Source organism: Vagococcus bubulae (genome assembly GCF_003950315.1).
Taxonomy (GTDB): Bacteria; Bacillota; Bacilli; order Lactobacillales; family Vagococcaceae; genus Vagococcus; species Vagococcus bubulae.
This window is the reverse complement of sequence record NZ_NGJT01000014.1, coordinates 1-57,671: the sequence shown is the minus strand read 5'-3', so window position 1 is coordinate 57,671 and position 57,671 is coordinate 1. Positions and strand designations below refer to the sequence as shown.

General features: G+C 33.6%; 47 protein-coding genes, 2 pseudogenes, 1 riboswitch and 1 other annotated feature. Of the genes and pseudogenes, 38 read left to right on the top strand and 11 right to left on the bottom strand.

Features of this window, described 5'->3' with window-relative positions; all coding sequences use genetic code 11:
* The first annotated feature begins 184 nt into the window (after window positions 1-184).
* The 11 genes from pheS (at window position 185) to CBF36_RS08225 (ending at window position 16,325) form a co-directional block, all read left to right on the top strand.
* Window positions 185-1,231: a phenylalanine--tRNA ligase subunit alpha gene (gene pheS, locus CBF36_RS08275; protein ID WP_125957980.1), complete on the top strand. Its 1,047-nt coding sequence runs from the start codon at window positions 185-187 to the stop codon at window positions 1,229-1,231.
* 6 nt (window positions 1,232-1,237) lie between these two features.
* Window positions 1,238-3,664 carry a phenylalanine--tRNA ligase subunit beta gene (gene pheT / locus CBF36_RS08270; RefSeq protein ID WP_125957979.1) on the top strand — a complete coding sequence of 809 codons (2,427 nt, stop codon included), beginning with the start codon at window positions 1,238-1,240 and terminating at the stop codon, window positions 3,662-3,664.
* A gap of 123 nt (window positions 3,665-3,787) precedes the next feature.
* Window positions 3,788-5,206, top strand: a complete 1,419-nt coding sequence (locus tag CBF36_RS08265) for a DUF1958 domain-containing protein (protein WP_125957978.1) — start codon at window positions 3,788-3,790, stop codon at window positions 5,204-5,206.
* A 31-nt stretch (window positions 5,207-5,237) separates the two neighbouring features.
* Window positions 5,238-6,086, top strand: coding sequence for an aldo/keto reductase (locus CBF36_RS08260; protein ID WP_125957977.1), 849 nt, complete (start codon window positions 5,238-5,240; stop codon window positions 6,084-6,086).
* A 63-nt stretch (window positions 6,087-6,149) separates the two neighbouring features.
* Window positions 6,150-7,682 (top strand): cardiolipin synthase, encoded by a 1,533-nt coding sequence (gene cls / locus CBF36_RS08255; RefSeq protein ID WP_125957976.1) that lies wholly within the window; start codon window positions 6,150-6,152, stop codon window positions 7,680-7,682.
* Between the two features lie 34 nt (window positions 7,683-7,716).
* Window positions 7,717-8,865 (top strand): cysteine desulfurase family protein, encoded by a 1,149-nt coding sequence (locus CBF36_RS08250; protein ID WP_125957975.1) that lies wholly within the window; start codon window positions 7,717-7,719, stop codon window positions 8,863-8,865.
* A gap of 59 nt (window positions 8,866-8,924) precedes the next feature.
* A complete protein-coding gene (locus CBF36_RS08245) occupies window positions 8,925-9,266 on the top strand; it encodes a cysteine desulfurase (RefSeq protein ID WP_125957974.1) in 342 nt (113 codons plus the stop codon).
* A gap of 141 nt (window positions 9,267-9,407) precedes the next feature.
* A complete protein-coding gene (gene mnmA / locus CBF36_RS08240) occupies window positions 9,408-10,547 on the top strand; it encodes a tRNA 2-thiouridine(34) synthase MnmA (protein WP_125957991.1) in 1,140 nt (379 codons plus the stop codon).
* Window positions 10,548-10,602: 55 nt separating this feature from the next.
* A riboswitch (M-box (ykoK) riboswitch) is annotated at window positions 10,603-10,775 on the top strand.
* Window positions 10,776-11,162: 387 nt separating this feature from the next.
* Entirely contained in the window at window positions 11,163-13,805 is a 2,643-nt protein-coding gene (gene mgtA / locus CBF36_RS08235) for a magnesium-translocating P-type ATPase (protein ID WP_125957990.1), read from the top strand.
* Window positions 13,806-13,942: 137 nt separating this feature from the next.
* The gene (locus CBF36_RS08230; protein WP_125957973.1) at window positions 13,943-14,329 is read left to right on the top strand and encodes a DUF1033 family protein; all 387 of its coding nucleotides are present in this window, start codon (window positions 13,943-13,945) and stop codon (window positions 14,327-14,329) included.
* Entirely contained in the window at window positions 14,250-16,325 is a 2,076-nt protein-coding gene (locus CBF36_RS08225) for a DNA topoisomerase 3 (RefSeq protein ID WP_125957972.1), read from the top strand. Before CBF36_RS08230 ends, CBF36_RS08225 begins: the two co-directional genes overlap by 80 nt.
* A gap of 52 nt (window positions 16,326-16,377) precedes the next feature.
* On the opposite strand, the gene CBF36_RS08220 is transcribed toward CBF36_RS08225, so the two are convergent.
* The 4 genes from CBF36_RS08220 to CBF36_RS08205 form a co-directional block, all read right to left on the bottom strand.
* Window positions 16,378-17,115: an amino acid ABC transporter ATP-binding protein gene (locus CBF36_RS08220; protein WP_125957971.1), complete on the bottom strand. Its 738-nt coding sequence runs from the start codon at window positions 17,113-17,115 to the stop codon at window positions 16,378-16,380.
* The gene (locus CBF36_RS08215) at window positions 17,116-18,561 is read right to left on the bottom strand and encodes an amino acid ABC transporter substrate-binding protein/permease (protein ID WP_125957970.1); all 1,446 of its coding nucleotides are present in this window, start codon (window positions 18,559-18,561) and stop codon (window positions 17,116-17,118) included. It lies immediately after the preceding gene.
* 107 nt (window positions 18,562-18,668) lie between these two features.
* A complete protein-coding gene (locus CBF36_RS08210; protein WP_125957969.1) occupies window positions 18,669-19,433 on the bottom strand; it encodes a response regulator transcription factor in 765 nt (254 codons plus the stop codon).
* Window positions 19,414-21,042, bottom strand: a complete 1,629-nt coding sequence (locus CBF36_RS08205; protein WP_125957968.1) for a sensor histidine kinase — start codon at window positions 21,040-21,042, stop codon at window positions 19,414-19,416. The genes CBF36_RS08210 and CBF36_RS08205 overlap by 20 nt, the downstream gene beginning before the upstream one ends.
* A 193-nt stretch (window positions 21,043-21,235) precedes the next feature.
* Here CBF36_RS08205 and CBF36_RS08200 point away from each other — a divergent pair, with 193 nt between their 5' ends.
* Window positions 21,236-22,951, top strand: coding sequence for a flavocytochrome c (locus CBF36_RS08200; protein ID WP_125957989.1), 1,716 nt, complete (start codon window positions 21,236-21,238; stop codon window positions 22,949-22,951).
* A 41-nt stretch (window positions 22,952-22,992) separates the two neighbouring features.
* Here CBF36_RS08200 and CBF36_RS08195 read toward each other — a convergent pair whose 3' ends face one another.
* Window positions 22,993-23,361 (bottom strand): YccF domain-containing protein, encoded by a 369-nt coding sequence (locus CBF36_RS08195; RefSeq protein ID WP_125957967.1) that lies wholly within the window; start codon window positions 23,359-23,361, stop codon window positions 22,993-22,995.
* Window positions 23,362-23,496: 135 nt separating this feature from the next.
* Between CBF36_RS08195 and CBF36_RS08190 the strand changes: the two genes are divergently transcribed.
* The 5 genes from CBF36_RS08190 (at window position 23,497) to CBF36_RS08170 (ending at window position 27,443) form a co-directional block, all read left to right on the top strand.
* Complete coding sequence (locus CBF36_RS08190) at window positions 23,497-24,189, top strand: putative ABC transporter permease (protein ID WP_125957988.1); 693 nt, start codon at window positions 23,497-23,499, stop codon at window positions 24,187-24,189.
* Between the two features lie 80 nt (window positions 24,190-24,269).
* Window positions 24,270-24,734: a YehS family protein gene (locus CBF36_RS08185; RefSeq protein ID WP_125957966.1), complete on the top strand. Its 465-nt coding sequence runs from the start codon at window positions 24,270-24,272 to the stop codon at window positions 24,732-24,734.
* Window positions 24,735-24,755: 21 nt separating this feature from the next.
* The gene (locus CBF36_RS08180; RefSeq protein ID WP_125957965.1) at window positions 24,756-25,208 is read left to right on the top strand and encodes a YaiI/YqxD family protein; all 453 of its coding nucleotides are present in this window, start codon (window positions 24,756-24,758) and stop codon (window positions 25,206-25,208) included.
* 91 nt (window positions 25,209-25,299) lie between these two features.
* Window positions 25,300-25,542 (top strand) — a binding site (T-box leader).
* Window positions 25,543-25,597: 55 nt separating this feature from the next.
* On the top strand, window positions 25,598-26,695 hold the full coding sequence (locus tag CBF36_RS08175; RefSeq protein WP_125957964.1) for a 5-methyltetrahydropteroyltriglutamate--homocysteine S-methyltransferase: 1,098 nt from the start codon (window positions 25,598-25,600) through the stop codon (window positions 26,693-26,695).
* Window positions 26,696-26,711: 16 nt separating this feature from the next.
* On the top strand, window positions 26,712-27,443 hold the full coding sequence (locus CBF36_RS08170; protein ID WP_125957963.1) for a cyclase family protein: 732 nt from the start codon (window positions 26,712-26,714) through the stop codon (window positions 27,441-27,443).
* Window positions 27,444-27,546: 103 nt separating this feature from the next.
* On the opposite strand, the gene CBF36_RS08165 is transcribed toward CBF36_RS08170, so the two are convergent.
* From CBF36_RS08165 to CBF36_RS08155, 3 genes are read right to left on the bottom strand one after another with little or no spacing between them, the layout of a single operon-like run.
* Entirely contained in the window at window positions 27,547-28,815 is a 1,269-nt protein-coding gene (locus CBF36_RS08165) for a dicarboxylate/amino acid:cation symporter (RefSeq protein WP_125957962.1), read from the bottom strand.
* 14 nt (window positions 28,816-28,829) lie between these two features.
* Window positions 28,830-30,011 carry a MalY/PatB family protein gene (locus tag CBF36_RS08160; RefSeq protein WP_125957961.1) on the bottom strand — a complete coding sequence of 394 codons (1,182 nt, stop codon included), beginning with the start codon at window positions 30,009-30,011 and terminating at the stop codon, window positions 28,830-28,832.
* A gap of 2 nt (window positions 30,012-30,013) precedes the next feature.
* On the bottom strand, window positions 30,014-30,403 hold the full coding sequence (locus tag CBF36_RS08155; protein WP_125957960.1) for a Rid family detoxifying hydrolase: 390 nt from the start codon (window positions 30,401-30,403) through the stop codon (window positions 30,014-30,016).
* A 162-nt stretch (window positions 30,404-30,565) separates the two neighbouring features.
* On the opposite strand from CBF36_RS08155, the gene CBF36_RS08150 reads away from it, so the two are divergent.
* From CBF36_RS08150 to CBF36_RS08100, 12 genes and pseudogenes are all read left to right on the top strand, one after another.
* A complete protein-coding gene (locus CBF36_RS08150) occupies window positions 30,566-31,054 on the top strand; it encodes a MarR family winged helix-turn-helix transcriptional regulator (protein WP_165865434.1) in 489 nt (162 codons plus the stop codon).
* Window positions 31,055-31,162: 108 nt separating this feature from the next.
* Window positions 31,163-31,453: a SemiSWEET family transporter gene (locus tag CBF36_RS08145; protein WP_125957958.1), complete on the top strand. Its 291-nt coding sequence runs from the start codon at window positions 31,163-31,165 to the stop codon at window positions 31,451-31,453.
* A gap of 120 nt (window positions 31,454-31,573) precedes the next feature.
* A complete protein-coding gene (locus tag CBF36_RS08140; protein WP_125957957.1) occupies window positions 31,574-32,218 on the top strand; it encodes a trimeric intracellular cation channel family protein in 645 nt (214 codons plus the stop codon).
* A 140-nt stretch (window positions 32,219-32,358) separates the two neighbouring features.
* The gene (locus CBF36_RS08135) at window positions 32,359-33,900 is read left to right on the top strand and encodes an ABC-F family ATP-binding cassette domain-containing protein (RefSeq protein ID WP_125957956.1); all 1,542 of its coding nucleotides are present in this window, start codon (window positions 32,359-32,361) and stop codon (window positions 33,898-33,900) included.
* A gap of 285 nt (window positions 33,901-34,185) precedes the next feature.
* On the top strand, window positions 34,186-35,010 hold the full coding sequence (locus CBF36_RS08130; protein ID WP_125957987.1) for a phosphate acyltransferase: 825 nt from the start codon (window positions 34,186-34,188) through the stop codon (window positions 35,008-35,010).
* Window positions 35,011-35,024: 14 nt separating this feature from the next.
* Complete coding sequence (gene buk / locus CBF36_RS08125; RefSeq protein ID WP_125957955.1) at window positions 35,025-36,095, top strand: butyrate kinase; 1,071 nt, start codon at window positions 35,025-35,027, stop codon at window positions 36,093-36,095.
* Window positions 36,096-36,116: 21 nt separating this feature from the next.
* Window positions 36,117-37,529: a dihydrolipoyl dehydrogenase gene (lpdA, locus tag CBF36_RS08120; protein WP_125957954.1), complete on the top strand. Its 1,413-nt coding sequence runs from the start codon at window positions 36,117-36,119 to the stop codon at window positions 37,527-37,529.
* Window positions 37,530-37,546: 17 nt separating this feature from the next.
* On the top strand, window positions 37,547-38,533 hold the full coding sequence (locus CBF36_RS08115; protein ID WP_125957953.1) for a thiamine pyrophosphate-dependent dehydrogenase E1 component subunit alpha: 987 nt from the start codon (window positions 37,547-37,549) through the stop codon (window positions 38,531-38,533).
* Between the two features lie 29 nt (window positions 38,534-38,562).
* Complete coding sequence (locus tag CBF36_RS08110) at window positions 38,563-39,549, top strand: alpha-ketoacid dehydrogenase subunit beta (protein WP_125957952.1); 987 nt, start codon at window positions 38,563-38,565, stop codon at window positions 39,547-39,549.
* Between the two features lie 21 nt (window positions 39,550-39,570).
* Window positions 39,571-39,741: pseudogene (locus CBF36_RS12585) on the top strand (biotin/lipoyl-containing protein); the annotation flags it as partial.
* A 171-nt stretch (window positions 39,742-39,912) separates the two neighbouring features.
* A pseudogene (locus CBF36_RS08105) lies at window positions 39,913-40,851 on the top strand (dihydrolipoamide acetyltransferase family protein); the annotation flags it as partial.
* A 132-nt stretch (window positions 40,852-40,983) separates the two neighbouring features.
* Entirely contained in the window at window positions 40,984-42,033 is a 1,050-nt protein-coding gene (locus tag CBF36_RS08100; protein WP_125957950.1) for a PTS sugar transporter subunit IIC, read from the top strand.
* Here CBF36_RS08100 and CBF36_RS08095 read toward each other — a convergent pair.
* On the bottom strand, window positions 42,030-42,920 hold the full coding sequence (locus CBF36_RS08095) for a LysR family transcriptional regulator (protein ID WP_125957949.1): 891 nt from the start codon (window positions 42,918-42,920) through the stop codon (window positions 42,030-42,032). The genes CBF36_RS08100 and CBF36_RS08095 overlap by 4 nt on opposite strands.
* Window positions 42,921-43,072: 152 nt before the next feature.
* Here CBF36_RS08095 and CBF36_RS08090 point away from each other — a divergent pair, with 152 nt between their 5' ends.
* Both CBF36_RS08090 and CBF36_RS08085 read left to right on the top strand, forming a co-directional pair.
* On the top strand, window positions 43,073-44,014 hold the full coding sequence (locus tag CBF36_RS08090; protein ID WP_125957948.1) for a 2-dehydropantoate 2-reductase: 942 nt from the start codon (window positions 43,073-43,075) through the stop codon (window positions 44,012-44,014).
* 169 nt (window positions 44,015-44,183) lie between these two features.
* Entirely contained in the window at window positions 44,184-47,018 is a 2,835-nt protein-coding gene (locus tag CBF36_RS08085; RefSeq protein WP_207854483.1) for an endo-beta-N-acetylglucosaminidase, read from the top strand.
* Window positions 47,019-47,055: 37 nt separating this feature from the next.
* Here the strand turns inward: CBF36_RS08085 and CBF36_RS08080 are convergent, their stop codons facing one another.
* Complete coding sequence (locus CBF36_RS08080) at window positions 47,056-47,616, bottom strand: GNAT family N-acetyltransferase (RefSeq protein ID WP_165865432.1); 561 nt, start codon at window positions 47,614-47,616, stop codon at window positions 47,056-47,058.
* Window positions 47,617-47,937: 321 nt separating this feature from the next.
* On the opposite strand from CBF36_RS08080, the gene CBF36_RS08075 reads away from it, so the two are divergent.
* From CBF36_RS08075 to CBF36_RS08060, 4 genes are all read left to right on the top strand, one after another.
* On the top strand, window positions 47,938-50,265 hold the full coding sequence (locus CBF36_RS08075; RefSeq protein WP_125957946.1) for a WxL domain-containing protein: 2,328 nt from the start codon (window positions 47,938-47,940) through the stop codon (window positions 50,263-50,265).
* Between the two features lie 75 nt (window positions 50,266-50,340).
* A complete protein-coding gene (locus tag CBF36_RS08070; protein ID WP_165865431.1) occupies window positions 50,341-51,396 on the top strand; it encodes a WxLIP family cell surface protein in 1,056 nt (351 codons plus the stop codon).
* A gap of 77 nt (window positions 51,397-51,473) precedes the next feature.
* A complete protein-coding gene (locus tag CBF36_RS08065; protein ID WP_125957944.1) occupies window positions 51,474-51,836 on the top strand; it encodes a TIGR02328 family protein in 363 nt (120 codons plus the stop codon).
* Window positions 51,837-51,945: 109 nt separating this feature from the next.
* Window positions 51,946-53,090, top strand: a protein-coding gene (locus CBF36_RS08060; RefSeq protein ID WP_455357610.1) for an IS3 family transposase whose coding sequence is annotated in 2 segments (ribosomal slippage) — window positions 51,946-52,216 and window positions 52,216-53,090 — 1,146 coding nt in all. Because the reading frame shifts where the segments join, the coding sequence is not laid out codon by codon here.
* A gap of 55 nt (window positions 53,091-53,145) precedes the next feature.
* On the opposite strand, the gene CBF36_RS08055 is transcribed toward CBF36_RS08060, so the two are convergent.
* Window positions 53,146-54,297: an FtsW/RodA/SpoVE family cell cycle protein gene (locus CBF36_RS08055; protein ID WP_125957942.1), complete on the bottom strand. Its 1,152-nt coding sequence runs from the start codon at window positions 54,295-54,297 to the stop codon at window positions 53,146-53,148.
* A 248-nt stretch (window positions 54,298-54,545) separates the two neighbouring features.
* On the opposite strand from CBF36_RS08055, the gene trxB reads away from it, so the two are divergent.
* From trxB to CBF36_RS08040, 3 genes are all read left to right on the top strand, one after another.
* A complete protein-coding gene (gene trxB / locus CBF36_RS08050; protein WP_125957941.1) occupies window positions 54,546-55,463 on the top strand; it encodes a thioredoxin-disulfide reductase in 918 nt (305 codons plus the stop codon).
* A gap of 255 nt (window positions 55,464-55,718) precedes the next feature.
* Window positions 55,719-56,720 carry a catabolite control protein A gene (gene ccpA / locus CBF36_RS08045; protein ID WP_125957940.1) on the top strand — a complete coding sequence of 334 codons (1,002 nt, stop codon included), beginning with the start codon at window positions 55,719-55,721 and terminating at the stop codon, window positions 56,718-56,720.
* Between the two features lie 161 nt (window positions 56,721-56,881).
* On the top strand, window positions 56,882-57,671 hold a 790-nt coding region (locus CBF36_RS08040; protein WP_207854480.1), incomplete at its 3' end, for a transposase.

Here is a 57,671-nt window from a genome sequence, read left to right as displayed (position 1 = left end):
GCAATCTGTGAAAAGGCTAGATGAAGTTCACTTCCTTAGTTGTTTGATTGTCAAACCGGTGATTAGCATCATCGTTAACAAATAAAGATGCTTTTAGCATAAAAATTGGATGGTACCACGAGACATCGTTCCTTTTCATTAAGGAATGGTGTCTTTTTTGTTGGATTAAGAAAGGATGAAACAAATGGAAATCAAAGAAAGATTGGAATCACTACGTAAAGATTTTATTGAAAAAATTGCGCAAGTGGAATCATTAGACCATTTAAATAGCATACGTGTTGAGGTAATGGGGAAAAAAGGAAGTATGACAGAAATTCTTCGTGGAATGAAAGATTTATCAAACGAAGAGCGACCAGTTGTCGGAAGCTTGGCTAATGAAATTAGAGATGTATTATCCACTCAAATAGATGAGAAAAAACAAGAACTTGAAGAAGAAGCCCTTAATCAAGCATTATTAAATGAAACAATCGATGTGACACTGCCAGGTAAAGTATCAAGTACTGGAACACCTCACATTTTAACGCAAGTGATGCAAGAAATTGAAGATGTCTTTTTGGGATTGGGTTACGAAATTATTGAAGGATATGAAGTAGAAAAAGATTACTATAATTTCGAACGGATGAACTTGCCGAAAGACCATCCTGCTCGTGATATGCAAGATTCATTTTATATTACAGATGACATGTTACTTCGTACGCATACGTCGCCAATTCAAGCACGTACAATGGAAAAACATGATTTTTCAAAAGCTCCACTTCGTATGATTAGTCCAGGGAAAGTTTATCGACGTGATAGTGATGATGCCACTCATAGTCATCAATTCCATCAAATTGAAGGATTAGTCGTTGATAAAAATATCACCATGGCAGATTTAAAAGGAACACTTGAAGTGTTGCTTAAAAAATTATTTGGTGAAGATCGAAATATCCGCTTGAGACCAAGTTATTTTCCATTTACAGAACCATCAGTTGAAGTAGACATTAGCTGTTTCAAATGTGGCGGATCCGGCTGTAATGTCTGTAAACATACTGGCTGGATTGAAATCCTTGGAGCAGGGATTGTGCATCCAAGTGTACTAGAAATGTCTGGAATTGATTCAAATGAATACAGTGGGTTTGCTTTTGGATTAGGACCTGATAGAGTCGCAATGTTGAAATACGGTGTCAATGATATCCGTTACTTCTATCAAAATGATGTGCGATTCTTAGAGCAATTTAAGGTAAAGGGGTAGAGAATAATGTTAGTATCATATAAATGGTTACAAGAATTAGTTGATGTGAAAGATATCGATGTTAATGACTTAGCAGATAAAATGTCTCGATCAGGTATCGAAGTAGAAGATGTAACGATTCCTGAAGAGGGACTTAAAAAAATTGTGGTGGGTGACGTCAAAGAGTGCGTCCCTCATCCAGATAGTGATCATTTATCTATTTGTCAAGTTGATGTGGGAGAAGACGATTTATATCAAATCGTTTGTGGTGCTCCAAATATAACAGCAGGTAAAAAAGTGATTGTTGCGTTACCTAACTCACGCATTGCTGGAAATGTAAAAATTAAAAAAGGTAAAATGCGTGGAGAAGTTTCTCTAGGAATGATTTGTTCATTACAAGAGTTAGGATACTCTGATAGTGTTGTGCCAAAAGAATACGCTGAAGGGATTTATTTCTTACCTGATGATGCTGTGCCAGGTCAGCCAGTCTTTTCTTATTTAGATATGGATGATGCGATTATTGAGTTATCTGTTACACCGAATAGAGCGGATGCTTTGAGCATGATTGGTGTTGGATATGAAGTGGCAGCTATTTATGATAAAGACATCATATTGCCAACTGTGACAATTAATGAAAATCCAGATGAACAAGTGGAAAACTATGTTTCAATTACATTAGATAATGAAGAAGATGTGCCATCATATGGTATGAAAATCATTAAAGATGTAACAATCAAAGAAAGCCCAATGTGGTTACAAAATCGTTTGATGAATGAGGGCATTCGACCAATTAATAATATAGTCGATGTGACAAACTATACTTTACTATTATTTGGTCAACCACAACATGCATTTGATTATGATAAATTAGCAACAAAAACAATTTCTGTTCGTCGTGCGAAAGATAAAGAATCTTTAACGACTTTAGACGGGGTAGAACGTGAATTAACAGTGGAAGATTTAGTCATTACAAATGGTGAGAAAGCCATCGCTTTAGCAGGTGTAATGGGCGGAGAAGATACTGAAATAACAAATGAAACCACAACAATCGCATTAGAAACAGCTGTTTTTAACCCAACACGAGTTCGTCGTACGGCAAGAAGATTAGCCTTATCAAGTGAATCAAGCCGTCGTTTTGAACGTGGAATTAACTGGTCAGTCATTCGCCAAGCAAGTGAATTTTCTGCTAACTTAATGGCAGAGCTAGGTGGTGGAACGATTGTTACGGGAGAAGCACTAGTAGAAACTAAGACACCGAAAGAACCAACTGTATCTATTACATTAGAAAAAATAAATCGTTCTTTAGGGACTAATCTAACAGCAATGGATGTTGAAAAGATATTCTTGCAATTAGGATTTGAAGTAGCTTTAAGTGGTGAAACATTTGATGTGACGATTCCATTAAGACGTTGGGATATTAGTATTCCTGCTGATTTACTTGAAGAAGTTGCGCGTATTTATGGTTATGATAATTTACCATCGACACTACCAAGTGGCTTTTCTTTACCAGGTAAATTAACCTTTAAACAACAAATGATTCGACATATTAGATCATTACTTGAAGGAAAAGGATTAACCGAGGCGATTAGTTATGCTTTAACCTCTCCTGAGTCAGCTGTTCAATTTAAACTAGAGTCCGATAATACGGAAGATATTGTTGAGCTTGATTTCCCAATGAGTGAAGAGCATTCAGTTTTACGTCAAAGTTTAGTCAATGGTTTGTTGAAAGATGTATCATACAACGTTGCTAGAAAAGCAAGTGGTGTGGCATTTTATGAAATTGGTCACGTATTTAATTGGTATGATAAATCAGATTTACCGAAAGAAACCACTCATTTGGCTATGGCGATGACAGGACTTTCTCGTAAAAAAGATTGGAAAGAGTCTCAAGAAGTGGTTGATTTTTATACGATGAAAGGTGTCGTAGAATCTTTAATGAGTTTCTTAGGTCTTGATAAAAAAGTCGTGTATCAACCAAACCATTCATTAAAAGAGATGCATCCAGGACGTACAGCGGATGTATTTGTTGGTGACACTCGTGTTGGTTTTGTGGGACAAGTGCATCCAAAATTATTAAAAGAAATGGACTTGAAGGAAACTTACGTTGTTGAACTTGACTTGGATCAATTATTTGAATTTGTTCCAGAAGACAATGAATACAAAGAAGTTGGAAAATACCCTTCAATTAAACGTGATATTGCTTTATTAGTTGATGAGACAGTATCACATCAGCAAATTGTCGATGTGATTGAAGCAAATGGTGGTAAAAATCTGAAATCCATTCATTTATTTGATTTATTTACCGGAGAGAAATTAGGTAAAGGTAAAAAATCACTTGCTTATTCATTAGTATTCCAAAATGATGATCAAACATTAGTGGAAGACGAAGTGGTTTCTGTTATGAATAAAATAGAAAAATCTTTAATCAATGAGTTAGGGATTGAAGTAAGATAATAGAGAAAAACAACCCGTTATGACAGTAGTTTATGGCATAATTGGTTGTTTTTTATTAAAAGAACGGAAAAATCAATAAAAATTTGTTATGATAGTGATTGATTATTATTAAAGGAGAATAGGATGGAATTAAAAAAGTTAGTGAAAGGATTATTTGTGGGAATAATCTTTTTTAGTTGTTTAGTAAGTGGTGGGAATGTTTTGGCTCAAGAGATGCCAAGTATGATGGATTTAATTAGTGAATCGGGTTTTACTGTCAATGAAGCAGATAAACCAAAAGGTGCAGTGTTAATTGATGCAAATACAGGGCAGTATTTGTGGGGAGAAAACCCTGATACGCCACATAATCCAGCAAGTATTATGAAATTAATGGTTGTTTATTTAGTTTATCAAGCGATTGAAGAAGGAAGAATCACGCTAGATACAACAGTTGAAGCCAATGAACGCTATGTGGCGATTTCTCAAATTTATCAATTAAGTAATAATAAGATTCAATTAGGTGTTTCTTATCCAGTAAGAGAATTACTAAAAATGGCTGTTGTACCTTCTTCAAATGTGGCAACGGTAATGTTAGCAGATTTGGTTGAACCAAATGCCGTAGAATTTTTAAATAAAGTGAACCAAACAGCACAAGAATTAGGCATGACAAATACGAAAATCGTCAACATTACGGGTGCAGAAATCGGTGCGTTTCATGGATTATATGCGTCAGAAGGCGTTGACACATCAACCTTAGAAGTCGATGCATCCAATACAACAACAGCAAGAGATTTAGCAACATTTACTTATTTTTTACTATCAAAATATCCTGATGTTTTAACTATCACTAATTCACCAAAAGTGACATCAATGCCTGGAACACCATTTGAAGAAACATTTGATACGTATAATTATTCGCTGCCAGGATTAGAATATTCTTATGAAGGGGTGGATGGATTAAAAACAGGTTCGAGTCCATCTGGTGGATTTAACATTGATATGACAGCAAAAAAAGGAGAGTTACGTTTAATTGCCATCGTGTTAGGTGTAGGTGATTGGTCAGATCAAACTGGCGAATATAAACGACATCCTTTTGCCAATGCTATGTTAAATTATGGTTTTAATCATTATGAATACAAAAATATTTTAGAGACTGGTGAACATGAAATAGACGATAAAATTATTATGACAGATAAACCGCTATACGATATAGTGAAAAAGGATGAACCTTATACGTTGAGTTTAGCTGATGGCAATGTACTTGTTGATAATGGACTAGAAAAAATTTCAGCGACTATTCCAGTAGTGAAAGTGTCATATAAAGAAAAAGAAGAAGAACATCCTGTTAAAAAAGCATTAAAAAATACACCAGTTGAATCAATCGCATCAAACATTCCAACAACGCAATCTGAGTGGTTACAGACAGTAAAACGATTTTGGAAAGAACTAGCCATTGGTTTTTGTAGCCTAATTTTTTTACTATTTTTAATAATATGGTATATTAGAAAAAGAAACCAACGAAAAAGAATGAAGGCGAGAGTAAAACGACAATCTCGTAGATGATTTTCGTTCAAAAATAAGGGAGGATGTAATGATGACAGAACAGACTTACTATACTCTAAAAAATGGCAACAAAATTCCAGTAGTGGGATTTGGTACGTGGCAAGCAGAAAATGGAGAAGTAGCCAAGCAAGCTGTAAAATCTGCGTTAGAAGCAGGGTATCGCCACATTGATACAGCAATGATTTATGGAAATGAAGCAAGTGTTGGAGAAGCAATTAAAGAAAGTGGCATTGCACGTGAAGAGTTATTTATAACCACAAAATTGTGGAATAAAGATCACTCATATGAAAAAGCCAAACAAGCTATTAATGATTCGTTGGAGAAATTGAATCTAGATTATTTGGATTTATACTTAATTCACTGGCCTAACCCAGTTGATTATCGTGAAAAGTGGCAACAAGCAAACGCTGATGCTTGGAGAGCGATGGAAGAAGCTGTTGAAGAGGGAAAAATAAAAAATATAGGGGTGTCTAATTTTTTACCACATCACCTAAAAGCATTAGAGGAAAGTGCGACAATCCAACCAGTGATTAATCAAATCTATCTCAATCCTAGTGATCAACAAAAAGTGATTGTTGATTATTGTAAAAATAAAGGCATTGTTCTAGAGGCATATAGTCCTTTAGGAACAGGAGATATCTTTAAATTAAAAGAATTAGAAGAAATTGCCGATTCACATAATAAAACTGTCGCACAAGTTGTGTTGCGTTGGTCACTTCAAAAAGGATTTTTACCTCTTCCTAAGTCTGTCACACCAAGTCGAATTAAAGAAAACATTGAACTATTTGACTTTGAATTATCTGAATTTGATATGGGACTTATTGATGCTTTACAAGGAAAAGCTGGTCAGGCAAGAAATCCGGATGACGTTACCTTTTAAAAGGCTCTCTAAAAAAGAGCCTTTTTCTTCATTTAAAAAAGATGAGTAGATTGGGAGAGATGGATGGAAAAGTTATTAAAAGTTATTTCAAATAGAGCAGTTATTATCGTGTTATTAATTCTTATTCAATTAGGAGTATTATTTGCTATAGTGTTTAGATTTCAACATTTTTTTGTTTACTTTTATACATTTTATTTGTTAATTTCTAGTTCAGTTATTATAAAAATTATCAATAGTCGTAGTAATCCAGCTTATAAGATTGCTTGGATTATTCCAATTATGTTGATTCCAATTTTTGGAACGGTGATTTATTTAGTGTTTGGTCGTGTTCGTTTTAGTAAAAAAGAAAAGATGAAAATGGCAATGGTTCAAGAAAGAGAACAACGTGCTAATGAACAAACAGTTGCTAAAGCAACCATAACAGATGGAAACCAAAATGCGGTTATACAATCCAATTATTTAAGTAAACATGGAGAGGCTTCGTTGTTTGAACATACAACGAGTGAGTATTTTCCATTAGGAGAGCAAGCTTTTGAAGCAATGATTGAAGATTTAGAAAAAGCGGAAAAATATATTTTTATGGAATATTTTATCGTTCATGAAGGACAAATGTGGAATACAATACTTGATATTATGATAAAAAAAGCCAGAGCTGGCGTAGATGTTCGTTTTATTTATGATGATTTTGGGTGTTTATTTACTTTACCTCATGGATATGAGAAAAAATTACGAGAAGAAGGAATCAAATGCTGTGTATTTAATCCGTTTATTCCAGTATTATCTCCTATCTTTAATAATCGAAATCACCGAAAAATTACCGTGATTGATGGAAAAGTCGCCTATACTGGTGGGATTAATTTAGCGGATGAATACATCAATACAGTTGAGCGTTTTGGTCATTGGAAAGACAATTCAATCAAAATGGTTGGTGAAGCCGCTTGGGGATTTTCATTGTTATTCTTATCTATGTGGGACTTTATCAACTCAACTGAAAGTAACGTAGAACAATTTATGCCAACTTATGCACCAGGTGAGTTACCAAAAAGCAAGGGGTATTATCAACCATATGTTGACTCGCCATTTGATAAAGAAACCGTTGGAATGAACGTTTATTTAAATTTAATTAACCGTGCGACAGAGTATGTTTATTTTACAACCCCTTATTTAGTCATTGATAATCTATTGATGGAAGCGTTATGTAACGCGGCTAAAGGTGGTGTAGATGTAAGGATTATTACCCCACATATTCCTGATAAATGGTATGTTCATGCTGTGACCAAATCAAATTATGCTCAACTGATTGAAGCAGGAGTAAAAATATATGAATACACACCAGGATTTATTCATTCTAAAACCTGTGTGGTGGATGGAGAATATGCAACCGTTGGAACAGTGAATTTGGACTATCGTAGTTTATTTTTACATTTTGAATGTGGTGTATGGATGTATCAAACGAATGGTGTCGAAGCCGTGTTACAAGATCATCTGCAAACAGAAAATTTAAGTCAATTAATAACATTAGAAGAAGCAAGAAACGTGTCATTCCCTAAAAAAGTTGTACGGGCGTGTTTATCCGTTTTTGCCCCGCTATTGTAATAACAAAAAGATAGAAAATGAGAGAGTGAGAACTATGCAAGCAGTTTATTTAGACCACGCAGCAACAACCCCGATGGCTCCTGAAGTGATTGAGGAAATGACACGAATTATGTCATCAACATTTGGTAATCCATCTAGTGTCCATCAATTCGGTAGACAAGCAGAGTTTGAGTTAGATTTAGCGCGTGAGACCATCGCGGAGTCAATCGGTGCACTACCAAGAGAAATAGTCTTTAATGGTGGAGGGTCTGAAGGAGATAATACAGTGTTACTTGATGTTTCGAAACAAATGAAACATCAAGGGAATCATATCATTACCACTAATGTTGAGCATTCTGCGGTGATTAAACCATTAAAAACATTAATGGAACAAGGATTTGATGTGACTTTTTTACCGGTAGACAAAACTGGTAAAGTCACCGTGGAACAAATTAAAGAAGCTTTGACCCCTGAAACCATATTAGTGTCCATAATGTATGGAAATAATGAAATTGGAACATTGAATCCAATTAAAGAGATTGGTCAGTTACTTCACTCAGAAAATATTTTATTCCATACAGATGCGGTACAAGCATTTGGTAGTGAAGTAATAGATGTGAATGATTTGTTCGTTGATTATTTGACTATCTCTGCTCATAAAATTAATGGCCCTAAAGGAGTAGGGTTTACTTATATTCGTTCGACTAAACCAACGCCTGTCTTAATACAAGGTGGCGACCAAGAAGAAAAAAGACGAGCAGGAACCGAAAATCTTGCTGGAATAGTGGGATTAAAAACAGCTGTATCACTATTAACGCCAGAGAAAAAAGAAACCAATAAAGAAAAATATTTTATTTTTGAAAAAACAATTTTAGAAATGCTTGATGAAGCAGGTATTGAGTATGTTATTAATGGCGATTTATCTAATAAATTACCTCATATTTTAAATATTTGGTTTAAAAATGTGCCAAATCATGTACTGTTATCACGATTAGATTTGGCTGGTTTTGCCATTTCGATTGGCTCTGCTTGTAGTGCAGGAGATGTGAAACCCTCACGAGTGATAGAAGCGATTCATCCTGATGAGTTAGTAGCTGCAAAAGAATCTGTTCGAATTAGTTTTGGTCAAGGGGTAACAGAAGATAACATTGGTGATTTTTCACAAAGATTAGTAGCAACGATTCAATCAATTTTGAAAAAATAGTTGGTATTTGTAAACAGATTCATTATAATGTAAGTATCAACTTTATTAGGGGGATAAATATGTCATTTTTAGAAAAGGCAACAGTGGAAGGGTGCCCACAATTTTATAAAATAAATCCAAAAGCACGAACTTATACATTTAAAGATTATGGGTTTCAAGTGACGTCTTCAGGTAACTTACAACTTGCTAGACCATTAGATATTTCACCACAAGCTAAACAAAGTCCAAAATTAAAAATTACTGTGGCAAAAGATTTGAAGACTTTAAAAATGTCTTTAACAACTGCTAATGGATTGAAAGCAATCAATATCTTTAAATCAGATGACCAAAAGGATAAACAAGAACAATTTTATTACATTATGGAAGATTTAATGTCTTTTGATTGCCTTGAAAAAGCGTAAAACCTTAAAAGAATTGTCATATGACAGTTCTTTTTTTGTGTCAAAGAGATGATTTTATCAAGTAAAAACGATATAATATAATAACTGAAAAAAATACGACCTTCAAATCGTAGTAGGTTTTCAGAATCTATAAAAGAAATGATGGTGAGAAATTTGACAGATAATAGTCAAATTAAAGTAGTAGTTGGTATGAGTGGTGGTGTGGATTCATCCGTTACAGCCCTGATACTTAAGGAACAAGGGTATGATGTTGTCGGTGTTTTTATGAAAAACTGGGATGATACGGATGAAAATGGTGTTTGTACAGCAACAGAAGATTATAAAGATGTCGCAAAAGTAGCCAATCAAATTGGTATCCCATATTACTCTGTGAATTTTGAGAAAGAATATTGGGACCGCGTATTTGAATATTTCTTAGCTGAATACAAACGTGGTAGAACACCAAACCCCGATGTCATGTGTAATAAAGAAATTAAATTTAAAGCCTTTTTAGATTACGCGATGCAACTTGGAGCAGATTATGTGGCAACAGGTCATTATGCCCAAGTCGTTCGTGATGAAGAAGGCCTATCACATATGTTACGAGGTGTTGATCAAAATAAAGACCAAACTTACTTTTTAAGTCAATTATCTCAAGAACAGTTAGCTAAAACTATGTTTCCGTTAGGACATATGGAGAAAAAAGAAGTTCGTGAGATTGCTGAAAAAGCTGGACTTGCGACAGCTAAAAAGAAGGATTCAACAGGCGTTTGTTTTATCGGTGAAAAGAATTTTAAAGAATTTCTTGGAAAATATTTACCAGCTCAACCTGGAAAAATGGTAACGTTAGATGGTGATATTAAAGGAGATCATGCCGGTTTAATGTACTATACTATTGGCCAAAGACAAGGATTAGGTATTGGTGGAGGTCAAGGTGAATCAAGCGAGCCGTGGTTTGTTGTTGGAAAGGATTTAGCAACAAATACACTATATGTTGGTCAAGGATTTCATCATGAAAACTTGTATTCAACACACCTTGAAGCAAGTGAAGTTCATTTTACTGTAGATACACCAAAACCAACAGAATTTAAATGTACAGCGAAATTTAGATACAGACAACAAGATGTTGGTGTCCGTGTAATTTTGTCAGAAAATCAAACAAAAGCAACGGTTTATTTTGATGAACCAGTTAGAGCGATTACACCTGGCCAAGCCGTTGTATTTTATGATGGGATGGAGTGTTTAGGTGGCGGATTAATAGATGCAGCCTTTTTTGAAGAAAAACAACGTCAATATATTTAGTTAAAAAAAGTATTGACAGGATGTTTTTAATACGATATAGTTCATTGTGTAAGAAAAATAGATTAGTTAGGTGAGGCTCCTATACAAACATAGGCTACTGCCCAAAAATGTCGAGAGACGCCAATGGGTATAACAGAGATGATCGATATAAGGTTTTCTTTAACGTAGCTAAAGTTCATTGTAACTTTTACGTTGTATAGTGCTAAAACTCAACGATTGGATCTCACAGGTTTCTTTAATGTGTCTTTACGCCTTTCGTCGAGTTTATATGACGAAAGGCTTTTTCGCGTTTGCTAATCAAAAAAAGGAGGGATATCTGTTCTTTTAATATCATTCTTACCAATAAAATAACGAATAAAGGAGATGGAAACACATGGAAGATAGTAGTCACGGTCGAAGTTACAAGGGTCTAGAAAAGTGGAACATAGAAAAAGTTTATTATTGTCTATCTGTTTCTACCTCAGAAAGATAAGTTGATAGCTTGTAACCACTTCTCAAAAAGGACCCAATAATTAAGGGGGAATACACATGATACATACAAATTTGAGTGGCATACTCTTTTTTATGGTCGGGTGTTTCTTATGGATACAACAAGTGGGAAAGAAGGTTACAACAATGGAAAAAAAAGAAATCGCAAACTACAAATATTTTGCACAAACAAATGTAGACAAATTATTATCAGGATTTAAGACAAGTTTAAGTGGAATAAATAACAGTGAAGCAGAAGTATTAAGAGATGAGTTTGGTGAAAATGTTATTTCACATAAAAAGAAAACACCATTTATCGTCGAAGTTTTAAAAGCATATTTTACACCGTTTACGACAGTATTATTAGCATTAGCCATTATTTCGTTCATCACAGATTATGTGATTGTCCCAGCAGATGAAAAAGACTTAACCGGTGTATTAATCATTGTGGCAATGGTTGTTTTAAGTGGAACAATGACACTTGTTCAGTCAGTTAAATCAAACAATGCCGCTGAAAAGCTTAGCAATATGGTAAAAGTCACAGCAACCGTTCTTAGAAAAGGAGAAGAAGTTGAGCTTCCTATTGAAGAAATTGTCTGTGGAGATATTGTTAAATTATCAGCAGGAGACATGTTACCAGCTGACGTTCGATTGATTCGCACCAAAGATTTATTTGTTTCTCAAGCTGCGATGACAGGTGAAAGTTATCCAGTTGAGAAAAAAGATACGTTTACAATGAGAAAAAAAGACACAGAAACAGATTATGAAAATATTGCATTTATGGGAAGTAACGTGGTGAGTGGTAGTGCCATTGGACTAGTTATCGCTGTTGGAAATGGTACATTATTTGGACAAATCGCCAAAGATGTGTCCGAAAAACATACTATTACTAGTTTTGATGTTGGAATTTCAAAAACTTCTTGGTTATTAATTCGTTTTATGATGGTCATGGCTCCAACAGTATTCCTTATTAATGGTTTAACAAAAGGCGACTGGTTAGAAGCATTTCTATTTGGTTTATCAGTGGCTGTGGGATTAACGCCTGAAATGTTACCAATGATTGTGACAACTAACCTTGTAAAAGGTGCGTCAACTATGGCGAAAAAAGGAACCATCATCAAAAATTTAAATTCTATCCAAAATTTTGGTGCAATAGATGTCTTATGTACTGATAAGACAGGGACATTAACACAAGATAAAATTATTTTAGAATATCATTTAGATGTCGATGGAAAAGAAGATGACAGAGTATTAAGACATGCTTTCTTTAACAGTTATTATCAAACAGGATTAAAAAACTTAATGGATAAAGCTATTATCGAGTCAGCAGAAGAAGAATTAAATATGAATGTCAATGCTTATAAAAAAGTGGATGAAATTCCATTTGATTTCCAACGTCGTCGCATGAGTGTGGTGATTGAAGATGCTTTTGGTAAAACGCAAATGATTACTAAAGGTGCGGTTGAAGAAATGTTAGAAGTATCAAGCTATGTGGATTATCGTGGCAGTGTGGTACCTTTAACAGAGGATATCAAATCAACAATTTTAAAAACAGTGGATGAATTAAATGAAGATGGATTAAGAGTTATTGCAGTAGCTCAAAAAACAAACCCAAGTGTTGTTGGTGAGTTTTCAATAAAAGATGAAAGTGATATGGTCTTAATTGGTTACCTTGCTTTCCTTGATCCACCAAAAGAAACAACAAAAGATGCATTAAAAGCATTAAAAGAACATGGAGTTGGCGTTAAAGTATTGACAGGAGATAATGCTTTAGTGACAAAATCTGTTTGCAAACAAGTGGGATTAGAGGACGAAGAATTAATTACTGGTTCTGAGATTTCTCGTATGAATGATGTGGAATTAAAAGTCATTGCAGAAAAATATAACATTTTTGTGAAATTAACACCGTCACAAAAAACACGATTAGTGAAAGTATTACGCGACGCAGGCCACACAGTTGGTTTTATGGGTGATGGAATTAACGATGCACCAGCGATGAAAGAAGCTGATGTTGGTATTTCAGTAGATACTGCGGTTGATATTGCAAAAGAAAGTGCAGATGTTATTCTATTAGAAAAAGATTTAATGGTTTTAGAACGTGGTATTTTAGCAGGTCGTACAACGTTTGGTAATATTATGAAATACGTAAAAATGACAGCTAGTTCAAATTTTGGTAATATGTTCTCTGTTGTTGTGGCAAGTATTTTCTTACCATTTTTACCAATGCTACCTATTCAATTACTATTCTTGAATTTAATTTATGATATTTCATGTATGTCAATTCCATGGGATAATATGGACGCAGAATACTTAGAAGAACCTAAAAAATGGGATGCAAGTCGTATTGGGTCATTTATGAAGTGGCTTGGACCTACCAGTTCAGTTTTTGATATTACAACTTATGCGTTAATGTATTTTGTGATTTGTCCTGCAGTTGTTGGGGGCTCTTATCACACATTAGGAGCAGAACAACAAGCGTTATTTATTGCGGTATTCCATGCAGGTTGGTTTGTTGAGTCATTATGGTCTCAAACACTTGTTATTCACACATTAAGAACACCAAAATTACCATTCATTCAAAGTAGAGCGTCATTTATTTTAACAACTATTACATCAATTGGGATTGCAATTGGGTCATTCTTACCATTTACAGCATTTGGTCAAGATTTAGGATTAATGCCATTACCAGGACAATATTGGGGATACCTAGGATTGACAATTGTTGCTTATTTAATGCTTGTAATGGTTATCAAAAAAATCTATGTGAAACGCTTTGGTGAGTTATTATAATAATATTTTAAAAAGAAACAGGTGAAAACTTGTTTCTTTTTTTTCTACAGGATAAAATAGATAAGTCATAAGATTTGTCAATTTAGATATTTTCACATAGTCTATAAGTAAAGTGTAATAGAAGGGCGGACAAATAGATGTATCAAGTTATTCAGACTTATAGTGAAGATGAGCCTTGGTGGTTTTTTGAAGAATGGGAAAAAAGTATAAAATCAGAAGTTGTATTTGATAAGTTTCATGATGCAGAAAAGGAATTCATGAAACAATATGATGATTTAAAACATCAGTATGAAGAAGTAAAATGTAAAGACCCATATTTAGTCGCCTTTTGGAACGAAGAAGAATACATTTATTGTGAAGATTGCGATGAAGATTTACAAGCGTATAAAGGATTAATGCTTGTAAGTAACTACAAAAAAATTGATTTAGGAGATAATAATTCAAATGAAGCAACTGGTAATAGCAGAAAAACCAAGTGTTGCCAGAGATTTAGCCAAAGTGCTAGGGGCAACCAAAAAAACTAAAAATTATATTGAAGGTGACAACGTAATCGTCACATGGGCTTTGGGGCATTTGTTAGGGTTAAAAATGCCTGAAGATTATAACAAAGATTGGGCAGAGTGGAATATGAACACTCTACCTATGATTCCTGAACGTGTGGGAATCAAGCCGCTTCCTAAGACTCGTCCACAATTAAAAGCGATTAGTCAATTAGCCAATCGAAAAGATGTATCTGAAGCAATTATTGCAACAGATGCTGGACGTGAAGGAGAATTAGTCGCGCGTTGGATTTTACAGTATGTTAAATTTAAAAAACCGGTGAAGCGTTTATGGATTTCTTCTCAAACAGATAAAGCCATTAAACAAGGATTCAAGCAATTAAAACCTAGTAAAGAATACGACAATTTATATTATTCAGCTGTCGCTCGTGCTGAAGCAGATTGGTTGGTTGGACTTAATGTGACACGTGCTTTGACAGTGAAATATAAAGATAGTTTATCAGCAGGACGTGTTCAAACACCAACACTTGCCATGGTTAGAAAGCAAGAAGAGGTCGTTGAAAAATTTAGACCAGAAACCTATTTTACACTAGATGCCGAATACGATGGTATTGTTGGTCATTTAGACTTGAAAAATCCTCGTCAATACAAAGAACGTGAGCAATTAGAACAACTAGTCACATCATTTGATGGGAAATCATTAATTGTAGAGGATGTTCAAGTTAAAGAAAAAACAGAGCACGCACCACTTCCATATGATTTAACAGAAATTCAACGTGAAGCTAATCAACGTTACCAATATTCAGCTAAAAAAACGTTATCGATTATTCAACGCCTTTATGAAACACATAAAGTGGTCACTTATCCAAGAACAGACTCAAAACATTTAACAACTGATATGAAATCAACGATGAAAGAGCGATTAATTGCTGTAACACAGTTATCACCAGAACTAGTAAAACGTTTAGTTAAAGATGGTGCAGTAGTGAAACAGCAAAAAGTATTCCAAAATGCGAAAGTAACGGATCATCATGGATTGATTCCAACTGAACAATCAGCTCGACTTGAAAAACTAGACAACGATGAAATGAAAATTTATCGTATGATTGTGGAACGTTTCTTAGGACTATTTTTACCACCGTATAAAGTATCGATTGAAACCATTACAGCGAAAGTGGAACAATCAACCTTTGTGTTTAAGCAACAACGTGTCATTGAATCAGGTTGGAAACAAACAGAAGATATCGCAAAACAGTCTGTTGTGTTTAAAAAAGGAATGGCGATTAAAGCGATTTATAAAATAAATAAACAACTGACAACCCCTCCTAATCCCTTATCAGAAGGCACACTTTTAGGTAAAATGGAGAAACATAATCTAGGAACACCTGCAACACGTGCCGAGATTATTGAGAAATTAATTAGCTCAGATTTGATTGAACGCCAAACTAATCGCTTAGTGGTGACTGCAAAAGGAAAACAATTATTGCAGTTGGTTAACCCGTCTCTTGTGACACCAGAGTTAACACAAAAATGGGAACTGTCTTTAGAAAAAATAGCGAATGGTCAATTAAAACATCAATCTTTTATTAAAGACATTGAAAAAGAGACCACTCGTTTGGTTAAAGAAATTAAAATGAGTGAAGAAAAGTATGTGGATCATTCATTAACTAATAAAACATGCCCAGATTGTGGTAGTCAATTAAAAGAGAAAAATACAAGAGATGGCAAAATTTATGTCTGCAGCAGTGACACCTGTCACTACAAACGACGTAAAGATCCAAAAGTCTCGAATAAACGCTGTCCACAATGTAAGAAGAAAATGATGATTTTAGAAAATAAAAATGGGTCATATTTCAAATGTGGCGGCTGTCAATACACTGAAAAAATGCAAAGCGGCTCAAAAGGTAAGAAAAAAATCTCGAAACATGAAGAAAGAAAATTGATTAAAAAATACAATCAAGCAGAAGAGATGGAAAGTCCACTTGCGGCAGCTTTAAAAGCAGCAATGAAAGAGGATTAAATCAAAAAAGGAATGACACAAGGTTACATTACCTTACTGTCATTCCTTTTTCTTATATGTTTAATACTTTGTTTAAGAAATCTTTTGTTCGCTCATGTTGAGGGTGCTCAAAGACTTGCTCTGGTGATCCATCTTCTAAGAAATTTCCACCATCAATGAACATCACACGATTGGCTACTTCTTTAGCAAATCCCATCTCGTGTGTCACAATCACCATTGTCATCCCTTGTTCAGCGAGTTCTTTCATGACATTTAGCACATCACCAACCATCTCAGGGTCAAGAGCAGACGTAGGTTCATCAAACAACATGATATCTGGATTCATAGCTAATGCTCTAGCGATTGCCACACGTTGTTTTTGTCCACCTGATAAGGATGAAGGGTAGCTATCTTTTTTATCAGCTAATCCAACTGATTCAAGTAAACTAACGGCTTTTTTTTCCGCTTCGTCTTTTGATAATTTACCTAAATCAACAGGTGCTAAGGTCACGTTTTCTAAAATGGTTAAGTGAGGGAAAAGATTAAAATGTTGGAATACCATCCCAATATGTTGACGTACTTTATTGATGTTGGTATTTTTATCTGTTAGATTTGTACCGTCTATAATAATATTTCCACTCGTAATTTCTTCTAATTGGTTTAAACAACGTAAAAACGTGCTTTTACCTGAACCAGATGGGCCAATAATACAGACAACATCGCCTTTTTTAATGGATACATTGATGTCATTTAGAACAGTATGTTCATCATATTTTTTAACCAGATGTTCTACTAATATTTTTTCAGCCATCTATTTCACCTTCTTTTCTAAAATTTTTGCTAATTTAGTTAGTGCAGTGATTAAAATCAAATAAATTAATGCGATGGTAAAGTAAACCATCGTACTTTGTAAATTTCTTGCTACGATGATTTTTCCAGCTTGTAACAATTCGATTAACCCAATGGCAGACAAAATCGTGGTATCTTTTAAAGAGATAACAAATTGGTTAACAAATGATGGAATCATTATTTTGATTGCTTGTGGTAAAATAATTTTTTGCATGGTTCTATGATAAGAAAGTCCCAAACTTCTGGATGCTTCCATTTGACCAGCAGGAACAGCATTGATTCCTCCACGCACAATTTCAGATAGATAAGCACTTGAGTTAAGTGTCAAGGTAATAATACCAGCTAAAAAGACAGGAATATTAAAGCCTAAGATACCTGGCATACCAAAGTAAATAAAGAAAGCTAGTACCATTAGTGGAATACCACGGATAATGTCAACATAGATTGTGGCAATGATTCTTAAAGCTTTAGAAGGAGAGACGCTAAATAATCCAATAATAATCCCAATAATTAAAGCTAAAATAAATGAGATTAAAGTTAATTTAATGGTCATCCATAAACCGTTTAATAAGCTTTTCCAGTTATTTTTAATCATACCAGCAAAACTTGTTTCATCTACTGCAGTTTCTTCAGTACTTGTATCTTGACCTGATGAAATGTATTTGTCGATAATTTTATCGTACTCACCAGACGCTTTTAGATTTTTTAAACCTGCATTGAATTTTTCTAATAATTCTTGATTTTGCCCTTTTTTAACAGCAAATCCATAGGCACTACCTGTTTCTTTTTCTCCAACTAATTCAAGTGCTTGGCCATTTGTAATGGCATATCCAAGTACTGGATAATCGTCAAAAATGGCGACTGTTTCACCGTTTTCTAGCGATTTATAAAGGCCGGTAGCATCATCGAAGTTTTTTATTGTGTAGCCATACTTTTTTTGATTTTTTTCTAAGAAAGCAGCACTTTCAGTCCCCACTTTGGCAGCAACTGTCTTTCCTTTTAAATCATCATAACTTTTGATAGAAGTGTTTCCTTTTTTAACAGCCATTGAAATGCCACTATCAAAATAAGGATCAGAGAAATCAAATGATTTTTTTCTCTCGTCTGTGATGCTCATACCAGCTACCATACCATCAACTTGGTTTGATTGAACAGCTTGTACAGCACTATCAAATCCTAGAGGTTTCAAATCAACTTTAAATCCTTGGTCTTTTGCGATGGCGTTGATTAAATCAACATCAATCCCTATATAAGTTCCGCTAGAATTTTGATACTCAAAAGGAGCAAACGTTAAGTCAGTCCCGATTGTATAAGTTTTTTCCTCTGCTTTTACGTTAACTCCGAAAGCTAAAACAATCATGGAAGTTAGTAAAGCAATGAATGAAAATAAAGAATATTTATTTTTCATAAAGTTTCTCCTTTTTTCTGTTTTTTTCATTATAATTTAAAGAAATAGAAAAACACAAATTTTATGTCAGATTATCTAACATTAAATTTGTGTTTTTTCAAAAAATACTAAAAAACGGTTTGATTTTTAAAATGCTTTTCTTTAAATTCAGTAGGACTTAAGTTTTCATGGAGCTTAAATAGTCTGCTAAAATAATGAGGATTGGCGTAACCAACCTTGGTGCTAACTTCTTGAATACTAAGATTAATCGTAGTTTGTTGTAATAATTCTTTTGCTTTATTTAACCGATAATCGGTTAGATAATCACTAAATGATTTTCCAGTTTGTTTTTTTAACTGTTTGCTTAAGTAAGAAGAATCAACAAATAATTCTTTAGAAACAAAAGCTAAAGAAAGAGTGTTGTCAGAATAGCGCTCTTTAATAATATCTATGGCATTAAGACAAAGAGGTGATAGCTTAATGTCTTCATTTTTAAACGTCTTTTTTTGCGACGTTTCATCTATTAGCTTATTATCTATTTTGTTTAGTAGATAGGTTATATCAGAAGGAGCAACTGGTTTTAATAAGTAATCAAACACCTGGAGTTGGATTGCTTGTCTTGTAAAATTAAAGTCATCATAACCACTAATTATCACAATGATGATAGATGGAAATAAAGCCATCAGTTTTTTTGCTAAAGCTAACCCATTCATATCAGGTAAATTGATATCTACTAAAGCCACGGAAATATTTTTTTCATTTTGTATAATAGAGAGTGCTTCATGTCCACAGTCTGCTTGGAAAATATGCTTAAATTCAATTGAGTGTTGCTGAATAATATGAGCTAGTCCTTTTCTAAAGACAGGTTCATCATCAATTAATAAGATATCCATTATAATCTCCTTTCAAACTAATTATAGGAACAGTCATTTTAATAATAAAGAAATCATCTTGCGTGTATGCAGACATTTCAATGGCGTCATCATAAAAATAGGACAGTTGCATATATACACCATATAAGCCAAATCCCACATTGTCTTTGTGGTATTTAGGAGTATTAAAAAAGTCATTTAATTTTGTTAAACAATCATCTTTTGGTATCACACCTGTATTTTTAATCATAATCGTCATCATTTTTTCTTTTTCTTCAATTGATACATCAATTCGTTGATGATTTTTTTTACTCGGCCTAATACCATGATATATGGCATTTTCAACAATTGGCTGAAAGATGAAACGAGGGACAAGGTATTCATTCACATCATCTGATTTGTGACTAGTTAAATGAATGCTATTTTCATAACGAATATTTTGAATCATGATGTAGTTTGTGACGTGTTCTAGTTCATTTTTGATAGTTGAATAATCATTTCCATCATTCAAGCTAGTTCTGAAATACTCACTTAATGCTTTAATGGTATCATCCATCTTTTTGTGTTCTCCTGTAGCAGCTAACCATTGAACTGTATTTAGCGTATTATAAAGAAAATGAGGTTTAAACTGCTCTTGTAATAAACGAATATGTCTTGAAGTATTCTCTTTTTGTGTGACCTCCATAACATCTAACATTTGGTTGAATTGTGAAGCCAAAACTCCAATCTCATCATTTGATGTGATAGTCGAACGGTCATATTTATTAGATTGTGTCACTTTTTTCATGGTATGTGTTAGTGATTCGATGGGTTTTATTAATAAGTCCAATTGAAAGATAAAAAATAGGATAAACGAAGCACTTAAAATAATAAATAACCAAATAATCACTTTCTTTAGATGCAAATCTGTCTTTAATAAATCATCTTGATTAATCGTATAATGAACTGTCCAGTCAGGTAATAGTGGAATATCGGATTTAAACACCATGTCTTTCTTATTATGACTTATTGAAGTGACAGATGTTTGGTTAGTATTAGGGTGATTAATAAGTGACCCAATACCGTCATATAGAGATAATTCTTTGGTAAACTTTTGGATTTGATCGATATTAATCGCAGCAGCGATGTATTGGATTCCGTCACTTGTTGACGCTTTTAGTTGATAGACCACAATAATGATGTCTTGGTTTGCTTCTTTAGAATGTAATTTATTAGTGATTAGATAGTGCTGGTCATCGTGAAGCAATAATTTTTTGAAATAAAAGCGATCAATCACAGAAAAGTCAGGATATATTTTTGAATGAGATACTCCCTTGTTATCAATTAGTCGGATAGACTCATAAATAGGTGCTTGTCTTGTTTCAAGTTGTTGTGTTTCAATAAAAAAGTTTTCTCTATCTAAATCTTGACGGTAAGCAAAATCAGCTAAGGTAGCGATTTCACTTAATCGTTCGCTAAACCAATCATTCATTTCTTTGCTTTTACTATTAACGATTTGCTGTGTTAATTTAGTATTTAATGGAAGAACATTTTGTTTCATCTCATATTGAATCACTGAAAGTAATAAAATAAATAAAAAAATAAATAACAATATCATCCCCATGATAACTTTTTTCTTAATGGTTTTCATAAACGTCTCCTTTTTAAAGTGAAAAATGTAACAATGTACTGATTTATGTAAGAAATGACGGATTCGTGCAAAGACGAAACCGTTTCATTGTTATATAATTCACAGTGAAATAGGTGTTAATTAATAATATATCACAGTAAGGGAGAGAAACAAGGTGAAAAAAGTAGTTAAGGGTTTAACCAGTTTGTTATTAATGATGATGTTAACGTCATGTGGGTCAACGTCACAATCAAGTGGGACATTTGAAGGTGTAGGAAATGGAAAGCATGGTGACATTAAAGTTCAAGTGACAGTAAAAAATAACAAAATAGAGACTATCAAAGTGGTAGATCATGATGAAAATAAAGTGTTGGCAGAACCAGTTTATGATGAGTTACAAGAAGTCATTGTTAGTCAAAATTCAACAGATGTCGATGCGGTATCTGGTTCAACTGCGACAAGTAATGGTTACATTGAAGCGGTGAACGATGCAATAAAAAAATCAGGGTTAACATTAGTTGCGAGTAAAAAAGCAACAAAAGAAATGAAAAAAGAAGACAGCGACCAACATTATGATGTGGTTGTAGTAGGTTCTGGTGGTGCAGGATTTAGTGCAGCCATTGAAGCCAAAGAAGCAGGGAAATCAGTTGTACTGATTGAAAAAATGCCCGCAGTTGGAGGAAATACATTGATTTCCGGAGCTGAGATGAATGTGCCGAATAACTGGGTACAAAAGAAATTAGGCATTAAGGGTGATTCTCCTGAAAAAATGGCAGAAGACACAATAAAAGGAGGAGATAAATTAGGCAATCCACATATGATTCAAGTAATGACGGAACACGCATTAGATGCAGCTACTTGGTTAAAAGATGATATCAAGGTAGAGTTTTTAGATGATCAGCTGTTCCAATTTGGTGGACATTCTTATAAGAGAGCATTGATTCCAAAAGGTCATACTGGTCAAGAAGTTATAACGAAATTTAAAGCCAAAGCAGATAAATTAGATATCCCTATCAAACTAAATACAACTGCCAAAGAGCTTGTTAAAGAGGATGATAAAGTAACGGCTGTTAAAGCAGAAAACAAAGATGGTGATACAATCACTTATCATGCTAAAGATGGTGTAATTTTAACAACAGGTGGTTTTGGTTCAAATGTTGATATGAGAAAAAAATATAATGCTAAGATGGACGAAAGCTATATGTCAACCGTGACTGAGGGTTCCACTGGTGACGGAATTGTAATGGCAGAAGCGATTGGTGCGGATTTAACCAACATGGAAAATATTCAAACGTATCCTATCTGTAATCCTAAAACAGGTGTTATTTCTTTATTAGCCGACACTCGTTTTGATGGTGCGATATTAGTCAACCAAGAAGGAAATCGTTTTGTTGAAGAGTTAGAACGAAGAGATGTTATCTCTAATGCTATTTTAAAACAAACAGGTGGTTATACGTATCAAATTTGGAATGATAAGATTAATGACATATCTGGTACAATGTCAGTTCATGAAGCCGAATATAATGAATTGAAAAAACAAAAATTAATAACGAAAGCAGATACTCTTGAAGAAGCAGCAGCCTTTTTTGATATTGACGTTAACAATTTAAAAGAAACCGTTAAAAAAGTAAATGACTATGCTAAAACAGGGAAAGATAAGGACTTTAATCATCGTGGAAAACTTGTATCTCTTGAAGAAGGACCTTATTATATTGAAAAAGCAGCTCCGTCAGTTCATCACACAATGGGGGGACTTGTCATTAATGACAAAACAGAAGTATTGGATAAAGAGGGAAAACCAATTCCAGGATTGTATGCGGCAGGTGAATTAACAGGTGTTATTCATGGAAGCAATCGTTTAGGAGGAAATGCCATAACAGATATTATTGTTTTTGGTAGAATTGCTGGTCAAGAGGTTGGAAAAAAATAATAAAAAAAATAGCCATGATGATATAAAGTCATGGCTATCTTTTATCTTCTATAGACAATTTGTGCACCAAAAGGCATTAAAGCTAGTTTTGCTAATTTAAATGATTGTTTGCCAAAAGGAATCCCAATAATGGTAATGCAAAGAATGATACCACTTGTTAAATGAACAATGGCTAATGGTAATCCTGAAATAATAAGCCAAACAATATCAACAATAAATGATAATCCACTACCAGTATAGATAACATCTTTACCAAAAGGCCAAAAAGAAAGTCCAGCAATTTTAAAACATTGTAGCCCAATAGGAATTCCGATAATGGTTATACACCAAAGGCATCCAGCTAAAAACCAGGATATACCGCCAACGAAACCACCGAAAATAAACCAAATAATATTACCTAAAAATGTCATAATAATTCTTCTTTCTATATTAAGTTGTATTAATAAAAGCATTTCATTCATCATCATGATAGAATGTAGTTAATCGATTATAACATAGAGAGATAATGTAAACAAAAAGGGGAATTGATTGTGGAAAAAATATTTATGACGTTTATTACGTATTCCATCATTGGATGGTTGTGGGAGAGTGTGTACTGTTCTTTTAAGGCGAGACATTTCGTTTATCGTGGTTTTTTATTAGGGCCATATTGTCCAGTTTATGGATTTGGTGTGACAGCTGTATTACTTTTAGTACCTGATAAATCTGGCACGTTATTGAATCTTTATTTTAATTCAGTTGTCATTGTAACAATTATTGAATACCTCACAAGTTGGTTACTTGAGAAATTATTTAATATGTCCTTATGGGATTATAAGAGTGTTCCGCTTAATATTGAGGGACGTGTCGCTGTACCTGTATCAATGTTCTGGGGAGTCGGGTGTTTATTTTTAATTAAAGTGATTAACCCTGTTATTCAAGATGGGATTAATCAGTTTTCTAATATGACACATAGTATTGGACCAATCTTGTTGTTTATAGTATTTATAACAGATGTGGTGACAACACTTAGCTTCACAGCGACAACCAAAAAAGAAGTGGCAGCTTCTATTGATACAAGTGATTCAGAAAATGCTTCAATCAAAGAATATCGCTTAAAACGTTTGTTTGAAAATGAAGAATCTGATCATAATAGATTAAAAGTATTACATGAATTAAGAAAGAAACCATTAAAATTAAGACATCATAATCTAAATCGTTTGCTTAAAAACTATCCAAATTTAAAGTTAAAAAAATAGGTCAGGCACCTATTTTTTTATTTGCTCTTTAAAAAGCTCACTATGATATAATGGTTGTATAACATAAAAAGAGGTATGGTATGAACAATAATGATCGATTAACACGTTTAAGGTATGCACTAGATATTAAAGACAATGATATGGTAGAAATTTTTCGTTTAGGTGGAGCAGAGTTAAGTAAAGAAGAATACTTGTCGATGCTAAAGAAAATTGAGGATGATTTATATGAAAATATGCTAGAAGATGAACTGTTTGAACGTTTTTTAAATGGCATGATTATTTCTCAACGCGGAAAAAAAGAAGACGAAACGGTTGTATACGAGCTACATGAAGGAAACGCGAATAATGTCTTTTTGAAAAAAATTAAAATAGCCTTATCGTTGACAACAGATGACATGCTTCATTATTTGGATGAAGCAGGGGTGACTGTATCTAAAAGCGAATTAGGTGCATTCTTAAGAAAAGAAGGGCATCGAAATTATAAAGTATGTGGGGACAATTATACAAGACATTTTTTAAAGGGTTTAATGACCGATTATAGATGATGATTATTTAGGAGGTGACGTATGCGTTTTGTCATAGATGGGGATGGTTCTCCAGTAAAGAATGAAGTGATTGCTTTGGGAGAAGCATATAATATTCCAGTAGTTATTGTGACAAGTATCGATCACTACACAAATAAAATTTATCCTGATTTTATTGAATTTATCTATGTTGATAAAGGAAGCGATAGTGCAGATTATCGTATTGTAAAAGAGGTAGAAGACGATGATGTTATTATTACACAAGACTATGGGTTAGCGTCTTTATTGTTAACAAAACCTGTACGAGTGTTTCATCATAGTGGTCAAGAATACACAACACAGACAATTGATACCTTATTAAATCAACGTTTTATTGGAAGTCAAATGCGTAAAGCAGGTAAAAAAACTAAAGGACCAAAAGCTTTTACCCAAAAAGATAAAGAAATATTTATAAAAAAAATGGAAAATATCATAGCATGTAAAAAGCAATCTTAAATAGTTATTTAGGATTGTTTTTTTTAATAATAGCCCCCTTTTTTGTTGACAGGTGATTTAATTCAAGGTATAGTCATTCTAAGAAAAAGATTAAAACACGATGAGAAAGAAAGTAAGGTAATGATATTTTCTAACAGAGAGTCTTGGTAGCTGAAAAAAGACGTCAATAGAACTATCTGAAAATGGCTTTTGAGTGGACTTTCTGACACGTTTAGGAAAGTACGGCTTGTTCCGTTAGCAAACAGCAGTCTCCATATGTTGGGTACTGTTAGAGGTTGTTTTTGTGAAGAAACAACAAATTAAGGTGGTAACACATGTCAACCATGTCCTTAGATATCTATTTAGATATCTAGGGGCTTTTTTTTATATAAAATTAAGGAGGAGAACGCATGAGTAATATTCCATTTCGTTATGATCAAGTAGGTAGTTTATTAAGACCAACTATTTTGAAAGAGGCCCGAGAACAATATAAGAATGGCAAACTATCCAAAGAAGAATTAACCAAAATAGAGGATAAAGAAATTATCAATGTTATTGAAAAACAAAAAAAGATAGGGTTAAAAGCTGTTACTGATGGTGAATTTAGAAGACGATGGTGGCATTTAGACTTTATAGCAGGATTGGATGGTATCACGGTTTATGATTTTGAAACAACCGCATTTGGTATAAAAACAGAAGCTCAGGGAACATTTGTGTCGGGGCAATTATCATTTAATGATTCACATCCTTTCATTGATCATTTTAAATTTACCCAAAAGTATGCTGGTGATGCCATTACTAAACAAACAATTCCTGGTCCTAATATGATTTACTTGGATTCATTTATACTATCCAAACAGTATAATGAGAACCCCATCTATGAGAACAAAGCCGATTTTGTGGCTGATTTAGTGAAAACATATCAAGACGCGATTCAAGCGTTTTACCAAGCAGGTTGTCGTTATCTTCAATTAGATGATACTAGTTGGGGTGCTTTGTTTGATGATCGTTTTAGAGAATTAATAAAAACGAATGGTTATAATCCAGATGAATTAATTCAAGAATTTGGAGACATCACAGAAAAAGTGTTAGAAAATAAACCATCAGATTTAGATGTGACGTTTCATTTTTGTAAAGGCAATTTCCAATCGAAGTGGCTATATAATGGCTCATATGAAGTCATTGCAAAAAGATTGTTTAGCATTGAAGCTTTTTCAGGCTTCTTTTTAGAATTTGACGATGAACGTTCAGGTGGGTTTGAACCGTTGAGATATATTGGTAATCAAAAAGTAGTGCTAGGATTAGTCACAACTAAAACACCTGAGTTAGAAAATCAGGAAACCATTAAAAATAGAATTATTGAAGCTAGTCAGATTGTTCCATTAGACCAGTTATGTTTGAGTCCACAATGTGGGTTTTCATCAACACATGAAGGGAACAAGGTAACAGAAGAAGACCAATGGAAGAAATTATCACTCATTATTGAAGTTGCCAAGGAAACGTTTTAAGAAAGGAAGAGAATAGATGACTATTATAGAAGCTATTAACCAATTGAAACAAAGAGAATGGATTGATTTAACACACTCACTATCAAATAAAATTCCATATTTTCCAGCTTTTTCTCCATTAAAAGAAAAAACGATTTTTACGATTAAAGAAGATGGCTTTTTTGCAAAAGAGTACACCCTTGCGACTCAATACGGTACTCATATTGATGCGCCAGGTCACTTTGCTGAGGGAAGAGAATTATTGGAAGAGTTAAGCCTACAAGATACGATTCTGCCTTTATATGTGATTCATAAAGAAAGGGAAGTAGAAAAGAATCCAGACTATGAATTAACAGAAGAAGATATTTTAACATTTGAAAAAGAACATGGAAAAATCACTTCAGGAAGTTTTGTGGCATTTGCTAGTGGTTGGTCGAAAAAGTGGGAGAATCACGAAGCCTTTTACAACAAAGATGAATTAGGACAAGGGCATACACCAGGATGGTCGATTGAGGCGTTAACATTTTTGCATGAAAAAAGAAATGTTCGGGCGATTGGTCATGAAACACTAGATACTGATAGTGGAAAAGCCTTTGCCGAAAATAATGCCTTATTAGGAGAATTATACTGGTTATCAACAGGAAATTTTCAAGTAGAAGCATTAGATCGATTATATGATGTACCAAGCACTGGTGGAGCAATTGTGATAGGTATTCCTAAGATAGAAGAATCTCCAGGATTTACCGTTCGAGCGTTTGCTATTGTTTAAGGATAAAAAATCCACCTCGGATGAACTTCATTTGACATGAATTTAGCGAGGTGGATTTATATATTAATTAATATGACTAAATAGTGATAGTTTCTTTTCTTTTTTAATTAACAGAAGGTGATTTGACTGGTGTGATGGATATATGAGTAGATTCAACAGATTTAGGTTTATTATACCAATCTTTACCTTCTATAAATCTTGAAAGCATCATTCCTACACTGATATCTCCTGTACTATTAATCGCTGTAGCAGGTGCATCGGTTATTGTACCAATTAGTATCATGATAGGCATAGCAACTTGTGGTAATCCAAAAGCGGACATGATAAATATTTCACCCGTATAGCCGCCAGCAGGAATGGCCCCCATGACACATGATGCTAGTACAGCTATCACAATAGCAGTGATAAAGTTTTTTGGTTCTAAAATATTTATATTAAATACTTCACACATAAAGACGATTTTGAGTATCTGAATTAAAACAGCGCCATCTTTATGTAAGTTTGCCCCCATTGGTACAACTAGATTATTGATTTCTTTTGATAGTCCAATTTTTTCACCAGCTATTAAATTAGTTGGAATCGTTGCAGCACTTGAGCAGGTTCCTAAAGATGTTAAGCTAGGTGGTAAAATATTTTTCCAAAATAATGATATTCCCTCACGTCCACCGCCAATGAAAGCAAATAATGTATTAGATACAAAATAATAAACAAGAGAAGCAAATAGAAAAATAATAAGTGATCGTGAGAGTGGTCCAGCTATTTGCGAGCCTTGTTCCCCAATTAGACTGGCAAAAAAGGCGCCCAAACCAATTGGAGCTAATTTCATTACATATCCAACTAATTTAATAATAACATTAGAAAGACCATCAAAGAATTGAACGATAACTATTCCTTTTTCTCCTAAAGAAGATGTTGCAATTCCAAATAGTATTGTGAAAACGATTAGTGCCATTAAATTTTGTCGACTCCATAACAGATTAAAATCATTAACAGTTAACATGCCAACAAAATCTGTACTTGCTTTTCCAGCATCAATGGTTTCTTTTAAATCAAGACTCACACCTTTTGCAGGATTGAAGGTAATTGTTACTAATAGCATAAATATTGCTGCGAATATACCTGTTATAATAAATAATCCAATCATCATAGATAAGATCTTTCCTAATTTTTTTGTACTTTCCATATTTGCTATTGCAGATACGAGAGAAGTAAAAATCATAGGAACAATGCAGCAATATAAAAGATTCAGAAAGATAGTTGCAAGAGGCATAAACATGGTTGCTTTAGGACCCATGATGATACCGATGATGGAGCCTAAAATCATTCCACCTAGTAAAACAAAAGACGATTTATAGTTTCTTAAAATAGTCATCCTTTTTTCCTCGCTTAAAGTTTGTTTAATTCAGCAATGATATTCTCTGTTGCTTGTTGAACATATTTTGGATCGGTTGCCATATTCAATCGGACGAAACCTTTACATTCTTTACTAAACCATTCACCAAAATCAATAGCTAAACGACATCTATCTTGAATAAAAGATTTAGTATCATCAGGCGTTATGTAACCTCTTAAATCAATCCAAGTAAGATAAGTTCCTTGTAAGTCTGAAATAATTGCTTTAGGTGCATTTTTTTCAAGTTTATTTTTTACATAGTTATAGTTGTATTCAATAACTTCTAGTAGATTATCTAACCATTCTTCCCCATGGTTGTAAGCTGCTTCGCAAGCAATTTGTCCCATTAAACTTGTTTCTGTTTGATTAATCTTTTTAACTTCTTGTTGATAAACTGTTCTTAAATCCTCATTTGGAATAATGATATGTGAATTAAGTAAACAAGCTAAATTAAATGTTTTCGATGGAGCAGAACAAACAATAAGTGAATCATAATATTTTTTATCTACCATCAATGCAGATGTGAAAGTATTGTCTCCTAAAATGATGTCTTGATGAATTTCATCTGAAATAACTAAAACATGATGTTTTTTACATATACTAAGAACATCTTCTAATTCTTCTTTTGTCCAAACGCGACCAACGGGATTGTGAGGTGAACAAAGAATAAACATTTTTACGTTATTACTAATGATTTTTTTTTCAAAATCATCTAAATCCATTGAATAACTCCCATTATCATTTTTAAGTTCTGATGTGATTAACTGACGATTATTGTCTAACACAGCATTATGGAAAGGATAGTAGACTGGAGTTTGAATCATAACAGCATCATTTTCTTCAGTGAAAATATTAACAAACCAATATAGAGCAGTAACAATACCTGTTGAAAAATTTATCCATTCTTTTTTAACATCAATGTTATGACGCTTTTTTTGCCAATTAATAAATGACTGATAATATGAATCTGGTGTATAAGAATAACCGAAAACACCATGTTCAATTCGTTCGTTTAGAGCTTGTTGGACTTCTTCAGGAATTTTAAATTCCATATCTGCTACCCACATAGGAATTAAATCTTTATCACCATATCTAACATCTAACGCATCCCATTTTAAAGAGTTTGTATCGTATCTATTTACTGAGTATTTTTCAACAAATTCATCCATTAACATATTTAATCTTCTCCTTTGATTTGTGCAATGACTTCAATTTCAATTTTTGCATTCATAGGTAAACTTTTTACAGCATAAGCACTTCTTGATGGATAGTTACTATCTGCAAAAAATTGACTATAAATAGCATCAACAGCTTTAAAATCCGATATGTCAGATAATAAAATAGTTACTTTAATTATATTTTGTAAATCGCTTTCATTTTCTTCTAAAATATATTTAATATTAGTTAAACTCTGTTTTGCCTGTTCAGTTACGTCATCACTGATAAGTTCCATGGTATCTGGATTAATTGGTAATTGACCAGATGTATAAATTAAATTTCCTACTTGTGTTGCATGTGAATAACTACCGATTGCTTTTGGTGCTTTTTTGCTAATTAAGCGTTTCATAAATCATCCTCCTTTTTATATGGTTAAGGCCCTTAACTATTACAAACGTATAATAACTCAGATACAAGTGATATGTCAATAAGTATTTTTAAAAAAGGTTTAATTGCGTTTAAATAGTAATTATGAAATAATTAAATTATTAGTGTAAATAGGAGAATGACAATGGAAAATAAAGAAATAAATAGAATAAATAAACAGTTTCGTGAATTAAATAATCGTCACAATAATATCTATCAATTTGTTATATTATATTATAATTATATTATTTCAAAACATGATTATGGTACAGGAGAAGAAGTGTCCATGATTGAGGCCCATACTATTACTTATATAGAAGAAAATCCTGGAACAACTGTAAGCGATCTAGCAAAATATTGGAATAGAACAAAAGCGGCTTTATCTCAAACGGTCTCAAAATTAGAAAAAAAAGGTTATATAAAAAAAGAAAAATCAAAAGATAATAAAACAACATTTCATTTATATGTAACAGATAAAGGCTTAGAATTAAGTGAAGCACATAAATTATATGACACAATTGACATTTCAAAAACAATGGGACAATTAAAAGAAAAATGCTCTGATCAAGATATAGAGAGTTTTTTTAAAGTGATAGAAGAATATATTGTTTTGATTAATAATGACTTTAAGTAGTGATTATTTTATTGTGAATAGTTAATAATTAACCTATTTTTCAAATTGTGTTATCCTACTATATAAGAAGAATCTTGAAAAGTGATGTTTAAATAGGAGGAATAAACAATGAGTGACAGTAAGCCTGTCAAAAAAAAAGACACACAATCGAAAGTGATAAATTATATTAGTTGGATTGCAACAATTACAGCGATTTTGATGTATGTGTCATATATCCCACAGATAAGTAATAATATCGCAGGAGATAAAGGCAGTCCTATCCAACCATTAGTTGCAGCTATAAATTGTACGTTATGGGTGGCGTATGGATTTTTTAAACATCCTAGAGATTGGCCACTTGTTCTAGCTAATTTCCCAGGAATTATTTTTGGACTCATTACTTTTTTAACAGCGTTATAGCAAAATACTTAGTTTAAATCAAAATTTTTAAAAATTGACGTAATTTTGCCTTGAAATAGTTATAATATGAAAAGAGTCTGTGACTTATACATGATTAAACTGTTTCAGGGGGTTGGAACAATGGATATTTTAGAAGTAACAAGTATCATTGGGACGATTGCTTTTTCGTTATCTGGAGCACTTGTTGCCATAGAGGAGAAGTATGATTTATTAGGTATCACCGTTTTAGGTTTTGTCACGGCATTTGGTGGAGGCGCTTTAAGGAATTTAATATTAGGCTTATCAATGGATATTTTTTGGAGTCAGACTACTTTGTTTTATGTCTCGTTTGCGACTATTGGTACTGTGTATTTGTTTCCTAAAAAACTATCATCTATGAAAACATTAGAATTAATTTCTGATGCGATAGGGTTAGCAGCGTTTAGTATCCAAGGTGCTCTATATGGATTAGGAATTAATGGTCATATCGGTCCTGTTATTATGGCAGCATTGTTAACAGGAACTGGCGGTGGGTTAATTCGTGATATATTAGCAGGTAAAAAACCAAGTGTGTTATGTGCTGAAATATATGGTAGTTGGTCTATTTTGATTGCAATCGCACTTTATGTTTATCGACCAACACACTCATTAGTATATCTTTTTATTATTGCATTGACCGTGTTGTTAAGGGTAGTCGGTTTAACATATGATTGGAATTTACCTAAGTCAAAATTCAATAATCATGACGATGATAACAGTCATCCATCGCTAAAAATTGACTTATAAACTATTGCATGATATATTTTACTGATAATATAGACTAAAGATGTTAGATAGAATCATAAAGTGTTAGGTAGAAAACAATTGATTGATTTTTCAATTGTTTTCTTTTTTTATGATGATTTTAGTAAAAAGGAGATTCAACCGTGAGTATTTTAGAAATTGATGATTTGAAGTATGAATTACCCGATAAAATGTTGTATGAGAATGGTTCACTTCGTTTAAATAAAGGTGAGCACCTTGGGTTAACAGGAAAAAATGGGGCAGGAAAGTCTACTCTATTAAAAATGATTCAAGGAGACATTATGCCAGATGAAGGACGAATTGTGTGGCAAAATAATCTGAGTATTTCTTATTTGGAACAACAATTAACCTATAGTGAAGGGGATACGATGTTTGATTATTTAAAACAAGCATTTAGTCACCTTTATCAAATAAGTGATGAGATTCAAGAGATGTATGAAGAATATGCGATAACGTATGACGATGAACTACTTGAAACAATTGGAAAAAAACAAGAAAAATTAGAAGCCAGTGATTTCTATTCAATAGAGACACAAATTGAGCAAGTGGCAAATGGCTTAGGATTAACAGCGATTGGTTTAGATAAAGAAGTTGCTAAATTAAGTGGTGGGCAACGTTCTAAAGTAAGTTTGGCAAAATTATTACTTGAAAAAGCAGATGTCTTTTTATTGGACGAGCCAACGAACTATTTGGATGTCTCTCATATTGATTGGTTGTCAGATTATTTAAATCAATTAGATAGCACATATATTGTTATCTCGCATGATAGAGATTTTTTAAATAAAGTCACAACGTGTATTTGCGACATCGATTATCACACATTAACAAAATACAATGGTAATCTTGAAGCAGCGATGAAACAAAAACAAGCCAAAGCAGAACAACATCAACGTGATTATGATAAACAGCAAAAAGAAATTGATAAACTTGAAGCATACGTTAGAAAGTATAAAGCCGGAAGTCGTTCGAATATGGCAAAAAGTCGTGAAAAACAATTGAACAAAATTGACCGACTTGCTGCTCCACCAAGTGGAAAACCTGGTAAATTTGAGTTTCCATATGAGATGAGTCATAGTCATTTAGTCCTTGAAACAAATGACTTGTCAGTCGGTTATGAGTTTCCTTTATTAGAAGACATCAATTTTAGACTTCATAAAGGGGAAAAAATTGCGATTAAAGGGTTTAACGGAATAGGTAAATCAACCTTATTAAAAACACTCATTGGTGAAATCGATAAATTATCTGGAACAATTGAAATCAGTAATGATGTAAAAATTAATTATTTTTCTCAAGATTTAAATTGGGAACATCCAAACCAGTCAGCTATTGATTGGCTACAAGTTGTTCATCCAAAATTATCTAATAAAGAAGTACGCCGAGTTCTCTCCAAAAGTGGGATTAATGACGATAATATGAGTAAACCTTTATCCCAACTAAGTGGTGGAGAACAATGTAAAGTGAAATTATGTCATTTAACTTTAATCAAGAGCAATCTACTTGTTTTAGATGAACCAACAAACCATTTGGATCAACAAAGTAAAGATTCGTTAAAAGAAACATTGAATCAATTTGAAGGTACAGTTTTACTTGTGTCTCATGAGATGGATTTTTTAGAAGATTTAGTGGATCAAGTTTATGATGTGGCGTTAGGAAAAATGATGTAATAAAGAGAGATCTCGATTTATCGAGGTCTTTTTTTTAATGCACAAAAATGTTTTTTTGAATAATATATGTACAGTATTTGTGTTATATCGGTAAAACAATTTATTAATATAACATTAAAATATAATGAGTATTTGAAATAACAAGTTTATAAATGTTGTATTAGCAAAGTTTATAGGACCTATAAATTAAATCAATAGTAAGATAAAAAACAACAAATTGTATGCGTTTACATTAGTTAGTACAGTATGAGTGTAGTCAGAAAGAAATAAATGAGGTGAATGAAATTGATAACGGTATCAGTTGCCGGAGGTTCCCAACCAGAAATTTTAACGTTGGTAAACGAAGCTAAAAAACGTTTCAAAAAAGAACTTAAATTTGTTGTTTTTGATACAACAGAAAATATAGGAGACAGTGATACGTGGGAATATGTTCATTGCGAAGATGAAGCAGAAATTGTCGAGAAAGCTGTGAAATATGTCGCAGATGGACACGCTCAAATTCTCCTTAAAGGAATTATACAAACACATACATTATTAAAAGAGTTATTAAAAAAAGATTACGGATTAAAAACACAACCTGTTTTGTCACATGTTGCAATGGTTACGATACCTTCTAAAGATAAAACATTTTTATTAACAGATTGTGCGATGAATATTGCACCAGATACACAGACAATGATTGAAATTGTTGAAAATGTCAAAACAGTTGCTCATAAGATAGGTATAACTCATCCGAAAATTGCCTTACTAAGTGCAGCAGAAAATTACAATCCAAAAATGCCTTCCTCAGTTTTAGCAACTGAAGTGGCGAGTTACTTTGAAAAAGAAGAGAATGCCACAATATTTGGACCCATTTCTTTTGATTTAGCTATGTCAAAAGAAGCAGTTGAACACAAGCGATATGATGGTCCAATCACAGGAGATGCGGATGTTTTAGTCGTACCACAAATTGATGCAGGAAATAGTCTATATAAATCATTGACATTATTTGCTAATGCAACAGTGGGTGGAACGATTGTTGGGACCAAAGTTCCAGTTGTTCTGACATCAAGAAGTGATACTACAGCAAGTAAACTAGATTCTTTAGAATTTGCCATGAAACAAATATAGGAAGGGGCATTTGGATGGATAGTATATTAGTCATTAATCCAGGATCGACATCAACAAAATTGGCTATTTTTTCAAATCATGAATTAATCGCTGAAGAAACCATTCGCCATTCAGTTGATGAGATAGCACAATTTGAGAATGTCATTAGTCAAACAGAATTTAGAACCAATTTAATTTCTGAATTTATCAAAAAACATGAAGCAGAACAGCATTTAGTTGCAGTAGTTGGTCGTGGAGGATTATTAAAACCAATTCCTGGAGGGACTTACCTTGTTAATGAAGCCTTATTAAGCGATTTATTAGCTGAGAAGTACAACACACATGCTTCTAACTTAGGTGCTATTTTAGCCAATGAGTTTTCAAAAGAATATAATATTCCAGCATATATTGTTGACCCAGTAGTAGTCGACGAAATGGAACCAATAGCAAAAGTTTCAGGCTTAAAGGGTATTGATAGACGAAGTGTTACACATGCTCTAAATCAAAAAGCTGTCGCTAGAGTTGCTGCAGAAGAAATGGGTAAAGAGTATAACGACTCATCCTTTATTGTGGCTCATCTAGGTGGGGGCATAAGCGTTGGGGCCCATAAAAATGGGAAAATGATTGATGCGGTCAATGGTTTAGATGGAGAAGGACCTTTTTCACCTGAGCGTAGTGGTGAGTTACCATTAATTGAATTTGCTAATCTCATTATAAAAGAAGAACTGACACTTGCAGATATTAAAAAATTAATCGCAGGTAATAGTGGATTAAAATCATACCTTGGTGAGACAGACTTGAGAGAAGTTGAAAAGCGAATCAACGAGGGAGATACAGAAGCGGCATTTTATGAAGAAGCAATGTCCTATCAAGTAGCTAAAAGTATTGCTGAAATGTCCGTTGTGTTAAAAGGAAAAATAGATGGCATTGTTCTAACAGGTGGTGCAATTTACTCTGAATCAGTTAGAAATCAAATTATTTCTCGAGTTGAATGGATTGCACCAGTAAAAGCTTTCCCTGGAGAAATGGAAATGCAAGCACTTTATGAAGGAGCTTGGCGAGTTTTATCAGGTAAAGAAGAAGCGAAAGATTATGCGTTAGTGTAGTAAAAATAAGGAGTGAAAAAGATGGCAGAACAAACAGATTTATTGATTTTAGGTGGGGGAACTGGTGGTTATGTTGCAGCTATCCGAGCAGCCCAAAAAGGATTAGACGTAACAATTGTTGAAAAACATAAGTTAGGTGGGACATGTCTTCACAAAGGATGCATCCCAACGAAAGCGCTTTTAAGAAGTGCTGAAGTATTTGACACCATTAAAGAGGCACAAGAATTTGGTATTGAAAACGTAAAAGATTTTTCTGTGGATTTTAAAAAAGTTCAAGAAAGAAAACAAGGAATTATCAATCAACTTCATCAAGGGGTTGAAGGATTAGTTAAGAAAAATAAAATTCGTGTACTCGAAGGTGAGGGCGCGATATTAGGACCATCTATCTTTTCACCAGTTTCTGGGGCAGTGGCCGTAACATTTAACGATAAGTCTAAAGAAGAAGAAATTATTGTTCCTAAAAATGTCATCATTGCCACAGGCTCATCACCAAAAACACTACCTAATTTACCATTAGATGAAGAATTTATTTTATCGTCAGATGGCATGTTGGAAATTCAAGATTTACCAAAATCAATTGCGATTGTTGGTGGAGGTGTTATTGGTGTTGAGTGGGCATCATTACTGAATAGTTTGGGTGTAGAAGTAACAATTATTGAGTTTTTAGATCGATTACTAATAAATGAAAGCCCTACAATTTCTAAAGAATTGAAGAAGAGCTTAGAAAAACGCGGTATTAATGTTCTATTAAGTAGTAAAGTGTCTAAAGCGGAAATAAAAGACCAAGAAGTAGTTGTAGATATTGAAGGAAAAGACAGCCTAACAGTGGATAAGGTAATGGTTGCGATAGGACGCAAACCAAATGTTAATGGCATTGGGTTACAAAATACATCTGTTAAGTTTGACGATAAAGGGATTCAAGTAAATGAATTTTACCAAACAACAGAAGATCATATTTATGCGGTAGGAGATTGCATTGATACTCTTCAATTAGCTCACGTTGCAATGAAAGAAGGCGAAATTGCCGTTAGTCATTTACTAGAAGAAGATGTAGAGACAATAAATTACATTAATGTTCCTCGTTGTGTTTATACAAATCCTGAAATTGCTAGTGTGGGTTATTCAAAAGATAACTTACCAGAGGGGGTTAAAGCAAAAGTTGGTAATTTTAACTTTGCTGGAAATGGTAAAGCACTTGTTTATGGTGGAGAAGGTGGATTTGTTGAGGTCATAAGAGATGAAGAGACAGATGACTTATTAGGTGTATCCATCATTGGACCACATGCGACAGATTTAATATCAGAAGCAAGTACATCGATTTATTTAGATGCGACACCACTTGAATTAGGTGAAGCAATCCATCCACATCCAACATTATCTGAAGCAATACAAGAAGCAGCGCTCGACACTTATAAAAAAGCGATTCATAAATAAAGAAAGGTTGATGAAAAATGAAAACGTTAAAAAAATCTGGTTTGAGTAAAGAAGAATTGGTAAAAGCTTATTACGAAGTGAAAAGAGGTCGTCGTTTAGATGAACGTTTGTGGCAATTAACTCGTATTGGTAAAACATCATTTAATATTTCTGGTCAAGGGGCAGAAGTTGCTCAAGTAGCTATGGCTATGGCTTTCGAACATGATAAAGACGTCTTTTTACCATACTACCGTGATATGACAGCTTGCTTGGTTTGGGGAATGAGTACAAAAGATATTCTTCTAGGATCGTTTGGTAAAGACGCTGACCCATCTTCTCATGGACGTCAAATGCCTAATCATTATGGATCAAAAGAACATAACATTGTGTCATTTGCTTCAACAGTAAGTACACAAATGCCACTTGCAACAGGTGTTGGTTACGCAGCTCAATTAGAAGGAAAAGACTATATCGCTTTAACCACAACAGGTGAAGGATCTGCTAACCAAGGTGAAGTCCAAGAAGCAATGAACTTTGCAGGGGTTAAAAAATTACCAGTTATCTTTGTTGTTGAAAACAATAGTTACGCTATCAGTGTGCCGATTGAAGAGCAATATGCTAATGAAAATATGTCTGATCGTGCTCATGGTTATGGTTTTGAAGGAATTACAGTAGACGGTAATGACTTTACAGAAGTTTATCTTGCTTTCAAAAAAGCTGTAAAAGATGCACGTAATAAAAAAGGACCAAAATTAATTGAAATGAAAGTTTATCGCTTAACTTCTCACTCAGCAGACGATGATCAAACGATTTACCGTTCAAAAGAAGATATTGAAAAAATGAAAGATAGTGACCCAATTGATGTATTTGAAAAACAATTAATCGACGAAGGTTACCTAACTCAAGCAGAGATGGACAAAATGGATGAAGAAATCCGTGCTGAAATTGATAAAGCCACTGACGAAGCAGAAGCAATGGCAGATCCAGCTCCAGAATCATTATTAGACGAAGTATACGCGAAATAATTAAGGGAAAAAGAGAGGAATGAATGACAATGGCTGAAATGACATATTTAGAGGCGATTAATTTAGGAATATCTGAAGAGATGGCTCGTGATGAAAAAGTGGTAATCTTTGGTGAAGACGTAGGTGGCGACAAAGGTGGCGTGTTTGGTGTAACAAAAGGTTTAGCTGCAAAATATGGCGATGATCGTTGTTTCAACACACCTTTAACAGAAGGTCTTATCGGAGGATTGGCAGTTGGTTTAGGTGTTATGGGATATCGTGCAATTGGTGAATTCCAGTTTGCTGATTATATTTTACCAGCGACAAACCAAATTCTTTCTGAAGCAAGAACAATGCGTTACCGTACAAAAGGTGATTGGACAGCGCCTATCGTTTATCGTACGCCTTATGGTGGTGGTGTTCGTGGTGGATTATATCATTCACAATCAACTGAAAAAGTCTTTGCAGGACAACCAGGATTACGTGTGGTAACACCATCAAATCCATATGATGCTAAAGGTATGATTAAAGCAGCAATTCGTTCAGATGATCCAGTTATTTTCTACGAACACAAACGTTTATATCGTTTACTAAAAGCAGATGTTCCAACAGATGATTATATTGTTCCAATCGATAAAGCAAATGTTGTACGTGAAGGTAGCGACATTACAGTAATCAGTTATGGCATGATGTTACAATATGCTATTTCTGCAGCTGAAAAGTTAGCTAAAGAAGGAATCGATGCAGAAGTAGTAGACGTTCGTTCATTGTATCCATTAGATAGAGAAACATTAGTTAATGCGGCTAAGAAAACTGGAAAAGTTTTATTAGTAACAGAAGACAACAAAGAAGGAAGTATCATGAGTGAAATCGCAGCAATGATTTCAGAAGACGCATTATTTGATTTAGATGCACCGATTAAACGTTTAGCTGGTCCTGATGCTCCAAGTATGGGATATGCGTTAACGCTAGAACGTGAATTCTTAGTAAATGAAGACCAAGTAATCGAAGCAATGAGAGAATTGGCAGAGTATTAAAAATTTAGGAGGAAGTTAGTTATGGCTATTAAAGAAATTAAAATGCCCAATTTAGGGGAAAGTGTTACAGAAGCAAGTGTTGTATCATGGATTGTTAAACCAGGTGACACAGTAAAAAGATATGACCCATTAATGGAAGTTGTATCAGATAAAGTAACGACTGAAATTCCTTCAGATTTTGCAGGTGTAGTAAAAGACACATTGGTTGAGTTGGATGTTGATGTTCCAATTGGTACATCTTTAATGACTCTTGAAGTTGAAGGCGAAGAAGATTCAACACAAGAAGTAGTAGAAGTAAAAGAGGACGTAAAAGAAGAGGTTGTTGCGGCTTCATCTGCTCCAAAAGCGAAAAAATCAGCTAATAAAGCAGCAGGACGTTTCTCGCCAGCAGTGGTTCGTTTAGCACAAGAAAAAGGCATTGATTTAAATGATGTTGAAGGTACTGGAAAAGATGGACGTATCACTCGTAAAGATATTATGAACTTTGATCCGTCAAACGTTGTTAAAACAGAAGTAGCTGAAGAAACAGTCATTAAAGTTGAAGACACAGTAGTAGCACCAAAAGAACAATCTGCTCCAACGCCTGTTGCAACATCAAATGCTTCTCAAGAAGTGGTGCCGGCTGATGGTGTGAGAAAAGCGATTGCTAAGAAAATGACTCAAAGCGTGAATGAAATCCCACATGCTTGGATTATGGTCGAAGCAGACGTTACAAATATTGTGAATTTACGAAACAAAACAAAAGATAACTTTAAGAAAAATGAAGGTATGTCTCTAAGCTTCTTCCCATTCTTTGCTAAAGCTGTTGTACAAGCAATGAAGAAAAATCCAAAAATCAATACATCTTGGGATAATGGAAACATTGTTTACCATAAAGATATTAACTTATCAATTGCTGTGACAACTGACGAGCATTTATATGTTCCAGTAATTCACAATGTTGATAATTTATCTCTAGCTGGTATTGCCAAAGAGATTAATCGTCTAGCAACTGATGTAAGAGATGGTAAATTGCAAGGAAAAGATATGCAAGGTGGAACATTTACATTGAACAACACTGGTACTTTAGGATCAGTTCAATCAATGGGAATTATCAATCACCCACAAGCAGCTATCTTGCAAGTTGAATCAATCAATAAACGTATCGTTCCAACTAAAGATGGTGGATTCAAAACAGCGGATATGGTTAACCTATGTCTGTCAATCGACCATAGAATCTTAGATGGACAACAAGCTGGACAATTCTTAAGAGATGTTAAAGAAAACTTAGCTAACTTCTCATCTGAATCAGATATTTATTAAACCTTAATTATTTAGTTAGACCTGTCATGTAAAGAGTTAGATTTCTCGAGATATTCGGGAAATCTCATTCTTTCATTTAAGTAAGTGAACTTATTCTCAAACTATAAAATAATAGTAATAGGAGTTTTTGATATGACAAAAACAGAGGAAACAAAATTAACCCCACGATTATTTCTTAATAAAGTATTAGCTGGTACAGCACAGGGAACGATTATTGCTTTAATTCCAAACGCTGTGCTGGGAGCTATTCTTAAATATTTTGCTCAATATGACATTATACAAATGATTATTCATGCTGGACTTATTTTTCAATTAGCAACCCCTCTAATTATTGGGGCACTCATTGCGCATCAATTTGGTTTAACACCAGCGAAAATGATGATTGCAGGAGGTGCTGCATTTGCAGGGTCTGGAGTTATCAAATTTAATACAGACGTTAGTTCTTATGTGGGAGCAGGTACTGGGGACATCATCAACATTATGATTACTGCTTCAGTTGCTGTTTTAATGATGTTATACATTGGAAGTAAATTTGGATCAGTTGAAATTATTGCGATGCCAATTGTGGTAGGAATTGGTGCTGGTTTAATCGGTATGCTAACTTACCCATTTGTGACACAAATTACGGTTGCTATTGGAAAATTAATTAATAACTTTACAGATTTCCAACCAATTGTCATGAGTATCTTAATTGCTTGTTCATTTGCAGCATTAATCATTTCTCCAATTACAACAGTAGGAATTGGACTTGCTATTGGGTTAAATGGCGTATCAGCCGGAGCAGCCGCTATGGGTATAGCAGCTACAACGATTGTACTTGTGATCAATTCATGGAAAATTAATGAGTCAGGTGTGACTTTAGCTATTGCTTTAGGTGGAATGAAGATGATGATGCCTAACTTATTTAAATATCCAATCATCCTAGTACCAGTTTTATTTACTGCGGTTATTTCTGCCATTCCTGTCGCACTGTTAAATGTGTCAGGAACACCACAGTCAGCTGGATTTGGTTTAGTTGGACTTGTTGGCCCACTTGCGTCCCTTGATTCTGGATTAAATATTATCTTACTAATTATCTGTTGGTTTGTTGTTCCAATCATAGCAGGACTTTTATCAAAATTCATCTTTGAAAAAGTGTTAAAACTTTATGATAGTAAAGTAGTATTTGCTTATCAAGGTTAGTTTTGTTTAATCGCTTGAATGAAGTCGTTGATATCTGGAGTTAAATTAAAATCTTTTCTTAAACCGATGCCAATTGGAAAGTGGGCATACTTATCTTTTAACGGAATCCACTTAACGTCATCGCTTTTTCCAACAACTTGGTATTCAATCGGTAAAAGACAAATCGAATCATTTTTTTGCAAACTATGAATTAACACTTGTAAGTCATCGTTTTGCAATACAATGTCAGGTTCATACCCAAAGAAACGACTTCTTTCTAGCAACAAACGACCAATCATATATTTAGTTGATAAAGATGAAAAACGTTGTCCTTTTAAATCTTTAAAGGTTAATTCATCTTTTTGAGATAAAGGATTACTCTCAGGAATCACAACATAGACATTATAACCTTTTGTTGTTGTTTCTAAGGGTTCGATAGTAATGTGTTCTGGATGGTTATTAGGAAACGAAATCAATCCAATATCAATTTCTTTATTTTTAAGTTTTGATTGTAACTCGGGCGACCCATCTTGAACAATACTTAAGTCAATATATGGATGCGTTTGCAAAAAAGTCGATATTTCTTTCATAAATTGAACAGAAAAAAGGGTAGTTAAGCCAATTTTAATTCGTTTCTTTTCAGTTCGTTCATTCATTTGATGCATGTCTGCAATGAGTTGATCAAACTGCTCAACGATATCCATACCTTTTTCATATAGATACGCACCTGAATTGGTTAATTGAAACGGTTCATCTGTATGAACAAATAGCGATGTATTTAATTCACTTTCTAATTTTTTAATAGAAAGTGATAAAGTCGGTTGGGTAACAAATAAGTTTCTAGCCGCACTAGAAAGATTTCGTGTTTGAGTGATTTCAATAAAGTATTTTAATTGTTGAATATTCATAGATGGACCTCTCTTCAAATAATGTTCATATTAACAAATGTACGTTTAATATATTAAATATATCAGATGAAACAACACATTTGTAAACGATTTATATTTATAATAACATAAATAATGACAAAAAAGTAAATAATTAATTGGAGGAATTTGAAATGAATATAGTAATTGCAGGGGCTGGAGCAATGGGAAGCCGCTTTGGTATTATGTTGAAACAAGCTGGAGAAAATGTCATCTTAGTAGATGGCTGGCAACAACATATTGATGAAATTAATCAAAATGGATTGAAAGCAAACTTTAATGGAAAAGACATCACGGAATTTATTCCAGCATATAATCAAAATGACTTATCAGAGGTTGAATTTTCTGCAGATTTAGTTATTTTATTTACAAAAGCAATGCAATTAGATAACATGCTTCAATCAATTGATAACATGTTGGGTAAAGATACCATCGTGTTATGCTTGTTAAATGGTATTGGGCATGAAGATGTGATTAAAAAATATGTAGACTATGACAATATTTTACTTGGAAATACAATGTGGACAGCTGGTATGGAAGGACCAGGAAAAGTAACGCTATTTGGTAATGGAAGCATTGATTTACAAAATTTAGGTGAAGGCAAAGAAGATGTGGCGCAAAAAGTAGCTGACGTGTTAACGAATGCAGATTTAAATGCTAGAGTATCTCAAGATATTTTAACGTCGATTTACCGAAAAGCCTGTGTAAATGGAACAATGAATGGCTTATGTACAATTTTAGACTCTAATATGGCAGATTTTGGAGACACTTCAAGTGCTAATCCAATCGTTCAAAAAATAGTAGCTGAATTTTTAGCTGTTGCTCGAGCTGAAAATGTCTTTTTAGATGAAGAAGCAGTGATCGAACAAATCAACGGTTGTTTCAACAGAGAAACAATTGGTTTACATCACCCATCAATGTATCAGGATTTAGTCATTAATAATCGTTTAACAGAAATTGATTACATTAATGGTGCAATTGTTCGTAAAGGAAAAGAATATGGCATTCCAACGCCTTATTGTGAATTTCTAACTCATTTGATCCATTCTAAAGAAGAAATCGTTGAAGCAAAATAAAAAAACATCACAGTTTAAATTTTATGTGAACGCATAAAGTTTAAACTGTGTTTTTTTATCGAATATTATATAGTTTGTTTAGTCAAACCTTTAGTTTGTTCATTAAAACTTCTTTATGTAAGCGTTATTATGGTGGTGGGATAAAATTATAATATTCGGGGGAAAAACAATGCATAAAAAAAGAATGACACACTCATCAATGATTATTATGTTAATGTCAACAGGTTTAGTGGTTTCAGGATGTTCTAATAGTAAATCAGCCAATGACTTTGTCTATTCAGAAACACCATCAAGTAAAATAGATCGTGGGATGGATAATCAACCAGAATCTTCTTATTGGTTTCCGGAAGATTTTTTAGCGTGGGATTTTACTAAAGATCCTGATGCAAAATATAATGTCAGTAATATTCCTTTAGCAAAACGAGTGGATAAAAAAGAGTTAACGCCATCGAATGATATACAAGACAAACAAACGAAAGTGGTTGCCTTATCTATTATGAATAGTAGTACAAGCGGTAATGCACCATTTGGTATTAACACATTTGATGCGAATGTTTTTTCTTATTGGCAATACATTGATCAGTTGGTTTATTGGGGTGGTTCTTCCGGGGAAGGAATTATTGTTCCACCTAGCTCAGATGTGATTGATGCCTCTCATAAAAATGGCGTGCCGGTTTTAGGAACAATCTTTTTCCCACAAACAGAGCATGGAGGAAAAATTGAATGGCTAGATGAATTTTTACAAAAAGATGATAAAGGCCATTTTCCAGCAGTTGATAAAATGATTGAGGTTGCTGAAACATATGGTTTTGATGGCTGGTTTATCAATCAAGAAACAGATAATCTTGTGACCAGTTTTGATGATGTAAAAGATGGAAAAGAAACAGAGGAGACGGCAGAAGATGGTTTAACAAAAGAACATGCTACTTTAATGATGGAGTTAATCAAAGAATTTAAAGAAACAGCACCAGAAACATTAGATATTATGTGGTATGACTCGATGACATCTGAAGGCAAAATGGATTGGCAAAATGCTTTAACAGATGAAAATAAATCGTATCTTGTTGATAGTCAGATGAATCCGTTATCTGATTCCATGTTTTTAAATTTCTGGTGGAATACGGAAAAATTTGCCAAAGATGATTTATTAAAAGAATCAAATATTAAAGCACAAAAAGAAGGAATTGATCCTTATTCGCTTTATGCAGGGATTGATGTTCAGGAAAATGGTTACTCAACACCTGTTAAGTGGGATTTATTTATGAATGAAAAAGGGAAACCTTATACATCATTAGGTCTTTATGTTCCTAGTTGGACGTATGCTTCAACAGATAATCCTGATGATTTCCAAATGAAAGAAAATATTTTCTGGGTAAATTCCCAATCAGATCCAAGACAAGCTACATTACCAAAAGAGGGCGAATGGCCTGGTATTTCGACTTTTTCTATCGAGCAAACAGCGATTACTAGCGTGCCATTCAAAACGAATTTTAATCTAGGAAATGGTTATAATTATTTCATTGATGGAGAGAAAGTTTCTAGTAGAAATTGGAACAATCGAAGTTTACAAGATATCATGCCAACATACCGCTGGGAAATAGATTATGGTAAAGGAAATGAAGGTAGCATGTCGATTGACTATGCGGATGCTTATAATGGAGGAAACTCACTAAAATATCGTGGAAACATGCAGAAAAATGCAACCAACACGATTCATTTATATCGAACAGATATGACCATAGATAAAAATACGGTGATATCTACAACCGCTAAAGCAAATGAAGAAACGGAATTAAATCTGGTTGCAACATTAAAAGGTGGCAAAAAGCAAGTGCTTAGTCCAAATGGAGCAATCAAAGAAGATTGGACAAGAGTCACTTATGACACAGATAAACTAGTTGGAAAAACGATTACTGATATCTCTTATGAGTGGAAAACAACATCAGATGCACCTGATTATGAGTTTAAGTTGGGTGAATTGGCTATGTTACCAAAAGAAGAAAAATCAGTGATGGACGTTAAAAAGTTAACAATAGAAGACGCCATATTTGATGAAGAAGAACGCAATTTTGCTGGCGTGCGCTTAACGTGGGAATCAGATAAAACAGATGGTTTAAGTCACTATGATATTTATCAAGTGAACGATGATAAGTCTCGCTCCTTTATTGGTGCAACACTATCAACTACTCACTATATCAATGCATTAGAAAGAGTAGGAGAATCTAACAAAACAACCCTTGAAGTTGTGCCAGTTGATGTATTTGGTAAAAGAGGAAAACAAACAGAAACAATCATTTTAGAATGGCCTGATAATAGTTTGCCAAAAGCTGACTTTACAGCATCACAAACATTAATTGCACCAGGTAAAGAAGTAACATTTACCAACCAATCAACAGATAATGCTGATGAGCTTATTTGGGAATTTGAGGGTGGTGACATAAAATCTAGCACGAAAGAAAATCCTGTTGTAACTTTTGATAAAGAAGGAAGTTATAAAGTTAAATTAACAGCTAAAAATAAATCTGGTGAGTCAGTGATGGAACAAGAAAAATTCATTGTTGTGAGCGAAGAAATCAAAGATGAACTTGAAAAGTTATCGACAAAAGACAGTCAAGTTGAAGCATCATCATTTATCAATGATGGTGAAGCCCCACAATTTGTTTTAGATGGTAATTTAGAGACAAAATGGTGTGCAGTTGGCTCAGCACCACATGATATTACAATTGATTTAGGTGCTGTTAAAACAGTGAGCCAAGTAAACATGTTCCATGCAGAAGCAGGTGGAGAAAGTCCAGATATGAATTCAAAAGCTTATAAAATCGAAGTGAGTGAAGATGGAAAAGAGTTCAAACAAGTTAAGCGTGTCATTAGTAATGCTGCTGCTGAAACAACAGATACCTTTGCACCAGTTAAAGCACAGTATGTTCGTATTACACTTGATAAACCAAGTCAAGGTGCCGATTCGGCTGCCAGAATTTATGGTATTGATATTTTTGGTATGTAAGAGTGGACACAAAAAAGATTAACCTTTAATGAAAGGGTTAATCTTTTTTTGCTTTTTGATATTCAGATTTTAATAAACTAAATCGGTTTAAATTGACGAAATGGTGTTGTCTATAAATATCTTCTCTATCCACTCCATCAAAATGAAAACCTGATTTTTTAGCTACTTGGTTGCTTGCTATATTAGTCTCTTCAGCAACTATAACCAATTTATTTAATTTTAAGTTATTAAAAGCAATGTCAGTTAGACATTTGACACATTCTGTCATGATATTTTTCCCATTGTAATCATAATCCAACCAGTAGCCAATTTCAGCCTTTTTATGAGTGGTATTGATATTGTGGAGGTCAATACATCCAATAATTTTTGTATTATCTAAAATAAATAAAACAACCTCTTTTTGTTCAGCTTCTTGCTTAATTGAGCGAGCGATGAAATGTTCACTATCTTTTACGACATTAGTGAAAGCAACAAAATCGAGAAATGTTTCTAAATGTTCTTTATTTTTTCTAACAAGAAGAAAAAATTCTTCAGCCATATGACATTCAGGTTTAATTAAAGCAATCGTTGAATTGACAGGTAATTTAAAATATAGCAAACACATCACGTCCTAACATTTCTTTAAAGTATATCATAAAAATAAAAAACAATGAACATTGTTTTTATAGCATGTTAAATAAATAATTATCAGTTCTTTTTAAAGCTTTTTTCGTTGATATAAGTAATATATACCTTAATAACCGAATGACCACCACGTGTATAACGCTATCAAATCGGAATGTTCGTTTTATAACCGAACGTTTTAAGGTATAAATTAGTTATTTGTTAAAGTTTACGTTTTCTTTACATAAACTTTACAATTCAAATCTATACTTTAATTAATCAGTAAAATAACTGATGAAGAAAAGGAGAGAAAAAAATGAGAAAGTCTAGGTTCACCTCGCGTTTGTTGGTAGTGTTGGCGAGCGCAATGCTATTTTCCGTTTCAGTTGGAGCTGAAACAGCACTGGATAAAGCACCAGAAATTAAGGCTTCAAGTGTGACGAATAATAATAAAAAAGTATTATTTGATAACACACATGGTCAAACAGCTGGAGCTGCTGACTGGGTTATAGATGGAGCATTTTCAGATTTTGCAAACGCTTTATCAGAAAAAGGGTATTTTGTGAAAGAGTTAAGGAAAACAACTCCCATTACGCTCTCAGATTTAGAAGAGTATGATGTATTTGTTTTACCTGAAGCAAATATTCCTTACAAAATTGGTGAACAACAAGCTATTGCTGATTATGTTAGCCGAGGCGGAGCTGTTTTTTATATAGCCGATCATTATAATGCCGACCGCAATAAAAACCGTATTGATTCAAGCGAAGCATTTAATGGGTATCGACGTGGTGCTTATCAAGATATGACAAAAGACATGACAACTGAAGAAAAAAACTCAGATGCTATGAAAGACGTTAAAAGTAGTGATTGGCTAAGTGATACATTTGGTATTCGTTTTAGATACAATGCACTAGACAATATTAATAATAAAACACAAGAATGGATTATCGAAGACGCATTTGGTATTACAGAAGGCGTAAAAAAAGTAGGGCTTCATGCTGGAAGTACTTTAGCAATCACTGATAATACTCGTGCTAAGGGTTTGATTTATCCGCCTAAAGGATTAACAAGTGCCAATAAATGGGGTCATGCTGTTGATGAAGGCGTTTATAATGGTGGTGGGATTGAAGAAGGACCTTATGTTGCCATTAGTAAACGCGATCATGGTAAAGCTGCCTTTTTAGGTGACACCTCTTTAGTTGAAGATGCATCGCCTAAATATTTAAGAGAAGAAAATGGAAAATCGAAAAAAACATATGATGGATTTAAAGAAGCTGATGATGCAAAGATTTTGATGCAATTAGTCGACTGGTTATCTGAAAAAGAAACCTATAAAACATTTACAGAAAATGGTACTGTGCTATCAAGTATCACAAAAATTCATGATTATGAAGTACCAGAAAAGACGACTGAACCCCAAGATGAGCCATGGGCAGCACCACAAGCTAATTATAAATGGTTTGATTCTAAAACATTTGCACCAGGGAGTTTTGGTTCGGCTGAAAAAGCACAAGCACAACCGTCAACATCAGTTGTCTTTACTGACAAACCAGTAGCAAATAAATTAAATAAAGCAACCATTAAGATGGAAGGATTAAAACCAAATTCAGTCGTATCTGATTATCAATTTGGCGTCTACACTCCAACTGCTCAAAATGGATTTGAACTTGGAAATCAAGTTGCGAAAACAAAAGTTGCTGATAAAGCATTAAGCGAAAAAATAGGTTATTCTGAAAAATTCTCAGTATCTGCTGATGATAAAGGTACAGCAAGTATAGAAGTTGAGTATTTAGTTGAGTTTGAAGGAGAGTATAACTTCCGAGTGAAACTTGGTAAAAACAATGTGTTAACACAAAGTATCACTATTTCAAATGACGCAACAGAAACACCAACACCTCAACCAGAAGAGGAGAATAAAGCATTAGACTATAGTGTCATTGGGCAAATTCAGTTTAAAAAATCAGATGATGCAGTAAAACCAGTGGACCCTGAAAACCCAAATGAACCACAAACACCACTTAATCCTGATGGGACTGAAACTAAACCAGGTACTGGTGGATTGTTATCAGTTGATTATGCATCAAGCTTTTCTTTTGGCCAACCAACAATTGAGCCGACATTGAAAAACTACGGGGCATTTGCTCAACGGTTTAAAGGAACGGATGCTTTAAGTGGAAACTATGTTCAAGTAACAGATAAACGCGGGACACAATCAGGATGGGTATTACAGATTGTACAAGATAATCAGTTTAAATCATCAACAAATGATGAATTGACTGGAGCAAAGTTAACTTTAGGAAATGGTCAATTGAATTCACCAAATATGTTGCAAGATGGTTATGACGTGAAAACAATGCCACAACATTTAGCGCATCCATTAAAAGCGACTGATGCCACTTTATCTGGGGGATTAGAATTAATCCCAGGACAAAGTCAAATTATTTTAAAAGCAAATAAAGGGCAAGGAATGGGGACGTGGGTATTGTCTTATGGTCAAAGTAAAGACAATAATATAGGTCAATTAAACGCAAATGATGCTAGTCAGTCATCTGTTATTTTAACTGTTCCAAGTACGGCAAATCCTAAAGAAACAGTGTATCAATCAAATATTACTTATAAATTATCAATGGTTCCAACACCATAAGTTCAAATGTTAGTCGATAGACTAGAAAAACTCTAGTCTGTCGATTTTTATGTTTATTAATTAAGGAGAATGAAGATGAAAAATGTACGAAAAATTGGTTATATGATGGTATTATTTGTTTTGATAAATATGTCGTTTTCAATGGTAACACAGGCAAATCAAGTCGGCTTTTCAGTAGCACCAGTATTACCGTCTAATCAGATTGATAAAGAAAGTGGGCATTTTCATATTCAATTAAAGGCAGGAAATAAGCAACAATTAAGCGTTGAATTGAAAAATCATACAGAAAAAGAAATTGTCTTAAAAACATCTGTTGCGAGTGCAACGACGAATATCAATGGTGTGATTGATTATAGTCCAACAAAAAATAAAGTTGACGAGACATTACCGATAAATTTATCAAAGCAAATAACAGTAGATAAAACAATTATTTTATCTCCTAAAGAAGAAAAAATAGTGTCAGTTAAAGTGAGTATGCCAAATAAAGATATTCCAGGAGTTATAGCCAGTGGTATCTCCTTTGAAGAAGAGGGAAATGTTAAATCGAATCAATTATCTAGTCAAACAACGGTTAATAATAAGTTTTCTTATGTGCTAGCGTTGTTGATGCAACAGTCAGCCAGTATCGAAACACAACCTGAGTTAAAGTTAGGAAAAGTTAAAGCCATAGAACTGAATACTAGAACAAGTATATCAGCGCCTATTAGAAACTTATCCTCAGCTTATTTAAATCAGGTAACGATTAAGAGTACGTTAACAAAAAAAGGAAGCAGCGATCCTTATTATGAATATAAAAAAGAACAAATGCAGATTGCACCTAATTCTATTTTTGAGTTTCCGACCTTTTTAAATGGTAAGAAATTAGAAGATGGAGAGTATCTTTATAAAGCAGTGGTTAGTGGGGTGACAGGAGAATTAAATAAAGAAGAGCAAGAACAATTAGAGTGGGTTTTAACAGATACGATAAACATTGATCAAAAACAAGCTAAGGAACTAAATGAATTAGATGATTTAGTAACAGATAAAACCCTTGGATTAAATAAATGGTTAGTTTTAGCAGTTAGTTTAAATGTTCTTCTAGTATTAGGGATTGTTAGTTACTTTTTGTTTGTAAAGAAAAGAAATAAGTAAATCAGACTAATTTTTTTGAAATTTAGTTATTTTATGGTAGGATACCAACAGTAAAATAATCTGATAGGAGAGTAAACATGAGATTATGGCATGAAGTATTAATACCTAAATTACCTAGACAACAACTACTTGGGCAGCATAGAGAGTGTTGTGCGTTAAGAGGGAAAGGATGGGGGAAACCACATTCAACCGTTAATTATGTGTTTGATCATAGTCCATATAAATTAGTACAATACCATTGGTTGATTATGACTGAAATGGAAAACAGAGGTTATAAACCAGATGAACTTTGGAAAAATCCTTTGTATAGGGGAAAAGCAATTGAGGCTTATACAGGGTTACCAGAAGTTGCAATAGAAACGCCGATTTATCCGGAGCATCATGATGACTACTTAAAAGAGTGTTTAGATAACTTGGCTGAAAAAGACATTTATTTATAAAAAAACAATCAAATGCCATATTGCGCGGAACTGACCCCAAAAGGTAAGACAAATATAAAAACACCCTCGTTGAATTCATGTAAAATGAAATTAACGGAGGTGTATTTTTATGGTCAAAAGAATTTCTTATCCAGTAGAAGTAAAAGAAGAAGCTATAAAAATGAAGATTGAAGGTAAAACAACTAGAGAAATTATGAATAAACTAAACATTCGGAATGAAACTCAGGTGAACACATGGTGGAGATGGTATAGAAACGGAGAATCTTATCGATTCTCTCAAGGTGTAGGAAAACAATATACTTATGGAAAAGGTAATGAAAATTTATCCCCTTTGGAATCTCTAGAAAGAGAAAATAAATACTTGAAACAGGAAATTGATGTCTTAAAAAAATACAAGGAATTGGAAAGGATGTGGAAAAAGAACTATTTATAAAATTAGTTGATTCTTATAAAGGAGTGCTATCTGTTACATGGTTATGTCACTATTTTGGTGTAGCTAGGAGTACTTATTATCGTTGGACTAAGAAGGAAGATACAGAGGATATTCGCATTAAAATGATTCAACAGCTATGTAAAGAAAATAAATTCACTTATGGTTATCGAAAGATCACTTTTTTACTTCGTAAAAAGATAATAATTAATCATAAAGTTGTTCAGTGTATTATGCAAAAATACGGATGGGGCTGTAAAGTGAAAATAAAGAAAAAACAACGTCCAGGCTCTATTTACTTTAAAACCTCTAATATAATTGATAGAGACTTTAGTTCAAGTAAGCCGTTAGAAAAACTCACAACAGACATCACTTATCTTGATTATGGTCCTAAAAGACTATATCTTTCTAGCATTATGGATTTGTTTAATGGGGAAATACTCTCTTATACAATAAGTGAAAAACAGGACATATCTTGTGTTCTAGACACACTAAATAAATTACCTAAACTTCCAAATAAATGTATACTTCATTCAGATCAAGGTTCCGTGTATACTTCATATGCTTATTATCAAGCAACTAAAGAAAAGAGCATTATCAGAAGTATGTCCCGAAAAGGGACACCTGCAGATAACGCTCCAATAGAGTCGTTTCACTCCATCCTAAAGGCTGAAACGTTCTCATTACACCCAGAGCTTGGAAGCTCTACAATTAGTGTAATTGAAACTGTACAAAATTTCATCAACTATTATAATAAAGAAAGAATTCAACAAAAATACGATTACTTATCTCCAGTTGAATATCGGAAAAAGGTAATCGCATAGGTGTTTTTATTACTGTCTCATTTTAGGGGTTCAGTCCCCGCATTTGATTGTTTTTTTACGCTTTAGAATCCATTCCAAAAATTAATCCTAGAGCTAACATTGTTGAGACCAAAGCTGTTCCTCCTTGACTTAAGAAAGGAAGAGGGATACCTGTTAATGGTAACAAACCAATTGAGGCTCCGATGTTTTCGAATGTTTGGAAAACCAACATAAAGACAATTCCTACACAAATATAAATATTAAAGGTAGAATTACTTTTAATGCCGGTATAGAAAATTTGGAAAAACAGATAAAAGTAAAGTAAAATGACAGCTGTTGCACCGACAAAGCCATACGCTTCACCGATAAAAGTGAAAATCATATCTGATTCTCTAACGGGGACATAAACTTGTACCCCTGTTGTTCCAGTCCCAAATAATCCACCAGATCCAATAGCTAAGAGTCCTTGAACTTGTTGGTAAGCAATAGACGTTGCATACTCAAATGGATCAACCCAAGCTCTAATCCGATTTAATTGGTATTCTTTAAAATGGAGTGAAGCAAGTATGGATTGTCCAAAATCAGTAAACACTAAGAAAATAAGTGTTCCACCAAGTAAAGCAGCAATTCCACCAAGAACAGCTACAATCCGCCAGTTAATGCCGGACGCCACAATAAGTGCACCAAGAACACAAATAAAAACTAAACTTGTTCCAAAATCCTTTTGTACAAACATTAAAAAGAATAAAGGTAAAGAGTATAATACTAATTTTTTCACCATATTTAAATCAGTATGAATATCTTTTTCAGGAACGTTTTTGTTATATTTTACAAGCTCTTTGGACATAAACAGAATATAGGCTGTTTTAGCGATTTCTGATGGTTGAAATTGAAAGCCAAAAATGTCTAGCCAACGTTTTGTGTTGGTTAAATCATACATGTGAGGGTCATAAAAGAAATACAAGGAACCCATAAGAAGTAGTGAGAACACATAAAACCACGGGACAGCTTTCCAAATGACATCACGTTTGATGTACTTCACTCCAAACATTAAAACTGTTCCTAGTCCAACAAACGCCAGTTGTTTTAGTGCTTGTTTAGTGGGATTATTTTGGTCATAATACGCTACCCAATACTGTAGCCAAATACTTAAAATAAGCATTAGAAATATTGGCAACAATAACGCGTAGTTAAAATTGTTTTGTTGTTGATATTCTTGTCGTTTCATGCCTTCATCTTATCCTTTATTTAGTTATATTAATTAAAAAAATTAAGTCCATACCTGTAATAAGCTACCACTTTTATCCATAATAGTATATAGTAATAATGAAATTAAATGAATTTTTAATCTTTTTTCTTATTTATGTTCAAATTTAGAAAGTTTAGTGTTGTTATTTTAAGCGTCAAGACGAATCAATAGACAATAAAAAAAGAAAAGGTTAAAGTATGAGTAGAAAACTATAGGGGGTATTAATTATGTATGATGTAATTATTATAGGGGCAGGACCAGGAGGAATGACGTCAGCTTTATATGCCTCTCGTTCAGGATTATCTGTATTAGTAATAGAACGTGGTGCACCAGGTGGTCAGTTAATGAATACAGATGAAGTGGAAAATTATCCTGGCTTTAATCTTATTTCAGGACCCGATTTAGCTCTTAAAATGTATGAAAACTCTTCTAACTTTGGTGCAAAGCATGTTTATGGAAATGTTGTTAACATTGAAGACCATGGTACCACTAAAAAGGTAGTGTGTGATGATGAAACATATGAAGGGAAAACAGTGATTATTGCTTCAGGAAGTGAACATCGTAAAATCAATATCCCAGGTGAAGAAGAATATGCAGGTCGTGGTGTATCTTATTGCGCTGTTTGTGATGGGGCGTTCTTTAGAGACCGTCATTTAGTGGTGATTGGTGGAGGAGACTCAGCAATAGAAGAGGGGATGTATTTAACTCAGTTTGCAAGCAAAGTCACTATTATCCATAGAAGAGATGAACTAAGAGCACAAAAAATATTACAAGATCGTGCATTTAAAAATGAAAAAATTGAATTTATGTGGAATAAAGTTCCGATTGAAATCAATGGAAATGATATGAGTGTTCAATCAATCAAATTAAAAGATACTAAAACAGGAGACATTGAAGATTTATTAGCAGACGGTGTGTTTATTTATATAGGACTAGATCCATTAACTGATTTTGTTAAGGATTTAGGTATTACAAATGAACACGGTTGGATAGAAACAGACGCTCATATGTCAACAAAAATTCCTGGTATTTATGCTATTGGAGATGTCAGAGAAACGGTTCTTAGACAAATTGCGACAGCAGTTGGTGATGGTAGTATTGCAGGACAAGAAGTATATAATTACTTAAGTAGTTTAGATGATTAAACGTTAAGTAAAAATTAAAACATAACAAGCAAACCTTTTGGTACAATAGAGATTATCTTGATTTCTTTTGTATTAAAAGGTTTTTTATATCAACTACGCTTTTTTCACAATAAAGGTTTATATTTCTCTAGTTTTTTGTAATTTTCATAACTTTTCATGAAAACATCTATAAAACGCTTGCAAAGTCAATGCTTTTCTGATAATCTATGTGTGACTTATGAATCGACAGTATAACAAAATAAAGGAGAACATAACATGGAAAAACAAACCATTACAATTTATGACGTTGCAAGAGAAGCAGCTGTTTCTATGGCAACTGTGTCACGCGTTGTTAACGGAAACCCAAATGTCAAACCAGCAACTAGAAAAAAAGTCTTAGAAGTGATTGAACGATTAGACTATCGTCCAAATGCAGTAGCCAGAGGATTAGCAAGTAAGAAAACAACAACAGTTGGAGTGATTATTCCAGATGTAAGTAATGCTTACTTTGCCTCTTTAGCTCGAGGGATTGATGATGTGGCAACAATGTATAAATACAATATCATTCTAGCCAACTCTGATGGGAATGATGTAAAAGAAGTGAATGTATTAAATACATTACTTGCTAAACAAGTAGATGGTATCATCTTTATGGGACATCATTTAACTGAACAAATTAGAGGAGAATTTTCTCGTTCTAAAACACCTGTTGTTTTAGCAGGTTCAATTGATCCAGATAATCAAGTGGGGTCAGTGAACATTGATTATGAAGCAGCAACAAAGGATGCGACCAATCAATTAATTAAATCTGGGAATAAAAAAGTAGCATTTATTTCAGGTTCTTTATTAGATCCTATTAACGGTATTCAACGTTTGAAAGGTTATAAAGAAGCTTTGAAAGACAATAATATAGACTTTAATGAAGGATTAGTGTTTGAAGCAGAGTACAATTATAAAGCAGGTCTTGCTTTACATGATCGAGTGGTTAATAGTGGCGCAACAGCAGCAGTTGTTGCGGATGATGAGTTAGCAGTTGGGTTGTTAAATAGCTTAACTGATAATGGGGTAAAAGTACCTGAAGAGTTTGAAATTATTACAAGTAATAATTCATTGTTCTCAGATATTGCTCGTCCAAGCGTGACAAGCATCTCTCAACCATTATATGATATTGGTGCGGTATCAATGCGTTTGTTAACTAAATTAATGAACAAAGAAGACATTGATGAAAAAGACATTGTCTTACCTTATGGTTTAATTCAAAAACAATCAACAAAATAAAAAATAGTCATTGCTTACATTTTGGCTCTATAATTTAAAGGACTGATGAATCAAAATCTGATTCATCAGCCTTTTTTAGTTTATTTTATTTAAAAACATGTCGTCTATCTAGTAAAATTTAAGTACCAAACAAAAATATCAGATAGAAAGGACGACATGTCATGAATAATCATATCAAAAAAATGCTAAGAATAACAGATGACAATTTAAATTTAATTAGTACAGAGGAAGCTAATATCAATGGAATGAACACTCTCATTATTAAAGGGACTTATTCCCCTATGCCTTCGGCTTGTAAGAATTGCCACTCCTCTATTGTTGATAGAGAAGGAAACTCTATAATTGTAAAAAACGGGAAAAAAGAAGTGACTATTCGCCTATTGCCCTATCAAAACCTACCTACTATTTTAAAGCTCAAGAAACAACGTTTTTATTGTAGAAAATGCTGCCATCATTGGACAGCACAATGTTCAATTGTTGAAAAAAATTGCCATATTAGTAAGTTCACTACCTTAAAAATCTTAGAACTGTTAACCGAAAAAATCTCTATGACATTGATTGCCAAGCTATGTCAAGTCTCATTAACGACTGTTTTAAGAGTGCTTAAGTCTGTTGAAACCCAACTACCTCATCAACTTAAACCACGTCGTTTTCCTGAAGTTTTAATGGTAGATGAATTTAGATCTCATGCTACCAATGAAGATAAAATGAGCTTTATATGTGCCGACGGAAAAACGGGAGAATTAGTGGACATACTACCAAGTCGAAAATTAGATAAACTGACCGTTTATTTTAATCGTACGCCATTGGAAGAACGGAAGAAAGTAAAATTCTTAGTCACTGATATGAATGCTGCCTATTTTCAATTAACTAAAAAAGTGTTTCCTACTGCGGGTGTTATCATTGATCGATTCCATGTTATAAAGCATCTAAACACTGCTTTTAATGAAT

Excerpts from the sequence above, each read along its gene's own strand:
- pheS (WP_125957980.1), top strand. The coding sequence starts at position 185 with ATGGAAATCAAAGAAAGATTGGAATCACTACGTAAAGATTTTATTGAA.
- pheT (WP_125957979.1), top strand. The coding sequence starts at position 1,238 with ATGTTAGTATCATATAAATGGTTACAAGAATTAGTTGATGTGAAAGAT.
- CBF36_RS08265 (WP_125957978.1), top strand. The coding sequence starts at position 3,788 with ATGGAATTAAAAAAGTTAGTGAAAGGATTATTTGTGGGAATAATCTTT.
- CBF36_RS08260 (WP_125957977.1), top strand. The coding sequence starts at position 5,238 with ATGACAGAACAGACTTACTATACTCTAAAAAATGGCAACAAAATTCCA.
- cls (WP_125957976.1), top strand. The coding sequence starts at position 6,150 with ATGGAAAAGTTATTAAAAGTTATTTCAAATAGAGCAGTTATTATCGTG.
- CBF36_RS08250 (WP_125957975.1), top strand. The coding sequence starts at position 7,717 with ATGCAAGCAGTTTATTTAGACCACGCAGCAACAACCCCGATGGCTCCT.
- CBF36_RS08245 (WP_125957974.1), top strand. The coding sequence starts at position 8,925 with ATGTCATTTTTAGAAAAGGCAACAGTGGAAGGGTGCCCACAATTTTAT.
- mnmA (WP_125957991.1), top strand. The coding sequence starts at position 9,408 with ATGGTGAGAAATTTGACAGATAATAGTCAAATTAAAGTAGTAGTTGGT.
- mgtA (WP_125957990.1), top strand. The coding sequence starts at position 11,163 with ATGGAAAAAAAAGAAATCGCAAACTACAAATATTTTGCACAAACAAAT.
- CBF36_RS08230 (WP_125957973.1), top strand. The coding sequence starts at position 13,943 with ATGTATCAAGTTATTCAGACTTATAGTGAAGATGAGCCTTGGTGGTTT.
- CBF36_RS08225 (WP_125957972.1), top strand. The coding sequence starts at position 14,250 with ATGAAGCAACTGGTAATAGCAGAAAAACCAAGTGTTGCCAGAGATTTA.
- CBF36_RS08220 (WP_125957971.1), bottom strand. The coding sequence starts at position 17,115 with ATGGCTGAAAAAATATTAGTAGAACATCTGGTTAAAAAATATGATGAA.
- CBF36_RS08215 (WP_125957970.1), bottom strand. The coding sequence starts at position 18,561 with ATGAAAAATAAATATTCTTTATTTTCATTCATTGCTTTACTAACTTCC.
- CBF36_RS08210 (WP_125957969.1), bottom strand. The coding sequence starts at position 19,433 with ATGGATATCTTATTAATTGATGATGAACCTGTCTTTAGAAAAGGACTA.
- CBF36_RS08205 (WP_125957968.1), bottom strand. The coding sequence starts at position 21,042 with ATGAAAACCATTAAGAAAAAAGTTATCATGGGGATGATATTGTTATTT.
- CBF36_RS08200 (WP_125957989.1), top strand. The coding sequence starts at position 21,236 with ATGATGATGTTAACGTCATGTGGGTCAACGTCACAATCAAGTGGGACA.
- CBF36_RS08195 (WP_125957967.1), bottom strand. The coding sequence starts at position 23,361 with ATGACATTTTTAGGTAATATTATTTGGTTTATTTTCGGTGGTTTCGTT.
- CBF36_RS08190 (WP_125957988.1), top strand. The coding sequence starts at position 23,497 with ATGACGTTTATTACGTATTCCATCATTGGATGGTTGTGGGAGAGTGTG.
- CBF36_RS08185 (WP_125957966.1), top strand. The coding sequence starts at position 24,270 with ATGAACAATAATGATCGATTAACACGTTTAAGGTATGCACTAGATATT.
- CBF36_RS08180 (WP_125957965.1), top strand. The coding sequence starts at position 24,756 with ATGCGTTTTGTCATAGATGGGGATGGTTCTCCAGTAAAGAATGAAGTG.
- CBF36_RS08175 (WP_125957964.1), top strand. The coding sequence starts at position 25,598 with ATGAGTAATATTCCATTTCGTTATGATCAAGTAGGTAGTTTATTAAGA.
- CBF36_RS08170 (WP_125957963.1), top strand. The coding sequence starts at position 26,712 with ATGACTATTATAGAAGCTATTAACCAATTGAAACAAAGAGAATGGATT.
- CBF36_RS08165 (WP_125957962.1), bottom strand. The coding sequence starts at position 28,815 with ATGACTATTTTAAGAAACTATAAATCGTCTTTTGTTTTACTAGGTGGA.
- CBF36_RS08160 (WP_125957961.1), bottom strand. The coding sequence starts at position 30,011 with ATGTTAATGGATGAATTTGTTGAAAAATACTCAGTAAATAGATACGAT.
- CBF36_RS08155 (WP_125957960.1), bottom strand. The coding sequence starts at position 30,403 with ATGAAACGCTTAATTAGCAAAAAAGCACCAAAAGCAATCGGTAGTTAT.
- CBF36_RS08150 (WP_165865434.1), top strand. The coding sequence starts at position 30,566 with ATGGAAAATAAAGAAATAAATAGAATAAATAAACAGTTTCGTGAATTA.
- CBF36_RS08145 (WP_125957958.1), top strand. The coding sequence starts at position 31,163 with ATGAGTGACAGTAAGCCTGTCAAAAAAAAAGACACACAATCGAAAGTG.
- CBF36_RS08140 (WP_125957957.1), top strand. The coding sequence starts at position 31,574 with ATGGATATTTTAGAAGTAACAAGTATCATTGGGACGATTGCTTTTTCG.
- buk (WP_125957955.1), top strand. The coding sequence starts at position 35,025 with ATGGATAGTATATTAGTCATTAATCCAGGATCGACATCAACAAAATTG.
- lpdA (WP_125957954.1), top strand. The coding sequence starts at position 36,117 with ATGGCAGAACAAACAGATTTATTGATTTTAGGTGGGGGAACTGGTGGT.
- CBF36_RS08115 (WP_125957953.1), top strand. The coding sequence starts at position 37,547 with ATGAAAACGTTAAAAAAATCTGGTTTGAGTAAAGAAGAATTGGTAAAA.
- CBF36_RS08110 (WP_125957952.1), top strand. The coding sequence starts at position 38,563 with ATGGCTGAAATGACATATTTAGAGGCGATTAATTTAGGAATATCTGAA.
- CBF36_RS08100 (WP_125957950.1), top strand. The coding sequence starts at position 40,984 with ATGACAAAAACAGAGGAAACAAAATTAACCCCACGATTATTTCTTAAT.
- CBF36_RS08095 (WP_125957949.1), bottom strand. The coding sequence starts at position 42,920 with ATGAATATTCAACAATTAAAATACTTTATTGAAATCACTCAAACACGA.
- CBF36_RS08090 (WP_125957948.1), top strand. The coding sequence starts at position 43,073 with ATGAATATAGTAATTGCAGGGGCTGGAGCAATGGGAAGCCGCTTTGGT.
- CBF36_RS08085 (WP_207854483.1), top strand. The coding sequence starts at position 44,184 with ATGCATAAAAAAAGAATGACACACTCATCAATGATTATTATGTTAATG.
- CBF36_RS08075 (WP_125957946.1), top strand. The coding sequence starts at position 47,938 with ATGAGAAAGTCTAGGTTCACCTCGCGTTTGTTGGTAGTGTTGGCGAGC.
- CBF36_RS08070 (WP_165865431.1), top strand. The coding sequence starts at position 50,341 with ATGAAAAATGTACGAAAAATTGGTTATATGATGGTATTATTTGTTTTG.
- CBF36_RS08065 (WP_125957944.1), top strand. The coding sequence starts at position 51,474 with ATGAGATTATGGCATGAAGTATTAATACCTAAATTACCTAGACAACAA.
- CBF36_RS08055 (WP_125957942.1), bottom strand. The coding sequence starts at position 54,297 with ATGAAACGACAAGAATATCAACAACAAAACAATTTTAACTACGCGTTA.
- trxB (WP_125957941.1), top strand. The coding sequence starts at position 54,546 with ATGTATGATGTAATTATTATAGGGGCAGGACCAGGAGGAATGACGTCA.
- ccpA (WP_125957940.1), top strand. The coding sequence starts at position 55,719 with ATGGAAAAACAAACCATTACAATTTATGACGTTGCAAGAGAAGCAGCT.